Below are 57,671 nucleotides of genomic sequence, written 5' to 3'. Positions count from 1 at the left end.
CTTTTGTAGTTTCATTTTTATAATGCTTTAAATTTGTAAATAGTTTTATGATAGTACAGTTCGCCCTTATCTAACTCACAAGAAGGAAAATGCGAGTGATTGGGCGCATCTGGAAAATTTTGAGTTTCAAAACAAACACCACTCAAAGCTGTATATTCAGCACCTTCTTTTCCTTTTAATTGCGAGAAACAATTTCCACCCACGTACACATGAATAGCTGGTTGATTGGTGAAAACCGACATCTTTAAGGTTTTGGAGCTGTTGTACAAGCTAGCCGCATATTCTTTAACTTTATTTAAGATGAAAGTATTGTCTATTTTGCCTGGGCAAAGTCTACCCTCTGAAAAATCAAAAGGGCAATTGGCAACATTTAAGAATTTACCTGTTGGAATTCCGGACGAAATCGTGTCTAAAATGCGTTGCGACTTAATTTTTAGTTCATGATTCACAACTGTTGCTGCTTGCCCATCTAAATTAAAATAACTGTGATGCGTCAAGTTTATAATTGTTTTGGTAGTTGTATGCGCAATATACTCTAATGCCAATTCATTCGTTTCAGTTAAAGTATAAGTTAAATCAATTTGCAGCTCTCCCGGAAAACCGTTATCGCCATCAGGATTTGTGTGACTTAAAGTAACCGAAGGATTTTTACCTTCTGTACGGTTTTTGATCACCCAATTTTTTTGACTGAAACTATTTGGTCCGCCATGCAATGTATTTCCGTTCGAATTGGTATCCAAATTAATTGTTGTTCCGTCAAGCGGAAAGGCACCCTCGTTGATACGACCTGCAAACCGACCTACAGTAGCCCCGAAATAAGGTGCACTTGGCAAATCAAACGATTGCAGGTATTGTTCTAAAGTTTCAAAACCCAAAACCACATCTACACTACTCTCATCCTTTAATGGCACTTTTAAACTAGTTAGCGTAGCACCGTAGGTGATAATTTTGGCTACAAGACCATTTCCATTTTTTAGTTCACATTCAAAAACAGCCGACCCATCGGCGAGAACACCAAACGATTTGACAGCAGAATTAGAATTAAAATGTGATTTATGTTTTATTTTCATGCTAAAATTATGAAATATGAAAAACCAAAAATAAAGGAATTGTCAAATCATACATACCAGTACCTACCAGTTTTTGTATCTTGCACCCAAATTAGCATCCAAATGAAATTAATTTCGATTCAAAACAACATTGGAATTCCAAAATACAAGCAAATTATCTCTTCAATTGAACAAGTAATTGCCGACAAAAAAATTAAAAAAGGAGATGCACTTCCATCTGTAAACAAGGTCTGTATGGAGTTTTCATTGTCTCGAGATACCGTTCTACAAGCTTACGAAGAATTAAAAAAAAGAGGAATAATTTATGCCATTCCTGGAAAAGGATACTACATCAAAAGCATTGAAACTACTATCAAACAAAGGATTTTTTTATTATTTGATGAGTTAAACATCTTTAAAGAAGACTTATACAATTCGTTTTTAGAAAGTATTGGAGCTGATGTACAAGTAGATATTTTTTTCCATCATTTTAACCCAACTGTTTTTCAGAAACTAATTAATGATAGCAACGGAAATTACACTAAGTACATCATTATGCCAACCAATTTAGCAGATGCAGCGGCTAGTATAAAAACCCTACCAGTTAATGATGTGTATATCCTGGATCAAACCAATACCGAATTATCAGACTATCCGGCGGTGTACCAAAATTTTGTAAAAGATATTTACAATGGATTACTCAAAGGCCAAAACCAATTGAGTTCTTACCAAAAATTAATTATGATTTTTCCCGGATTTCGAGAGCCATTGGGTATGAAAATAGGTTTTGAAAAATTTTGTTCAGACTTTGGTTTAGCCCACGAAATTATTACCAAAATGCAAAACCGCACCATTCAAAAAGGCGAAGTATACGTTATTCCGAGTGATCGTGATTTAGTTGAAGTTATCGAACAAGCCAAAACACAACAATTACAACTAGGAATTGATTATGGCATTATTTCCTATAACGAAACTCCTTTAAAAAAAGTAGTTGAAAACGGCATCACCACAATTTCTACTGACTTTAAACTAATGGGACGCTTACTTGCCGATATGATTTTGAAAGGGAAAAAAGGACAAATTGAAAATAAAAGCGCATTGCTACTTCGGAACTCTTTGTAACAAAAAAATCCGCTTCTTTCGAAGCGGATTTTGTACCCGGAGCCGGAGTCGAACCGGCACGGTTTCCCACAGGTGTTTGAGACCAGCGCGTCTACCAATTCCGCCATCCGGGCTTAGCAGACCGAAACGACAACAGTCGTTTCACGCAATAAAGAGACAAGTGGTGGTAGCCAAGTGCCTTTATCTTTAACACGGTGCAAATGTAAAAAATATATTTAATAGTCCAACAAAAAATACTTAATTTTTTCCTTTCAGAGTTGAATAAATTTCATAAATTTGCACCTCGGTAAAAACACAACACACAACTAACTACAACCGAGGTAAATACATAAAAAGAAGCCAAAATACAGTTTGGATTTTTTGAAACAATTTTAACTTCGGGATAAAACAACAAACTAAATGTCACACCTAGAACCAGAAGCTAAAATATTTGCTTGTTCGCAAAGTGTTTATCTTGCTGAGAAAATAGCAAAAGAATACGGAATTCCTTTAGGAAAAATCACCATGTCAAAATACAGCGACGGTGAATTTCAACCTTCGTACGAAGAGTCAATTAGAGGTTTGCGCGTATTCATTGTTTGCTCGACTTTTCCAACAGCAGATAATTTAATGGAATTGTTACTAATGATTGATGCTGCAAAAAGAGCTTCAGCCAGACACATAACTGCTGTAATTCCTTATTTTGGATGGGCAAGACAAGATAGAAAAGACAAGCCTAGAGTTCCGATTGGAGCTAAGTTAGTAGCTAATTTATTAGATGCTGCAGGCGCAACAAGAGTAATGACCATGGATTTGCACGCTGATCAAATTCAAGGATTTTTTGAAAAACCAGTAGATCACCTTTTTGCATCTACTATCTTTTTACCATACGTAAAAAGCTTAGGACTTGACAATTTAACAATTGCTTCGCCTGATATGGGTGGTTCAAAAAGAGCTTATGCCTATTCTAAATTTTTAGAATCGGATGTAGTAATTTGCTACAAACAGCGAAAAGCAGCCAACGTGATTGACACGATGGAACTAATCGGAGAGGTTAAAGGTCGCAACGTCATTCTGGTTGATGATATGATTGATACCGGAGGCACTTTGGCGAAAGCCGCCGATTTAATGATTGAAAAAGGTGCTTTGAGCGTACGTGCTATTTGTACACACGCCATTTTATCTGGTGATGCTTATGAGAAAATTGAAAACTCTAAGTTGAGCGAATTAATAGTTACCGATTCTATTCCGTTAAAGAAAGAATCAAACAAAATAAGAGTGTTGAGCTGTGCTCCACTTTTTGCCGAAGTAATGCACATGGTACACCATAACAATTCGATTAGCGGAAAGTTTATCATGTAATTTTTAGTCCCTAGTGATTAGTACTTAGTAGAGTGGCTATGATCTAGAGTCAAAAACTAAGGACTTAGAAATAACAGCTAAGGACTTAAAAAAAAGAGTTTAATTAATAACTATATAAATATTTAAAATGAAATCGATTACAATTAAAGGATCAGAAAGAGAAAGCGTGGGCAAAGTAGCTACTAAAGCCTTACGTAATGCTGGATTGGTTCCTTGCGTATTATACGGAGGAAGTCAAGCAGTTCATTTCTCAGCAGAAGTAATGGCATTCAAAAACTTGGTTTACACTCCAAACGCGCACACAGTTGTGATCGATCTTGGAAACGGAAAATCATTCAATGCTGTTTTACAAGACATTCAAGTACACCCAGTATCTGACAAAATTTTACACATTGACTTCTTTCAAATCTTTGATGACAAAGAAATCACTATGGAAGTTCCTGTGAAAATCGTAGGGAAATCTAAAGGTGTAATGGCAGGTGGTGATTTACGTATGAACAACCGTAAATTAAAAGTAAGAGCGCTTCCTAAAGATCTTCCTGATTTTGTTGAGGCTGACATTACTCCGCTTGACATGGGTAACAAATTGTACGTTACTAAAGTACCTACACCAAACTTCAAAATCATGCACCCAGACAACACAGTAATTTGTCAAGTGAAGATTTCTCGTGCGGCTATGAAAGCAGCTCAAGAAGCAGCAAAAGCAGCAAAAGCTCCTGCAAAAGGAAAGAAAAAATAATTTTTTTCAATCATACATCAAAGCGTCAGTTACCCAACTGGCGCTTTTTTTTGCTTTTTAGTTTTTGAAATCCATTTTTAGGAGCAGCTAAACTATTTTGTTACACCTATTTATTCCCGCTTTCCGCTACAATCTTTTTGTACGCAAAAAAATGCGCACAAAAAGGATTTTCACTCCAATCGGGGCTACTACACACTACTTTTGCATCTAAGTATTCTGCTTTACCAAAGTTTTAAATATCAGCAACAGCATAGCCATTTTATTGAATTAAGCTTACTTTTGCAACATGATACAATGGATTTTAAATCTTTTCGCAACCTCAAAACAAGAGACCAATAGCAATAGCATGAAGAAATTTTTAATAGTAGGACTTGGCAACATCGGTGCCGAATATGTAAACACCAGACACAACATCGGTTTTAAAGTACTTGACTTTTTAGCCAAAAAAGAAGGCCTTCAATTCGAAACCGTAAAACTTGGTGCCCTGGCCAAATACAGTTTTAAAGGCAGAGCCTTTTTCTTGCTCAAACCTAACACCTACATGAATTTGAGTGGCAAAGCCATCAAATATTGGATGGATCAAGAAAATATTCCGCTAGAAAATATCTTAGTCATTACAGACGATTTGAACCTTTCCTTCGGTACCATTCGTATTCGTCAAAAAGGAAGCGATGGCGGACACAACGGTTTAAAAAACACCAATCTCGTACTCAACACACAACAATACGCTCGTTTTAGATTTGGAATTAGCGACGAATTTAAAAAAGGAAAACAAGTAGATTATGTACTTGGAGACTGGAATGATGCCGAACAAGCTGCCTTACCTGAACGTTTAGAAGTAGCTAGTGAAATCATAAAATCATTTGGGACAGCTGGCATAGAGATCACGATGACAACCTTTAACGGAAAATAAAAGACCAACAAGTCCCTTTGGGATAAAAAAAATTAGTAATTTTATTTTATACTAAGACAACAATGGCAATAATATCATGATCAGCAAGCCAAAATCATGTTAATTTCGTAAATAAGTACAACCTTCGTCCCAAAAACACCACATATGAAAAAAATTACTTTCCTTTTGTTACTTATTATAGTTGCACATCACTCCAGTTATGCACAATCAAATGTAGAAGTAACTCTTTTTGGTAAAAAAAAGTCCGTACAAGCAGGAAAAGTAATTCGTTGTGCGTCGACAGAATATGAGGAATATTTAAAAGCATCAAACCCACAGCGACTTTCAACACAAGAATTCGAAAACTGGTTAGCGCCCCAAGTACAACTTGAACAAGCCAGAAAGAGAAAATCAAGTAAAACAGCACAAACTAACGCAGTTATTACAATTCCTGTTGTAGTGCACGTAATTCATAATGGTGACGCTGTAGGCACCAATGAAAATTTGTTTGCAGAACAAATCAACTCCCAAATTCGCGTACTAAATGAAGATTTTAGAAGAAAAATAAACACCCCAGGATTCAACACCAATCCAGTTGGAGCTGATATTGAAATTGAATTCGCTTTAGCCAAAAGAGATCCAGCAGGAGTGCTATCAAACGGTATTCATAGAGTAAATTTAGGGCAAAGTAGTTGGTCACTTGATGAAATAGAAAACACTGTAAAACCACAAACCCAATGGAATCCGGATAAATACTTAAATATTTGGGTTTTAAATTTCGACCGAACTGATTTGTTGGGTTATGCTCAATTCCCAAGTTCTGCGGGATTACCTGGGTTAAACAGCAGTGGTGGCGCTGCAGCTACCGATGGCGTTGTTATACAATATCAGTTTTTCGGGTCAAAATCGTATTTCCCTACGGGAACATATGGACCCACATACGACCAAGGCAGAACAGCAACTCATGAAGTAGGACATTTTTTAGGACTTCGTCATATTTGGGGCGATGCTAATGAAGATGAGGACGGATGTAGTGTAGATGATTTTTGTCAGGATACACCAAATACTGCTATAGACAATTCTGGCTGTCCAACAAACGTAGATTCTTGTATCAACTCTCCAGGATTAGATATGGTAGAAAATTATATGGATTACACTAATGATAGCTGCATGAATATATTTACTGGAGATCAAAAAACAAGAATGATAACCGTCATTAATAACTCTGTTCGTAGGGCGAGCCTAAAAACTTCTGATGCACTAACCCCTGGGGTGACACTAAATAATGATGGCGCAATTGCTATTTCTAACTTAAATATTCAAAAGTGCAGCAACAGCTTTACTCCCGTTATTATTTTAGAAAACAAAGGAAATGCAGCACTGACTGCTGCAACAATTCGTTACAGCATTGACAATACCAATTTACAAACCTTAAATTGGACTGGTAATTTAGACACAAATGTATCTACAACTTTAACATTAAACACACTAACAACAAGTGGTGGAACACATAATTTTAACGCAACAATTATAAATGTTAATAACACAACAGATCAAAATAGTGCCAATAATAGCGCTGACCAAACTTTCAAAGTAGACAAAAACGTTGCAAGCACTATAATCAATTTCACTCTTCAAAATGACCGATTTGGATCTGAAACTACTTGGCAACTTACTAATTCAGCAGGTACCATTTTATACAGTGGTGGGCCCTATACTGATGTGGCAAGCGCACAACCTTTACCCGCTCCAGTTAAAGTAACTTTTGTATTAGCAAATAATGATTGCTATACTTTTACCATAAATGATGATGCCGCTGATGGAGTTTGTTGCGATTGGGGCGAAGGATTTTACACCTTAGCCACTCCAACTAATGAAACAATAGTGACTGGCGGAGCCTTTACAGATACAGAATCAACGAATTTTAGAATAGGAACACTTGGAACAAATACTATCGGTACACTACAAAATATTGTGCTATACCCCAATCCAACTGCAGATATCCTAAACGTTAGCCTTGATGCTAATAGTATTAATTATCCAACTTCATACAGCATAATCAATCTTTTAGGTCAAACAATCCGTACAAAAACAATAGAATCTAAACAAGAATTACAAATTAATGTTGCTAACTTAGCACAAGGCATGTACTTTTTACAACTTGTCACAGACGGATCAAGTAGACAAACTATTCCTTTCATCAAAAAATAACAACTTGTCTACTATTTTGCATCAAAGGGCCGAAGTTTTCGGTCCTTTTTTAATTATATCAATTGTATAGCGTAAATTTGCAGCATTATAAAACCCTTGCTTTGAAGATTTTTCATTCTATAAACGACTTTTCGACTACCAAAAAAACGATTTTGACCCTTGGAACTTTTGACGGAGTACACTTAGGTCATAAAAAAATCCTTCAAAAACTCACTCAAAATACCGCCAACAGAGAATTTGAAAGCTTGGTACTTACTTTTTTTCCGCACCCACGAATGGTTTTACAAGGAGGATCAACGCTAAAACTTTTAAATACCATTACCGAAAAAGTCGCATTGATTGAAGAACTAGGAATAGAAAACATTGTCATTCATCCGTTTGATGAAGCCTTTTCAAGACTTACGGCCGAAGAATTCGTTCGAGATGTCTTGGTTGAAAAATTCAAAATCCATAAAATAATAATCGGCTACGACCATCGATTTGGACGAAATAGAACTGCTGACATCAATGATTTAATTGGTTTTGGAGATGAATATGGGTTTGAAGTGGAACAAATTTCTGTTCAAGAAATTAATGACATCTCTGTTAGCTCAACAAAAATAAGAACAGCTCTACTCGATGGAAACATGAGTCTAGCCAACAGTTATTTAGGTTATGATTACTTTTTAACAGGCACCGTTGTAAAAGGCAAACAATTAGGGCGCACTATTGGTTATCCTACAGCTAACTTGCAAATAGCTGAAAACTTTAAACTCGTTCCGCAAAACGGGGTTTATATTGTACAAAGCCAAATACAAAACAAACTCGTGTATGGTATGATGAATATAGGTACCAATCCTACTGTTGGAGGGCAGCAGCAATCTATTGAAGTTAACTTTATAGACTTTGAAGGCGATTTGTACCAACAAGAGATTCAAGTAGCAATAGTACAACGAATTCGCTCAGAGAAAAAATTCGACTCAATCGAAGATTTGAAAAATCAGTTGCACAAAGACGAACAAACTGTATTAGAGTACATTAATAAAATCTAATATTTAATAGCGCCATTCGGCTTTTTTTATTTAAATTTGGTATTAACCTCTCTTTATCAAAGAGATACTATTGTCAAACTAAAAAATTTAGCGGTATGAAACTTCCAAAAGAATTAACAAATGGAGTACTGATCATTGTAGGTATTGGACTTTATTTCTTAGCGATGGAACTATTGGGCTTAGCCGATAGTCACATTTTACGTGTATTTAATGTGCTGTTTATCTTTTATGGCACTAATCGAACCCTTCTATCTAACTATGCCGAAGGCAAAACTACCTTAGCTGCTAATGCTGTTTCCGCATTACTAACAGCCTTAATAGGCGTTCTATTAAGTATTGTAGCGCTTATTGGCTACAGCTATGCTAAAGGAGGAGAAGAGTATATTGGTTCATTATCTAAAACATTTTTATTTGGTGGTGAGCCATCGGTAATGACCTATTCTATTTCCCTTTTATTCGAAGGAGTTAGTTCTGCTGTTATAGTAACTTTTATGCTGTTATTGTATTGGGATGCCCGCTTTAGTTCGAATAAAAAAATAGCAAAGACGTAAATCACATCAAAAAACTTAATTACCTCGCTACAGCGCAAGCCATAACGAGGTTTTTTTATGTCTATTTCGAAGCAAAATATTTCTTGGCCACAAAATTAAAAATAGTCTTTCGAGCGGTGGGATGAATTAAAAAAAGCCTATACAGCACTAATTTCATTTCAGCTGTTTAAGATTGGTACTTTAGAACAATTTAACTACTTTTGAGGCATAAAAATTCGTATCAATGAGCATTACAAAACACAATTGGACTAAAGACGAAATAATCGCCATATATAACAAGCCTTTAATGGATTTGCTTTACGAAGCAGCATCTATACATAGAGAACACCACGACCCTAATGTAGTTCAAGTTTCTACTTTACTATCAATAAAAACAGGTGGTTGCCCTGAAGATTGTGGCTATTGCCCACAAGCAGCTCGCTATCATACCGATATTGAGGGCAACGATTTAATGTCAGTTTCACAAGTAAAAGCACAAGCTTTGCGCGCGAAATCTGGTGGTTCATCACGTGTATGTATGGGAGCGGCATGGCGTAACGTAAAAGACGGACCAGAATTTGACCAAGTACTTGAAATGGTACGTACAATCAATAAACTGGACATGGAAGTTTGTTGCACACTTGGTATGATTACCGAAAACCAAGCACAGCGACTTGCAGAAGCTGGTTTGTATGCGTACAACCACAATCTTGATACAAGTGAAGAATATTATAAAGAAGTAATTTCTACCCGTGGTTTTGAAGACCGAATTCAAACTATCGAAAACGTTCGTAAAACCAATGTAACTGTTTGTAGCGGAGGAATTATTGGAATGGGTGAAAGCATCGAAGATAGAGCAGGAATGTTAGTTGCTTTATCTACATTGAATCCACAACCAGAATCAGTGCCAATTAACGCCTTAGTTGCTGTAGAAGGAACTCCGATGGAAGAAGAAAAACCAGTTGAAATTTGGGAAATGATCCGAATGGTAGCTACTACCAGAATTATTATGCCTGAAACTCAAGTTCGTTTATCTGCAGGAAGAATGAATATGAGTCGCGAAGGACAAGCCATGTGCTTTTTTGCTGGAGCTAATTCTATATTTGCAGGTGACAAATTGTTAACCACGCCAAATCCAGATGTAAACGAAGACATGAAAATGTTTGAAATGCTTGGATTAAATCCCCAAAAACCTTTTACAAAAGTATCGCAACCGCAAACTGTTGAAGCAGAAGATTCACAATTTGCACCACTTGGCGAAAAACCAAAATGGTCAAGACCAGGTCACACTATTGAACGTAATCTAGAAGCATCTGCTAAAGAAAAATAATAGTTAAATACCAAAACAATTAGCCATCTTGTAATGCACAAGGTGGCTAATCGTTTTTAATGAAGTATCACTTTTTTAGAAAACACTTCCCCATCCAAACCTTTTACCTTTAAAATAGCAACTTGCTGCGAAATTGGCAATGGCTGAATGCTGTATTGCGCTGTTTGAATGTCTTTTTTATGATATATTTCTTTGCCATCAATACCATACAACCATAGCTCATCTAGAATTTGATTCCGTAAACCAACAGTAATTACTTGGCTGTTTTCGATAACAGTTAGCTCCTCTTTTTCCTTCTCAAACTCTGAATTGCTTAAGTTTTTATCTGTAAATCGTATCAGAAAACGATCCTTAAACAAGCCTTTTTCTGAAGTGAATTTATAACCCTCGGTTGCGAGTGGAATAATAGTTTGACTTACTTTATCTTCAACAAAAATAATTTTATCCTGCAAAAAGCCGTCTGAATGATCTACTTGAAGCACAAATTTACCTGCCGCAGCAGTGCTAAAACCTAGTTTAAAAACATCATTATCATTAAATGGCATCCCATTAGCCTGAATAGTTAAGTTTTTATCTTCATTGATACTGTAAAAATCTAAAGCAGTGTTCCCGTTAAAGGAAATTCCATCATAAGCCAAATCAAATTCATTTGTAGCCGCCTCGGTATACCCCAACAAAATCTGTTTGAATGCACCTTGTTCATTGGTCAAGTTTAACCAAAGCCGATGTTTATCTGTACCATCCACTTTCTTGTCTTTTCCATTCTGGATTTTAAAAAAATCTTCGTTACCCGAACTTTCGCGCATTGAATTATCAAAAACAGCATTTCCTCCACTGTTAATTCCTAGTACAAAGAAGGATTGTCCAGATGCTATTTTACCTTTTGGCACTAATGTATTAACTCCTAAATTTAACGCGGCTGTACCCACACCACCAAACAAGTTGTAGGCAGCATAATCGCCTGAATTATAGTTGTAATTTGTAATGGCTGTGTTATGTGTCCAAAAATACATTGTGCCTCCAATGATAGTTTTGTTTCGATCTAAAAATAAGTCGGCATTTAAAGTTGATGGATACGGATTACCAATTAAGTTGAAGGTACTTGCGCCAACAATTGGAACATTATATTGCCCATTATTGGGAATACCCGTAAATACTGCTTCGAAAACTGCTGGAACAGTTTCTGAAAAATTTAACGGACTCCGAATGATATACCCTTTTCCTACCGTCATGACTGCAGTAGGTAGTTCGCCAACCCATTTATTTAGCACCGCATTGTATGAAAAAAGTCGGTCTTGCGGAGCATTTGGCGATACATCAGCCAATACATGACTGGCAACGGGCGACGACCAATATGTGTAATCTGATTTTATAATCGGAGTTGTTTTTCTGTGCATTTTCATTTGCCCAGAATTTACCACATGATTTTCTTCTTGAAAAAGCACACCAGTATTTTCTAAAATTAAAGTACCTGCACCAGAATAGTCAAACATCAAATTTAGGGCTGCTGATGAAGCTACTGTCACCGTTGAAATCGAATTAATGCTACAAGAGCAAGCATTAAGTGTATTCGCAATTGTATAATTAGCATTAATTAACAACGTTTTTTCTGAAGATGGCAAGCCGTTTGACCATGATACACCATCCCATATTGAGCTATTAGTACATAACTTTAATCGCGCAACTCGATGCTTAGTAATTCCCGAAATTGAATTAAAATTACCTCCAATTATCAATTTATTATTGATGGTAATTGCCATTGCGAACAATGTGTTATTAAGTACAGCCGAAAAAGTAGGATCAATTTGACCACTTCTCAAGGTTCTAATGAGACGCTTAACGCCTAAACCATAATAAGTACCAGCAAAAGTACCTCCGAGGAGCAATCTGTCGTCTGACTGAACTACAATTGCCCTCACATCGCCTGTACTAAAACCAGACCCCATATTAAAACCAGCATCAAAAGTACCATTAGACTCTAGTCGGACTATCCTTTTTGCAGCATTCCCATTGTAATTAGAAAAGCTACCTCCTAAGACTATTTTTCCATCAGATTGAAAAGCGATAGCATAAACGGTTTTATCCAGTCCCAAACCAGATATAAAACTTGGATCTAGGCTGCCATCAGGCAAAAGACGTGTAACACGTGCTTGTGGAGTACCATTAAAATTAGAAAACTGACCACCCAATAATAGCTTGCCATCTGACTGAAGTACGACAGTTTCTACGATGGCATCAGCTCCAATACCAACATTGAAGGTAAGATCTAAAGAGCCATCATTCAATAACCGAACTACCCTATTTATGGGTACGCCATTGTATGAAGTAAAATTCCCAACTACGATAATCTTACCATCAGCTTGCAAGGCTACGTCATACACTTGATTGTTAAATCCAGACCCCGTAGCAAAACTTACATCGACAGCTCCGTCAGCAAGTATTCGAACAATTCTACCACAAGCTGCTCCATTGTAACTGGTAAAAGCACCCGCAAACACTATTTTTTCATCAGTTTGTACAACGGCTGTTTTAATGGTATTATTCGCACCAGACCCCAAAACATTAAACAAAGGATCTACGGCGCCTGAAGGCAATAAACGAGTGATTTTCGAACATAGAAAACCATTGAATTTTGAAAAACTTCCAAAAACTATAGTAGTATCATCTGCCAACGGTATAAGCCCTAAAACCGAATTATCAAATCCTACACCTGCCGTTAGGTAAGCAATATCTAATACGCCATTAGTATCAAATCGAGCCAATCGTCCTTGATTTTGCGAATCGAAAACTGAAAAAGAACCAGCAGCATAAAAATTCCCAAAACTATCCTCAGCAAAGCTGTAAATAGATCCTGAAGCGGGACCTGCACCGATATCAAAACTGCTTACTACAGCCCCATTTGCCATCAACAATACAATCCGATTGACATCAACAGCGTTGTATGTGGTAGAAAAGGATCCGCCGACAAAAATGGAGCCTGAAGTATTTACTCGAACCGATTCAACTACCCCATTGGCAAAACCTGTACCCGATAGAAAACTTGAATCAATAGAGCCATCTGCATTAAGTCGGATAATTTTTTGTGCCGCACCAGCATTGTAGGTTAAAAAACTGCCGCCAACAATAATTTTACCATCAGCTTGAAGCGCTAAGGCAGAAACGGAATTATCAAAACCGGAACCTTGAACGAACGAAGGGTCTACAATTCCTGTAGAATTTAGGCGAATAATTCTACCACAAGGAGTTCCATTATAAGAGATAAAAGAGCCTCCAAGTATTATTTTTCCATCCGTTTGTAATTGCACCTCTTCCACCAAAGAGCTAGCTCCAACTGCAGTAACAAAAGTAAGATCTAATCCACCAGTGGGTAAAATTCTTGCTACTCTATTGGCTGTAACACCATCGTATTTAGTAAAACTCCCTACAATTATAATTCGGCCATCCGCTTGCTCTACCATATTGTAGATAATACCACTACTAGCTGCTACAGTGGTATTAAAAGTTACATCTAAACTTCCATCGCTATTGAGGCGAATTAATCTATTAGCTGGCAAACCGTTGAATGAAGTAAATGATCCACCTAATATAATTTTTCCACTAGCTAGTAGCAAAATGCTGTAGACTTTTCCATTTAAACCCAAACCCGTATTGAATGTTGGGTCCTTAGAGCCATCGGGTAATAAGCGACAAATTTGCGGTGTAGATGTACCGTTGAAATTTAAAAAATCGCCGCCAACCAACATCATACCATCCGGCTGCAAAACGGTTGTTCTAACTGTACCATCGAACGCATCACCTAGCAAACCATCATCATACGTATTAAATGTGGGGTCAGAAATTCCTTGCTGTGCAAAACTCACATTAAAAAATAGTGAAGCAATTAAAATAAAACAGAAGAGTAGAATTTTTTTCAAAGGATTAACATTTTAATTTTACAAAAAACATGTATTAATCTGCCATACAAATCAATACAATATAAAATTAATCACATTCGAACTTTTACACAATACCCACATTTAGTGATATTTACAAAAAATTCATTTCTTTTTTAACCTAAAAAAGCCCATTCAAAATAGAATGGGCTTTTATAAAAATCAAAATGTACTTTATTTACTTAAAAATTGTTTTTGTAGTATGCAATGTGCCGTCTTCAAGGACAGTTTTTACAATTAAAACTTGATCGCTCGAAGGAAGGGTATGTATAACCAACTCCTTACTAGTTATATCTTTTTTGAAGTAAATTTGCTTCCCTAAAATAGAATAAATAACAACCGACTTTATGTCTTCTTTGCCAGCAGTTACTTTTAATTGCTTATTTTTTACTGTAACTAGTACCTTATTACCATCAGCAACTACATCTTCTACACCAAGAGTTTTATCTGTGTAACGCAATACAAAACGATCATTAAAAGTTCCTTTTATAGTTTGAAAACTATAAGGAGACGTTTTTAGATTATGTATTGTATTTGTGTTTTTATCTTCTAAAAATACATTTTGAGTGGTAAATAATCCATCCAAATTATCAATACTGATTGCAAACTCCCCTTCAACGGTAGAGCTATAGCCCAATGGCACGAGATCACTTTGTTCAAACGGAAGTGCACGACCTTGAATAACGTAGTTTGCAGCATTATTTACACTATAAAAATTAATTATTGCATTAGCATTAAAACTAAGTCCATCAAATGCTGTATCAAAATCATTGGTAGCGCCATCTATGTACCCTACTAAAGTTTGTTTAAAGGCATTTTGTTTGTTGGTTAAGTTCAACCAAATTCTACTTCTGTCAACTACAGCACTAAGTTTTTCAGTTTCTTTAGTTCTAAAAAACTGAGTGTTATTCAAGTAACCAGTGCCAATACGCATATCATTATTAAAAGTAACAAGAGTTCCGGCAGCGGCGATACTTGTAGTGAAAAACGATTGTCCCGCAGCAATGAACCCATTTGGAATTCTTTTAGGTGCCGGTTCAGAAATTGCAGGAGCAGTACCCACTCCTCCAGTACGATTAAAACTGGCGTAATCATCTTGAATAAACACTAAATCACCGGAGCCTTCATTTCCAGCTCCAACTTTATTACGAATGGCAGTATTATGTGTCCAAAAATAAATAGTACCGCCCAATACGCTTGAATTTATATTTAAAAATTTTACAGCATCAATTGCAGATGGATAAGGATTTCCGATCAAATTAAAGGTTCCTGGTCCTCCAACTGCTATCGTTTTTTCTCCATTATTGGGTGCCCCTGTAAATGTAGCTTCGAAAACTGAAGAAAGAGCTGGATAAGCAGGGTAATTTGTTTCTGGAGCTCTAATGATATACCCTTTACCTATTTCCATTATTTTTGTTGATGGCGATGGTTCTACAAACCATGTAGCTCCAGGTGTAAAGGACCAAAACCTAGCAGGATTTGTATTTGGTGACAAAGCCAATAAATTTTGTGCCGCCACTGGACTTGACCAGTAGGTATAATCAGATGCTCTACGAACAACCGTAGTTTGTCTTTTATAGTTGATAACACCACTATTTACAGCAGCAGCATTAACTTGAACCAAACTTGATCCATTTTCGAAGGTAATAGATCCTGAAGCATTAACTATTAGCTGATTTTCTAGTTTTAAGGTAAACCCCGGTTTTACTTCCAAATTAGTATTAGCACTTATGGTACATGAACAAAGTTCTGTATCTGTAGTTAGTGAGATAGGTGATGCACTACCTGCAGTAACTGTACCTATTTTATCAATACCTGTTCCTGAAGACCACAATGTGCCATCAAAAGTTGTAGCTATCAAACTTGTTATAGGCACATTTGCACTTACCACAGGAGAGCAAGGACCACCAGAAACAGTGAAGGAATAATTAGTTCCCTGCGCTAATCCAGAAATAGTTGCTGTAGTACCTGATCCAGTTAAGCCTATAATACCAGAAGTTACGGGATTTGGAGTTATTGTCCATGATCCAGTTGATGGCAACCCAGTTAAAACAACACTTCCTGTTGGGACCGCACAAGTAGGTGGAGTAATAGCCCCTAAAGTTAGTGTTATAGGAGGAAGTATATTTATAAGATTTGAGATATTACCACTCGATAAATTTGTACTACAAGAACCGGAAGCTAAACTATCTATCCTTATGGTTGTAGCAGTATTGTCTAACATTATCCCAAGATCGGCCGTAAATTGTCCCGTTCCTGCCGTGATTACGGTCATTGGAGCAGTGTAGCTGATAGCGTTTGAATTAATACTTAAACTATAAGTAACCGTATAAGAACCAATAGGTAAACTTGCTGCTGTGCCACTCAGTGTAACCAACGAAGTTTTATTTGTAGTACATGCTGTGGAAACAGCTGAAACGCTTGTTGGGGCGTAAACAGGACAAGGCGCAATTATTGTTAGGTTATAATCTTCAGCCTGACCATAGAAAAGACCTGAGAAACAAGGATCACTGGCAGTGTTATTGAAAATTTTTATGACCCTCATCCTTGTAGTGCCGATAACAGCTGTTGTAGGAACAGTTATATTTCCTGTTAGTGTTATAGCATCTACTCCTGTAGAATTTGTGATGGTACCTAAGTTTGTTATTTCATTGGTGTTGTTGCCAAAAACACCATTTTGATCCCAGTCGATATAAACTTTATAAAAATCTGTATAATTTCCAGCTGTATTTCCTTTCACAGAAATAGCATTGATTGCTGAGCCCTGAACAACAGAACCTGTATTACAAAATACTTCTAGACTAGGACCTCCTAATGCGTTTGAAGTAGTGTTATTAATCCCTGCAAAAGTAACATTAGTAATAGGATCAACACGTGTATCAAAACTCGGAGTGCAATAAGCTGAACTCTCGCTTGTGTAAATGATTACTACTCTACCATTACCTCCTGCTCCACTACTAAACCCAGAAACGCCTCGTTCTCCCCCTCCTCCTCCGGGAGCTGCTCCTGTTCCTCCGTTGCCGCCTGTACCGCCACCATTACCGCCACTACCTCCTCCATTTATTCCACCACCGCCGACGACGCCTGTACCAGTACTATTATTATTTCCATTAGCCCCATCATTCGTCCTTCCTGCTGAAGCGCCTCCACCAGCGCCTCCATTATTAGAACTCGAGCCTCCATTACCTCCATTGAATCTTATATCTCCGACACTTAAAGATCCTTGTCCACCTCTACCAGCATCAACTCCTCCATTACCCCCATTGCCCCCTCGGGCAATAACTAAAGTACCAAAAGTTGAGTCACCACCGTTAGCACCTGTCCCTGCTGCACCGCCTTGACCAATTGTAACAGCAAACGAATTTCCCTCACTAACATTCAGAGTACTCTGCGCAAAAGCCCCTCCCCCTCCTGCTCGACGAAAATTTCTATCTCCTCCACCGCCAGCTCCCCATACTTGTACCGTAATAGAAGTTACACCACAAGGAACTGTAAAAGTTCCTGAATTGGTATATGTTTGCGTAGTTTGTCCAAAAGAAAATAAAGAGACAAAGAAAAATAATGCTATTAGATAGGTATTGGCTATAGAAGGGTATTTTTTGATCATATCATTACTTTTTTTAACATTTTCTTAATACTTATTGATTTTCAACACTATAAGTCCTAAATTTTGTTACACAAGATAAGTCCAGCCTTTAAATAACTCCTAAAATAATCGACCAATAGCGCAATAAACCGATAAAATACATGTTACAAGAAATTTAAGACAAAATAAGTATGCTAAAAAGATAACAGTTGTGAAATCCGTCAGAAATATTATTTATTAAAAGCGAATCTTACAAAATAGCAAGAAAAAATAAACCTGCGGTTTTTTTGTACTACCAAAATCTCCTAATTTAAATTGTATTATTTTTGTTTTTCATTTGTTTAATCTACACACCAATTGAAAGAAATCTACTCGATAAAAGAAGCTATCAAAAAAGCAGAGCACTACTGCGCTTACCAAGACCGTTGCCATGACGAAATGATGAGCAAACTGCGCAGTATGAAAATGTCAAATGATGAGATAGACGAAATTATCGCCCACTTAATTCAAGAAAATTTTTTAAACGAAGAGCGTTTCGCTTGTAGTTTTGCACGTGGCAAACACCGTATGAAATCGTGGGGGAAAATCAGAATTACAAATGAACTCAAGTTCCGAAATATCAATCAGCGACTGATTACAAGAGCACTACAAGAAATTACAAACGAAGAATATTTGGAGACTTTTCATAAAACTGCCGACCGAGTTTGGGAACACAGTACCGAAAGAAACACGCTCAAAAAAAGAAAAAAGTTTTGCGATTATTTACTCCGTAAAGGATTTGAGAGCCAATTGGTTTACGAAAAAGTGAAAGATTTAGAGGCTCAATAACACACTCACCGCGTTGCCACCAAAACCAACCGCATTGACCAACACTTTTCGAATTGGTTTTTTGGACTGCTGCGCTTCCGCAAAAGGTACGCCGATAAAAGTATTGTGCTGCATCATCATGATAGCCAATTCCATACTCAAAATTCCAGAAGCTCCGAAAGTGTGACCTATTTTCCATTTGTTGGTAGTCAACAGCGGTAAATCGGTACCAAAAAGTTTCTGAATCGCTTTATATTCTGTCAAATCGCCTTTTATGGTTCCAGGAGCGTGCATTACAATTACATCTACATCAGTCAAAGCCGTATTTTGCAAAGCCATTTGCATTGATTTTTGAAAACAAATCGCCTCTGCTGATATTGAAATATTATGTTCTAGTAACTCGGTAGCGTAACCAATTCCTTCAATGTAGGCCAAAGCATTGGGCGCCCTTCCTGCTTCAAGACAACAAACTGCGGCTCCTTCGCCAAGAACCATCGTGTTTTTTTTCTTCTCGAAATCTAAAGCTCGATTGGGCCATAATTGGACTTCAGCTTCTGTTTGAGAATAGATTTTTAAAGCGCGCATTTGAGCAATTGTAAAATCAGTCAACGGCGCCTCGCTCCCACCCACCAAAAACTTATCAATCATTCCAGATTGCAACCAAACATAGCCATTTAAAACTGCATGAAGCGCTGTAGAACAAGTAATAGAATGCGAAATTTCAGGACCCGAAGTTTGTAAATCATGCGCCACCCATGAGGCAATATTTCCTAAAGTAGTAGTCGGCGAAGCCAAAGTTTGCGCTTTACCAGATTGAATATAATCCAGATGATGTTTTTCGAATAATTCTGTCGCTCCACGCGAAGAACCTAAGTTGATCCCGAAAACGTCCGACTTATCCCAACCCGCTTTTGCAACAGCATTACGAGCAGCAATCATCGCATACAGAACCGATTTGTCTAGGAATTTATATTTTGAATCTTCCTTACGCAATGCTTCAACCAAAGCTACTTCTTCGTCATTTAAAGAGGCTACAAATGTTGGTGCCTGATCATACGATTGCTTTGTGAAACAATGTTTGTCTTGCAAATACATTTCCCACACCGCCTCAGCGTTGCTGCCTAAAGGCGAAATTGAAGCTATTGAAGTAATGGAGATGATTTTCGACAAGACTATTTTTGATTTAAGGAATGCTAAAAAATTAAAAATGCTCTAGTAATTTGCTTTTAAAACTACTTCAGAGCACCTTCAAGTACTTTGCAAATTTTCTGCAAATTTAAACTATTTCTAAAGCATTTTCGATCACTTGATATACTTTTTGCAACTGCTCATCGCTAATTACGTAGGGCGGCAATACATAAACAATGTTTCCTACAGGTCGCAAAACAACACCATTGGCAATAAAAAAATCGTACAACTTGTTGCGCAAACTTCCATAATAACTTGCCGCGCCATCGGTTACAACTTCAAGTGCAATGATAGTTCCCAAAATTCTTGTGGCAACTACTTTTGGGTGGATTTTTATTCGCTCCTCAAAAGCCTTATGATTGGCATGAATCCTATCAATATTACTTTGCATTTCATCCGTTTGCAACAAAGTCAAACTCGCCAAGGCTGCTGCACAGCCAGTTGGGTTTGCTGTAAAAGTATGTCCGTGAAACAAGGCTTTATTGATATCATCATCATAAAAGGCGTCGTACAACTCTTGCGTAAAAGTAGTAATCGCCATCGGAATCGTGCCGCCTGTTAACGCTTTCGACAAACACATCATGTCAGGTTTAGTATCAACATAATCAGTAGCAAAGTTGCGTCCCGTTTTACCGAAACCCGTCATTACTTCATCAGCAATATTAAACACTTGATTTTCTTTGCAAATTTGCATCAGTACTTCAAGCGATTTAGGCTCATACATCACCATACCTGCCGCTCCTAAAACCAAAGGTTCAAATATAAAAGCCGCACAATTTTTAGAGTTAATTACATTTTGCAAAGCAGCATAACTCTCTTGCTCGTGCCCCTTTACAGGAACAGGGATTCGCACCACATCAATAAACATTCCTTCAAAGGCTTCGACAAAAAACGAAATTCCGCTCGCTGCCATGGCGCCAAAAGTATCGCCGTGAAAAGCATTTTCAAAAGCAATAATGGTCGTTCGTTTTTCGCCTTTGTTGAAAAAATACTGCAACGCCACCTTGATCGCTACTTCAACAGCTGTTGAACCGTTATCTGAAAAGAAAATCTTTTGTTGATTTTTTGGTAAAATCTCCATCACCTTTTCGGCAACAAGAACCGCGGGCTCGTGTGTAAAGCCACCAAAAAGCACATGTTCTAATGTGGTTAATTGTTTGTAAATCGCATCCGCTATAAACTTATTGGAGTGCCCGTATGGATTAACCCACCAAGAGGCAATGGCATCAATATACTCTTTACCATTCTCATCCCAAAGTAAAGCGCCTTCACCTTTTGCAATAGCTATTGGCAAAGCAGCTGTTTTATGTTGCGTGTACGGATGCCACAAATACTTTTGATCTCTTTCTACAAGAGTGGCCGTTTCCAAAGCAACAATTTTTATAGTACTCATAAATTATAAACTCAAAAGGTTGTCACGAAATAAATCAGCATATTCTTTTATAGCATTAGCATCAAAATAAGGTTCTTGATCAATGCGACCAATACATTTAATTCCTGTTTTATTTAAAATTATCGATTCCGTAGCTTTGTTTTCGTTGCCACTAAAAACGATACCAGAAACCGATAGATTTCTGTTTTTCAAACATTCGATAGTCATCAAAGTGTGATTGATACTGCCCAAATAATGGCGTGAAACTACTACTACTTTATAATCGGGTTGAATCAAATCAACCACACAATCCGTATCATTTAATGGAACCAAAACCCCTCCAGCGCCTTCAATTACCAAATGATTTTTGGTTTCAGGTACAGTTATTTTATTTAAGTCAATTGTAATTTTATCTAACTCGGCAGAATAATGCGGACTTGCTGGCGTATGCAGTGCGTAGGCATTAGGATGAATCACCGTTTTATTGTTTGATAAAAGCAATTTGATTTTGTGACTGTCTGAGTGATCTAAATCTCCCGCCTGTATCGGTTTCCAATAATCAGCTTCGAGAGCCTCTGTAATAATTGCCGATGCAACAGTTTTACCTACATCGGTTCCAATTCCTGTTATAAATAGTTTCATACTTTTTAAAAAATTAGCCAACAAGCAAATGCTAGCAGTATTTAATATTATATCTTTTTTTGTTCAAAAACGTACGCACTTAGTAAAGTAAGTACTTTTTCAATTTGTTCCTTTGTGTTATAACTGTGTAAACAAAAACGGAGGCGTTCTTGCCCTTCTGGTACCGTAGGCGAAAGGATGGCTTTTACATCAAAACCTTCATTTTGCAATTGGTTAGCAATCATTTTTACCTTATCGTTACCCGGTATAATTGCCGATTGAATGGCTGATTTACTGTAAACAAACAAGGATTTTACGCCCAGCATATTTTTTATTTGATTGAAATGAGCAATATTTTTCCTGAGTTTAAAAAGCACTGCATCATCATAGGCCAATTGCTTGTATCCCATGAAAATTGTGGCAACTGAATGGGGCGACAGACCAGTAGTATAAATAAAACTTCGAGCAAAATTTACCAAATAATTCTTCAAATCTTGACTACCTAAAATGGCTGCTCCATGACAGCCCAACCCCTTACCAAAAGTCATGATACGGGCAAAAACTTGGTCTTGTAAACCTAACATTTGCACCAAACCTTCTCCTTTTTCGCCAACAACTCCCAATGCATGCGCTTCATCAACCACCAAATAGCAATCATTGGCAGTAGCAATTTGCACTAATTCAGCTAAATTAGGGCAATCGCCATCCATTGAAAATACAGATTCCGTGACAATATAAATACTGGAGGAAGATAGTTGAGTAGCTTTTGCTTTAGCGATGAGCTCTTCTAAATTTTCGAAATTATTGTGTTCAAATTTATACGATTTTGCAACACTCATTTGAATTCCGTCACGAATGGAGGCATGACATAATGAATCAAAAAAGATTATATCATTGCGTTGCGGTACAGCACCAAAAAAACCAACGTTAGCATCGTAACCAGAATTGAACAACAAAGCGGTTTCTGATTGATGAAATTGCGCAATATAATTTTCAGTCGTAGCATATACCGCATGATTACCTGATAACAAGCGGGAACCTGTGGCTCCATTTTGAACTAAATCCTGGGAAACTAAATAATCATGAGTTTGATGAAAAAGAGTTTCAGAAGCTGCAAAACCTAAGTAATCATTAGATGAAAAATCGACAGCCATTGAAGTAGAAGGTAGTATTCGCAAAGCATTCTGCTCCATTCTGGTTTGCAGTTTATCCGAAAGATTTTTAGGGAATTTTTTCATGGTGATACAAAAATAAGCAAGTTTTATATGAATTGAATTTTGAAGCGTCAATTCATCCAAAAGGGTTCTCTATCACTTTAATTCTAGCTGAGAAAACGCTGAGAGAGTTTTGAACTATATGAAACAAAATTCATTACAATTTAACACATAAAAAAGAAGAGTCGTAATGTAAGGACTAAATTTTTACGAAAACGGTTTCGATTGATTAAAATCATAAATTTATGTTAATTTTATCTTAAAAACAATCTTAAAAAAAACAGTCTGAACAATTGTTTGCTACTTTCGAAGCTTATGAAACGGATTGCTACTCTTTTTCTGATAGTTACGTTATTCTATAATGTACTGGGCTATTATCTGATGTTCGCCTATCAGGAAGAACAAGCATGGGTTGCAGCGATTGAAAAAAAAGACAATATCAATTACCAAGTTATTCAATTAAATGCTTCTTTATATTCGTTTGTCGAGGACACTGAATTTGAATATGTAAATGAAAATGTAATAATCGACCACAAAACGTATCACATATTCAAGAAAAGAATTCAAAACAATATTCTGAGCCTGTATTACCTCCCAAATTCACATCAAGAAGCAATAAATCCTGACCTTCAAAATATTGTTGACCAACAATTGTTTAATGGCGGTGCCACAAAAGAATCGCCTTTAAAAAAACTGATGAAATCCTTCTTAAAGGATTATATTCCTCAAGCAACAGATGGCATAGTATTCTCATCAGAAAATAAGGCAACTGCTACCGAAATTGCAGTAGCACCTGCTCCGCTTTTAATTGCAGGTTACCTGTCTGCGCCCTTTTCCCCACCTGATTTGGTTTAAAACCTTTGTTAAAACCGATTTTACCTTAACTTTTTGTAAAAGAAAACTTTGGCTGTTTGCCAATATGCTAAACGTGAAAGCTTGCGCAATCAACAACATAAGCTTTTAGCTTGTTAGTGATCTAAAGCATAGCGACTAGTTCCATCTTGCCTTTTTTCGAAAAAATCATTTTACAAAAAGCAATCTTATCTTTAGCTATACTGCACAGCCAACACACAAAATTTGGTTGAGCAGTTAACAAACCTACTATTTTGTGTTTACCAAAAGAGCTATTTAAGTAAATCAGGCTTCTAACAACCACACAACTAATGGAGTACTATTTTATTAAAAACCAACTCCTTGGTAACTTGAATCAAACACAAAAGACTTCTTTTTGACAGAAGTGATGTTTATTGTTTGCTTGTTATTTTGATCACTATAAAAATCAAAATCAAGTCCTGCATACAAAGGAAAATCAAGCATGAAAATACATCACACCATTCAAAAGGTCAAAAAATTAACTACACTAGCAATTAAAAATGAATAATAAATATTTACTTGGACTACTACTCGCTCCACTTTTTTTGTTTTCTCAAACAGAAACCGATGGATTATTTATGAGTAAAAATTATTTCTGTTTTGGAATAGTATATCAGCACAACAGCTGGAATGAGTATTGGGAAGGTGACTTTAAACGTGAAAATCTTAATTTAGGAACCGTTTCTAGTTCATCTTTGGCAGTAATGGGCAATTACGGATTAACAAAAAAATTAAATGTATTAGTAAGCCTACCTTATGTGAAAACTAAAGCTAGTGCAGGTACTTTAGCCGGCCAAGAGGGCGTTCAAGATATCACGCTATCACTCAAACACCTTACATTTAAAAGAAAAATAAACAGAACAGCCTACACAGTCTACACAGTTTTAGGATTATCTACACCCTTATCAGATTATGCAGCAGACTTTTTACCATTAAGCATTGGTGCAAAGAGTAACACCGCCACCTTACGCTTGATCGCTGATTATCAAAACAAACGCTTTTTTACCACTTTTTCAGCCGCATACGTAAAAAGAGCTTCTATTGAGATTGATCGCAATTCCTACTATACTACAAAACCGTATTACACCAATAGAGTAGATATGCCAGATGTAATAAATGTAAACTACAAAATAGGATATCGAACCAATACCCTTATTGCCGAAGCTTCTTTGGAAAATATGGTAACTCAAAGTGGAGGTTTTGACATTACCAGCAATAATATGCCATTCCCTAGCAATACCATGAATGCACTACGAACAGGTGTTTTTACAAAATACAGCCCAAAACAAAACCCTAGACTATCCTTCTTAGCAGGTTGTAATTACACTTTAAATGGCCGAAATGTTGGGCAAACAACCTCTATTTATGGCGGCCTATTTTACATCTTGAATTTTAACAAAAAACAATCATGAAAAGTACATTCAAAAAAACCTCAATATACCTTTTAGTAGCAATTTCATCGATAATTTTCACTTCATGCAATGAGGATTTAGAAGAGAGAAATAATGAATTTCAAGCTTTAAATCCGATATCTCAAGATGAAGAAGCTGGTGCTTGGAAAACATTTTTACTAACTAGCCCTAATGAATATTCACTAGATGCTCCAATAGCCAGTAACAGTCCTGCATTTACAAGAGAAATAAATGAAATAAAAAGTTTCCAAGCTAATATTACTGCCGAGCAACAAAGAATCATTCGTTATTGGAGCGTAGGTGGCGTATTACGCTGGAATGAAATTATGCGCGCACTTGTGGCCAAGCACAACCGACCGCCATACCAAAATCCTGACGGGACTTACCCAACTCCATCAGCAGCAAATCCTTTTGCTAATCCTGAGTTTCCTTTTTCGAGCCCACCTTATGCAGCAAGGGCCTATGCCTATGTAAGCGCAGCACAACATGATGCTTTGGTTGCCACATGGTTTTATAAAAAGCAGTTTAACAGAATTGCTCCCTTTACACAAGATAACTCTTTGCAAGTTTTAGTTCCTAAAAGCACATTACCCTCCTATCCTTCTGAAGACGGTGCAATCTGTGGTGTAACAGTAGAACTACTCAAATTACTATTCCCAACAGAAATTGCATTTATTCAAGAAAAAGCAGCTGAACACCAACTATATCGCATTATTGCAGGCGCAAACGTACGAAGTGATGTTGATGCAGGAATAACTTTAGGGAAAAAAATAGCAGCAAAATTTATTGCAAGAGCCAGTTCTGATGGCGCAGGAGCCGCAATAGGAACTCCAGCGCAATGGACACAACTAGAAAATGAAATAATTGCGAAGGGCGAAATACCTTGGAAATCTCTAGAATTGCCAGCACGACCACCAATGCTACCCTTTTTTGGAAAAGTTAAATCGTTTATAATGACACCCGAAGTGATACTTGCAAATAGACCAGTACCACCACCCTCAACTAAATCAGATCTTTTCAAGAAGGAATTAGCCGAAATCAAATCAATAAGTAAAAATCAAACCAGAAGAAATATGGAAATTGTTACATTTTGGGCAGATGGAATTGGCACTTATACTCCGCCAGGACATTGGAACGCAATTGCAGCCGAATCTTTTGTTAAATTGAATTATAGCGAAGTTCGTTGGGCTAGAAACATGGCCTTACTAAATATCGCCATGATGGACGCAGCAATAAGCTGTTGGGATGCCAAGTATGCCTATTATAACCCGAGGCCAACACAAATGGATCCTTCTATTAAAACAAATACTGGAGTTCCCAATTTTCCAGCTTACGTTTCTGGCCATTCCACATTTAGCGCAGCGGCAAGCACCGTATTATCTCATTTAATCCCGAATAAGAAAACCAGTTTTGAAGCTATGGCAAAAGAAGCATCTGAATCAAGGATGTTAGGTTGTATACATTACCGCAGCGATTGCGAAAAAGGAATGGAGTTAGGACAAAAAGTTGGAAATCTAGCCGTGCAACGCGCCAAAACTGATGGAGCAGAATAATTAAAACTCCTCTAGCATAAAACCATCATTATCGAATACACCATGAACACGATACTTTATTGCAGGGCCAATTTACTCGAGGAACTTGAACAAATAAGGGAATTACAATTGCAAAATAGTTGCTTCCAAATCTCCACTGAAGAAAAAACTAAGGAAGGTTTTGTGACTATACAACATACTGTATCTCTACTTGAAAAAATGAATAATGCTTGCAAGCACATTATTGCCAAGGATCATACAAAAGTAATTGGATTTGCATTAGTCATGCTACCTAGTTTTAAAGCCGAAATACCTGCTTTACAGCCACTATTTACCAGAATAGAACAACTTGTGGCTCGCGAAGCGAAATACGTTGTAATGGGGCAAATTTGCATTTCAAAAGATTATCGGAAGCAAGGTGTTTTTAGAGCATTGTACCACTTTTATAGGGAACAACTTCAAGGTGAATTTGATGTGTTGATTACCGAGGTTGCAACACTAAACCAACGTTCACTGCAAGCACATCAAGCAATAGGTTTCAAAATTATTGCTACTTACCTTGAACACGACCTCGAATGGAACATCATACAATGGAACTGGAAATAAAAAAAGCCTAACGATGAGTTAGGCTTTTTTTGATATTTATAACGGGAACTTAATCAACTAAAACAATCACTTTGTTGTCTTTCATTTCAACAGTCCCAGAATGAATCTCTAAAGTATAGTTTTGAGCATCCAATTTTGTAAACTTATTAGCAACATCCTTTGTTAAAGTAAGGTTTGCCGCTGCAATTTTAATCACACCTTTCTCAAGAATTGATACGATAGGAGCGTGATTGTTTAAGATTTGAAAACTTCCATCTACTCCTGGCAAAGTAACCGAGGTTACTTCTCCTGAAAACAATTTAGCCTCTGGTGATACTATTTCTAAAATCATATTTTTAAGTTTTCAGTTTCAGTTAGCAGCCTCGGTAAAAAACACCAAGGCTATAACTGTATACTAATTTACGCTTCGGCTAACATTTTTTCTCCAGCTTCGATAGCTTCTTCGATAGTACCTTTAAGGTTAAAAGCTGATTCTGGCAAGTGATCTAACTCACCATCAATAATCATATTAAATCCTTTGATAGTATCTTTAATATCTACTAAAACACCTTTTAAACCTGTAAACTGCTCTGCTACGTGGAAAGGCTGAGACAAGAAACGTTGTACACGTCGCGCTCTTGATACTGCCAATTTATCATCCTCTGATAACTCTTCCATACCAAGGATTGCGATAATATCCTGCAATTGCTTGTATTTCTGAAGAATTTCTTTTACTCTTTGTGCACAGTCGTAGTGCTCATTTCCTAAGATATGTGGAGTCAAGATACGAGAAGTAGAATCTAACGGGTCAACCGCAGGATAAATACCTAACTCAGCAATTTTACGAGACAATACTGTAGTTGCATCTAAGTGAGCAAATGTTGTTGCTGGCGCCGGGTCAGTTAAATCATCCGCAGGTACGTAAACCGCTTGTACAGATGTAATAGAACCTTTGTTTGTAGAAGTAATACGCTCTTGCATAGCTCCCATCTCAGTTGCCAATGTTGGTTGGTAACCTACTGCGGATGGCATACGACCTAAAAGTGCCGATACCTCAGATCCAGCTTGTGTAAAACGGAAGATGTTATCAACGAAGAACAATACATCTTTACCTTGATCTGATCCAGCTCCATCACGGAAATACTCAGCAATAGATAGTCCAGAAAGTGCTACACGTGCACGAGCTCCTGGTGGCTCATTCATTTGACCGAAAACAAAAGTAGCTTTAGACTCTCTCATTCCTGGTAAATCAACTTTTGATAAGTCCCATCCTCCATTTTCCATAGAGTGCATGAATTCCTCACCATATTTAATAATACCTGACTCTAACATCTCACGAAGCAAGTCATTTCCTTCACGTGTTCTTTCTCCTACTCCTGCGAATACTGAAAGTCCACCGTGACCTTTTGCAATATTGTTAATCAACTCCTGAATCAATACTGTTTTACCAACTCCAGCACCACCAAACAATCCAATTTTACCACCTTTCGCATAAGGCTCGATCAAATCGATAACTTTGATACCTGTAAATAAAACTTCAGAAGATGTAGATAAATCTTCGAATTTTGGAGCTTGACGGTGAATAGACATTCCGTTCTCACCTGTTTTAGGCAATTCTGGCAAACCATCAATAGCGTCTCCAACAACGTTAAATAAACGACCGTAAACATCTGCACCAATTGGCATCTGAATAGGATTTCCTGTACCCACAACTTCGTAACCTCTAGACAAACCGTCTGTTGAGTCCATCGAAATGGTACGAACTGTGTTTTCACCAATGTGAGATTGTACTTCTAGCACTAATAAAGTACCATCTTTTTTTGTGATTTCTAACGAATCATAAATTTTTGGAAGTTCAACATCCTTACCGTTGAAAACTACATCAACTACTGGTCCAATGATCTGGGCAACTTTTCCTATTACTTTCGACATTACTTATGTATTTATTAAATAGCTATTTAGGTTTGTGAAAGGAGTCTAACCAATACATATTGATTAAATACTTTTTTCAGTGTGCAAAGATAATTTTTTAAAATATAAAATCAATTATTTTTTATAAAAATTGGAGTATTTTAATAGATATGCTAGAAATGAGTCAAAAACCATCAAAGCATCGCATTATCCTCAAAAAAAAACCACCTGCAAAACTGCAGATGGCCTTCCTAATTAACTAAATTTTATTTTTAAACTATAACGAAGCCGGGTACAAAATACGGTACGTACCTACGTTTTTGTTTTTAAAGTTAGCTCCAAATTTTACATTTATAGCATCTGTAAATAAATTAGCAATAATTGCATATCCTCTTGGACTTGGATGCACTCCATCTAATGAAAACATTCCTCCAAAAATAAAAGCAGAAGTTGTATTAAAACCATTGTACACAATACCACCACTAGCTAATTTATCGGTAACACCTTTCAATTCAACAAAAGCTAAACCTTTTGCAGTTGCAACTGATTCAATTGTTGCATTGTAAGCATCAGTGGCTACTTTTACTTCAGCAATTTCTTCTTTTGACAAAACCCAGTTATCAGCAAGAGGTACAGAAACTCCGTTAACAGCAGCAGCATTCCCTCCTACTAATGTACCAATAAAACTACTTGCTGGCAAAACAATCAAATCATCAGCTGTTGCATGTCTGAAAGATGGAATACTGAAAGAAGTTCTGTCAGTTAAATAACTATCTACAATTACTACTGCATTGGCACCAGCTTTAAAATTGATTGTTCTTCTTGTAGCTTCAGCAGCAGTCAATAAATTAGCATTTACCATTGATTGTAAACCTGCATTGTAAGCTGCGTAACCAGTATTTAACTGTGCAGCTGCAGTTGCTGTTAAATTTACTGGATTAAAAGGTACTGTTGTAAAATATGGCAAAGCCGTCACATAAGGCAAATTAGCCACAACACCTTTTGCACCATTAGCAGTCATAGCATTTACAATTCCATTAAACGCACTAGCAAAAACATTTGGATCTGTAATATCATTACTAGCATAGGTAGCAGGATTTAAATTACCTGTTTGGTTTCTTCCTGAACCTCCAGAAGTTGCATAACCCAAAACATCATTACCACCAATCCAAAGAGAAAAGAAGGTTGGCGCTTGAGCAACAGCATCAGCAACAACAGTTGTTGCAGCTGTTGAAGCAAATCGTGCAAAATATGGATTAGCAGCTCCAGTAGCTACACCCGCAACATTACCATAGTTTGGAGCTACCAAATGATAACTCTTTGCACCTGGAACACCCATATTATTGAAAGGCCCAGTCAATTTAGTTGTTACTTCTGTTGTAGGTCTTCCAGGAACTGCAACTGGTGCCGCACCATTAAAAAACAATCTAGTTCCAAGAATCACATTACCACCTAACAATAAACCACCCACATTATCAGCCATAAAAGGCGTTTTAAATTCACCACCCCCTGCTAAAGCAAACTGTTGTGCAATAATGTTTGCATAAGAACCTTCTTGCGCTGTTTTAAAAAGGGCATTATCACTAAAACCAGCCGCGTAAGAATCTCCCAATGCCACATATTTAGTCACCACCGCAGAACCTGCTGTTAATGGTTTTCCATCAGATGAGTTAGCATCTACCAATACTTCCTCTTCGTTATTACACGCTACAAATGCTAACGAAGCAAATAATAGCCATTTGAAATTTTTTATCATTGTAATTTTATTTTATTATTAATGATTGCTTATGGGTTGATTGTCCAAGATGCAAAATACTGCTGACCAATTAAACCAGCTCCTAAAACCTGACCATATTCTTTACCACCAATATTGGAAGCTCCAAGTTTAAATGTTGATTTTAAAGATGGGAAATTGTAATTCAATTGCGCATCGATAACTGTTGCAGAAGCGATAACTCCATCAGCAAAAGAAGATTGCCATAAGTACTCACTATTCCATCTTCCGCTTACATTAAATCCGAAATTTTTAAATAATTTCTCATTACCAATAGATGCCTTAACTCTGTGCTTTGGAGTGTTGAAACCAGCTTCAAAACTTGGATCTTTTGATTGATCAAAACTAAATTCGGCATAGTTATAATTGGCTCCAATCTCAAATTCTTTATATACTTTTCTAGACAATCCAATTCCGAAACCAATTGACTCGATTTCTATTGGAGTATTAGTGTATAACTGAAAAGTTCTTGTGTTACCACTTTGCAAAGCTTGTATTGCTTTTCGACCTTCATCATTAGTTAGTCCCCCACCATCAAGTGCTAAACCATATAATGGAGTAATCACATTTAAGTTTCCAATGAAGTTGTTGTATATATTATAATACCCATTAATATCAATAGAAGTTTTGTTGATAAAAGAACGATATCCTAATTCAAAAGCTTTCACTTCTTCTGGTTTAACAAGACCAGCATTTGTTTTTTTAAGTAAAGCTGGGTTTCCAGCAGCAGAAAATGCTAATACAGATGAAGCAAGATATGAATTCTCATAAGCTCTTCTTCCATCAATAGTAACTGTAGCGTTTCCATTATTGTTAGCCTGACCAACAGTACCATTAACTGGTAAAGTCTCTGTAAAACGAGTCAAGTTATCTGGAGCAGACCCAAGCAAGATAGCACTACCTACATTGAAACCAATGTATTGATCTTGTGTAGATGGATTTCTAAAACCTGTTTGGAATGAACCTCTGAAATTATGATTTTTGTTTTCCCCAGCAGAGTAAACCAAAGATACTCTTGGAGAATAATTCCCATCAAAGTTTTGTGCTTTGTCATAACGAAGAGACCCAGTAAATTTCAATCGATCGTCAATGAATTTTTTCATCACTTGAGTATACATTCCGTACTCGTCATAACGAATTGGTCCATTAGCATCTGTGTAAATACGACCAAAAGAATTCAATTCATATTGTCTAAAAGAACCTCCAACTTGAACCTCAGCTACTTTAATAATGTCCTTGAAATTGTAATTTACATCTGAGTGATAAATTTTAGAATTATCAACCAATTTAGAACCAGATAAAACACTTGCTTCGTTGGTAACTTGATTAAAAGCATTTTTAAACTCTGGAGTTCCTGGTAAAAATCTTCCTGTATCAGCAGAAGCTCTTGCTCTTGCATGCGCTTGCTCTGGAGTAAAACCTCCTAAAGTTGACTGAACATAAGCACCGGCATATTGACCAAACCATGTTGCATCACTTTTCCACTTTCTGTTTACGTTGATACCTGTAAACAACATATCGTATGAATTACCACCATCCTCAGTAGTAGTATAACCTCTTAAGAAAAAGTTTTTACCCTTGAATTCAATTTTATGCTGTTGCATAAAAAAGTTATTCAAGTAATATCTGTTAGCACCTTGGTAAACCGTGTTACCAAAACCAAATTTACTTTGAACAATAACCTCTAGTCTTTCGTCACCAAAAGGACGTACATGTAAAGATAAATCAATTTTTGTATTAGACACTTTATTGTCTGTCAAATCAACTTCATTATAACCAGTTCTACTTACATTTCTGTTTGGTAATAAATTTACTGCAGATGCTGGAATTATGTTTTGAGCCGCAAGAGCTTGTCCAACATTTTTAATATTTGTAGCAACCTCGTCACCATAAACATTAATACCATCATAGTCAATTGAATTTCTATCAACGCCCATTCTGGTTTTATCATCATAATTTACTGCATGCCATTCCGTACCTTTCATGTATGCAAAGTTTGCTTTACCCGCTACATATTTATTGAAAGCTTTTGCCATACGCACTCCGTAATCTACGTAGTCATTTGTACCGGCTGCTTTTTGAGTAGTTTGACCAAATTTAGCATATGCTCTAATACCTTCGCTTGTAAATGGACTTTTACTAGTCATGAACAAAATTCCGTTAAATGCATTCGCACCATATAAAGCCGAAGAAGCTCCAGGCAATAATTCAACTGATTGCACATCAATTTCTGAAACACCTATTAAGTTTCCTAAAACGAAGTTCAATAACGGAGAAGAGTTATCCATACCGTCAACTAATTGCATAAAACGAGTATTGGCAACAGAAGCAAATCCACGAGTATTGATCGACTTGAAGGACATACTAGAAGTATTCATTTGAACTTCTTTCATGTTTTCTAATCCGTCATAAAAAGATGGCGAAGCTGTTTTTTTAATTTCAGCAGTACCCATTCTTTCGATGGTTACAGGCGACTCAAGCACACGCTCTGGAGTTCTTGACGCAGATACCACGATTTCATCTAGTTTATTCTCTTCATCTAATAGTTTAACTACAATTTTTTGAGTTGATGAAGCAACAGAAACCTTTTGAGATGCAAAACCGATACTTGTAATTTCAATTACAAAAGGCGGCTTTTTATTTGATTTTAAAGTAAAAGCACCGTCAACATCTGTTGTTGTGCTGGCAGCATCTCCTAGAAGTTTGATATTGGCTCCAGGAATAGGCTGGTTGTTACTGTCTGTAACAACACCTGAAATTGAATTTTGAGCAAATGTTAGGCTACAAAAAAACAATGTCAAAAAAAGTAAATACACTCTCATTGGGCTATAATTTGTTGGTTTATGAGACCAAAGTACAAATATTTTTGATATTAATAAAAAAGTAGTAGAAAAAATTCGGAATCAGCATTTATAATACACCACTTAAGCTTAATTGCTATTTGTTAAAGATTATTTAATGTTAATTTTTAAGACAAATAAATATAATTTCATTATGCACGCATAATAAAAATACATTAATCTCAAAATTTTTATTAAATTTTAGATATTTGACAAAAGTGCAAAAAACGCAAAAATTTATACTATTTTTCACATTTCTAAAGCAAAAAAAAGCCCCGAAAGTCAAACTTTCAGGGCTAATATAAAAACTATTTTAACTTATTCTACTGTAACTGATTTTGCTAGGTTACGAGGTTGATCAACATTACAACCACGCATTACCGCTATATGGTAAGACAATAACTGTAAGGGAATTGTAGTAATTAATGGCGAAAGCGCATCTGAGGTTTCTGGAATCTCAATTACGTAATCAGCCAACTCGCGTACTTGCGTATCTCCTTTAGTTACTACAGCAATAATTTTTCCGCTACGAGACTTGATTTCTTGAATATTACTTACAATTTTGTCGTAATGTCCTTGCTTAGGAGCAATTACAACAACAGGCATGTGCTCATCAATTAATGCAATTGGACCATGCTTCATTTCGGCAGCAGGATAACCTTCAGCGTGAATGTATGATATCTCTTTTAACTTTAGCGCACCTTCTAAGGCAACTGGGAAATTATATCCACGACCTAAGTACAAGCAATTTGAAGCATCTTTAAATACAGCTGCGATTTCTTGTGCTACTTCATTAGTTTCTAGAGCTTCTTTAACTTTCTCTGGAATAATTTCTAATTCTTCAAGGTAAGCATGAAATACAGAATTAGACAAAGTTCCTTTTGCTTTGGCCAAACGCAAGGCAATCATTGTTAAAACTGTAATTTGAGTTGTAAATGCCTTTGTAGATGCCACTCCAATTTCTGGACCAGCATGCGTGTATGCACCTGCATGACTTTCTCTAGAAATAGAAGAACCTACCACATTACAAACTCCAAAAACAAACGCACCATGTTCTTTAGCTAACTTAATAGCAGCCATAGTATCTGCAGTTTCCCCAGATTGTGAAATTGCTATTACAATATCTTTACTACTTATAATTGGATTTCTATATCTGAACTCAGAAGCATACTCTACCTCTACTGGAATTCTGGCAAATTCTTCAAAAATATATTCGGCCACCAAACCAGCATGCCAAGAAGTTCCACACGCAACTATAAGAATGCGATCAGCGTTTAAAAATTTCTCTAAATTATCTTCAATTCCAGCCATTTGAATCAAACCTTCATGTGCATGAAGTCTACCACGATAAGTATCCTTAATTACACTAGGTTGTTCATAAATTTCTTTCATCATGAAGTGATCGTAACCTCCTTTTTCAATTTGCTCCAAATTCATTTGTAGCTCTTGAATAGTTGGATTTACCAAAGAATCATCTTTAATTTTACGAACCTTCATTGCCTTGTGTAACCTAATGTTAGCCATTTCTCCGTCTTCTAAGTAAATAGCATTAGACGTATATTCAATGAATGGCGATGCATCAGATGCAATAAAAAACTCACCTTCACCTACACCAATAGCTAAAGGACTACCTAAACGTGCCGCAACTATTTCATTAGGATTTTTTTTATCAAATACAGCTATAGCATAAGCACCAACAACCTGATTTAATGCTACTTGAACCGCTTTTCCTAGTTTTAATTTATCTTTTTTCTGTACTTCTTCAATTAAATTTACTAACACTTCAGTATCAGTATCTGAATGAAATACATAACCCCTTTTTATAAGCTCTTCTTTTAGAGGCGCATAATTCTCAATGATACCATTGTGAACAATAGCTAAATCTCCAGAATTTGATAAATGAGGATGTGAATTGACATCATTAGGAACACCGTGAGTAGCCCAACGGGTGTGACCAACTCCAATAGATCCTGACATTGCCATGTCAGAAGATGCCTTAGCCTCAAGATCTACAACCTTACCTTTGGTTTTAATTACTTGAATACTAGATCCGTCGTACAGCATTACACCTGCACTATCATAACCTCTATATTCAAGTCTTTTTAGTCCTTTAATTACAATAGGATACGCTTGTCTGTATCCAATATATCCAACGATTCCACACATAATCTACTTAATTAGGTTTTGTAAAATAAATTTCAAGTTTTAGCCTTTTATCAGCTGGCACGGTCGATTTTCCACCAAAAATAATGGTTCCAAGCGGATTCATAACTGATGCCTTAGGCACTTGTTTTATAAAACTGTTTGCATTTCTTACGGAATAAGAATTTGAAACAGCAATTGATTCGGTCACAACAACACCTAATTTTACATTAGTGGAGTCTTTATTATTAATCAAGTTACGAATTTGATTTGTAATTCGCACTTTGTATGTTGTTCCTCTTTTTGAAGTAGCATCTTTGCGAATTAAACCATCAAGAATAGATTTCGATTTTTTAGGATCAGCAGCATTGGTTGAAGGATCTAAAGTAAAATCAACTATTGGGCGATTGTTGGTGTAATCATAAACATAAATACGCTGTGGCTCTTTACTTGAAGCCATACTTGCAGCATCTATATGAAATACCAAGTTTGCCTCATTAACCAACAACTTTTTACCGTCTGCAGGATTTCTTAAATCATCCAATTCATCTGATATTCCGTTTGGCCCACCCAAAACACCATTTGCATCGTATCCTTTCAAGTCTGTTTTATTGAACAATTCTAAGATTGAAACAGCACCTTCTCCACCTCTTAAAAATAATTTATCGTCACCTTCTGTTGTATTTCCCGTGTTAGGAAGCGCATTGTAGGCTGCACCTGAAGCTGAAAAATCATTTGCTAACAAACTTACGGAATTGCCTTTAAGATTCAATTCGATTGTTTTCTTAACCCTTGGAATTTTTGTAGTTCCTGCAGCTGGAGTACCATCTTCATTGTATTTAATGGTAATTTTTCCTTTTGAAAAATCCAACATAGCCATGTTTCCAGCGCTACCAGGTATTTTTTCAATTTTAAAATACAAGCCTCTAAAATAGTTTTTGAACACTTCATTTGAAGCCAATTTACCAGAGTTTATGGCATCAATAATTTTGGTTTTAAAGTAACTTTTATTAAGCGTTAACTGCATAGCAGGTGGCGAATAAGTAGTAGTTTTTGCACTAGTAACCGTATCCGTAGTAACCACAGAAAGCTCTTTTGGATCAAAGAAAAACTCTTCGTTTTGCGATTTATCAGCACTATCGTTAAGCAGTGTAGGTAATTTTAGTCCATCAAAATCGGAATTTTGATTGCTATAATATTTTTGTGGTTCCTTGAATGCTGTAGCGGGATCTAAATCTCTCATAAAGAAACCCGACTCATAAACACTTAACTTCATCTTGGCTTTTTCAGGACCATAAATAGAATCTAAAACATAGGTTCTTGTTCCACCTGTATTTAATTTGGTCTGTGTATTATCTACAAAGTACGGGATTGTTAAAACAACACTTTCTACAAATGGATTCGCACCTACAGAAGTAACCACAGACTCTAATGTGAGTTGCGTATTAAAGTTTGCACTAGTTTGACCAAAATTGGAGTCATTATAAATACCTAAAGGGTTTACCTCCAGATTATTTGATTGCACAGCATTTGTTTTTTGGGTATATCCCAAAACACTGTAAGACTGCTTACTAAGGTCAAAGTTATTTTCACCTATCAAGTCACCACCAATTTCATTAAATTCTTTATCACAAGAAGTTAAAAAAATAACACTAAACAAGAGGAAAATGTTCTTAAAAAAAGAATTGTTAATCATAGGATCAAAAAAGTTTAATTTTATAGCACTTCATTTTTATAGAAGTTTGTATACGCTTCTGCAAAAGCACCTTTCGCGGTGAAAGGTAAAAAAGGTTTTCCTGAAGACTCTATAAATTTTGTTAAACTTGATGAGAGGTTATCGGCCGCAATAATCACCGCGTCCGAATGCAGTACGGTTGCCTTCATAATATTTTCGAAATTGGGCACTTCTAAGTCTGCAATAGCTTCATCTGGAACGCCGTCGAATTTTACTTTGTTAATCATTTCTGCATCTAGAGTACCATCAAAAGATTGACTATAAACAGATGTAACGATTTTTGTATCGGAAAATAAAGCTTCGTTTTTATAGAAATGTTTCATATACACTGGTAGCATAGCAGCCATCCAACCGTGTACGTGAATAATATCTGGAACCCAATTTAGTTTTTTTACTGTCTCTACAACACCTTTTGCAAAAAAGATAGCGCGTTCGTCATTATCAGGATACATAACACCTTCTTCATCAGCAAATGTGGCTTTCCTTTTAAAATATTCATCGTTATCAATAAAATAAACTTGAATACGCTCTTTTGGTATCGAAGCTACCTTAATAATCAAAGGCATATCGAGATCATTCACTACCAAATTCATCCCCGAAAGTCTAATTACTTCGTGTAATTGATGTCTTCTCTCGTTAATATTTCCATACCTTGGCATAAAAATTCTTATCTGTCCACCTTGATCATTGATCATTTTAGGCACGTCATAAGACATTAAAGAGACCTCGTTTTCAGCGAGATACGGCACCACTTCAGATGATACATATAATATCCTCTTATCTTTCATATTGTAATTTACTTTGTTTATTGGCAATAAAAACCACGCAAAATTACAAAATTTTATGCAGTTATTAACTAAAATAGTAAGTTTGCATTTAATTTTAATAATACAGCCATGCCTATTTTCTACGGAAAAGCATCTTTGATGGACTATTTGAAATCGATACAAACACTCCATTCAACGATTGGGTTTGTCCCAACAATGGGCGCTTTACACGAAGGTCACCTGGCTTTAATGCAAAGATCACTAGAAGAAAATACTACAACTGTGGTAAGTATTTTTGTGAATCCTACACAGTTTAATAACCCTGAAGATTTAGCAAAATACCCACGTACACTTGATCAAGATGTAGCTAAACTAAATGCGCTAAATCCTAATATTGTGTTGTATGCGCCTGCTGTTGAAGATTTATACGAGGGCACTCCTTCATCAGAACATTTTGATTTTGACGGATTGGAAAATCAGATGGAAGGACGTTTTAGACCCGGACATTTTAACGGAGTAGGTACTATCGTAAAACGCTTATTTGAAATTGTTACCCCACAAAATGCTTATTTTGGCGAAAAAGATTTTCAGCAACTTCAAATTGTCAAAAAAATGGTAGCCAAAAATAACTTACCAGTTAATGTTATTGGTTGCCCCATTTATAGAGAATCGAATGAATTGGCCATGAGTTCAAGAAACGAGCGCTTATCTGTTGAAGAACGTGCTGAAGCCGCCTTGATTTACCAAGCTTTACTTGGTGCTCGGTCTCAATTTGCGACAAAAAGCACTGCAGATATTGGCAAATGGGTTACCAAATATTTTGATAAAAACCCTCGATTTACACTCGAATATTTTACAATTGCTGACGAAGCTACTTTAGTTTCTTGCGTTAGAAAAAATAAAAACAAAAAATACCGCGCGTTCATAGCTGTTTTAGTTAACAATATTCGCTTAATTGACACCATTTCATTAAATTAAATTACTTTTGTAGCATGCAAATTCAAGTTTTAAAATCGAAAATCCACCGTGTAAAAGTTACAGGTGCTGATTTAAATTATATCGGGTCCATCACGATTGATGAAGCTCTTTTAGAGGCTTCTAATATAATTGAAGGCGAAAAGGTTTCTATTGTTAACATCAATAATGGAGAACGCTTTGAAACTTATGCCATCAAAGGCGAGAAAAATTCTGGTACTATTACTTTAAACGGACCAGCTGCCAGAAAAGTTCAAAAAGATGACATTATCATTATCATTTCTTACGCAGGAATGGATTTTGAAGAAGCAAAAACTTTTAAACCATGGGTTATTTTCCCGAATGAGAATGACAATTCATTGACTTAATAAATCAGGCACAAAATTCAATCACAAGTTAGGATTGCACTTTCTACTATAACCATTAAAACGTATTCCAAAATTGTTTAGGAATTCGTTTTAATGGTTTTTTTAATCCATTATATTTCGAAAACATAAAAATTGAATACGTTTTAACCAATCACTTTTTGCAACTCGTAAACCAATATTTGTGCTATCTTAGTACCTTTCATTTGCTACAGCGTAACAAAAAAAGAACTCCTTATGAAACAAACCCTACTTTTATTCCTTTTTTCATTGAGTGTAATGGCACAAAAAACAAGCTTTGAGTTGGAGTCCATGCAATTAGGTAATACCAGAACACTTACTATTGGAATTCCGGCATCACTAGAAAAAAACCCAAACAAAAAATATCCTTTACTCATACTTTTAGACGGAGATTATTTGTTTGATCCTTTTTACGGATCACTTAGCTATGGTGCGTATTGGGACGATATACCGGAATGCATCGTTGTTGGAATCAACCAAAATACTGATGAGGAGCGCTACAACGACTGCGAATTTGACTCTGAAACGGGACTTCCGAGTAATCAAAGTGCCAAATTTTATAATTTTATTGCAACTGAATTAGTTCCATTTCTAGAAAAAAAATATCCTGTTGCGCCCTTTCGAATCCTAGCAGGACATGATCTTACGGCAGGTTTTATCAATTATTATTTGTACCAAGAGCAATCTATGTTTGATGGATATGTAGCACTAGGAACCGAATTTGCACCAGAGATGGAAACCAAAATAGCAACCGCCTTGAGCAAGGTTAAAAAACCTTTGTTCTATTACCATTCGAATGGTGAAGGCGATACTAAAAAAATTCAAACACCAATAAAAGAACTCGACTCACAACTCAAACAAATCACTAATCCAAACCTACATTACAAGTTTGATAATTTTAGTGGCGCCTCTCATTACTCGTTAGTGCTTTACTCCATTCCAAGCGCATTGTATCATTTTTTTGACACCTACAAACCGATCTCATCAACTGAATACAGCGAAAAAATTGCTGTACTTTCATCAGGTTACGCGGACTATCTCCAAAACAAATACGATGTGCTACAAAAAACACTCGGTATAAAAACTCCTGTCCGATTAAATGACTTTAAGGCAATAGAAGCCGCAATTTTAAAAAACAAAGCGTATCCTGAACTTGAACAATTGGCTCAAATGTCAAATAGAGATTACCCTAAATCAATGCTCGCAGAGTATCAATTGGGTTTGATGTATGAAAAAACAGGAGACACAAAAAGAGCGGCCAAAAAATATCAAAACGCTTCCCAATTAGATGAAATTGGAGATCTCACCAAAGACATGATGATCGAAAAATATGAAGATATGGTTAGCCAAACACCAAAAAAATAATGTCAAAAGTTAAAACTACCTTTTTTTGCCAGAACTGTGGCGCACAATATGCCAAATGGCAAGGGCAATGCAACTCCTGCAAAGAATGGAACACGATTGCTGAGGAAATTATCCAAAAGCAAGAAAAAGTAGCTTGGAAAAGCGAACCCACTCCTACTAGCAAAGCACCAAGACCGCTACGAATTGACCAAATTGATTCGGCGCAAGAGATTCGTATGGATACTACTGATGGCGAATTGAATCGGGTTTTAGGTGGAGGAATTGTACCTGGTTCCTTGATTCTTTTAGGAGGTGAACCCGGTATTGGTAAGAGTACACTTTTGCTACAAATTTCCCTAAAACTGCCCTACAAAACGCTGTACGTTTCAGGCGAAGAAAGTCAGAAACAAATAAAAATGCGTGCCGAAAGGATTACTCCAAGCGGCGACAACTGCTACATTCTTACTGAAACCAAAACACAAAACATCTTCAAACAAATTGAAGCCATAGAGCCAGAAATTGTAATCATCGATTCGATTCAAACTTTGCATACAGATTATATTGAATCAACTCCCGGGAGTATTTCTCAAATTCGAGAAACTACCGCCGAATTGATCAAATTTGCCAAAGAAACCAACATTCCAGTAATTCTAATTGGACATATTACCAAAGACGGAAACATTGCTGGTCCTAAAATTCTGGAACACATGGTTGATACGGTTTTACAATTTGAAGGCGACCGAAACCACGTTTATCGAATTTTACGCTCTCTAAAAAACCGTTTTGGTTCTACGGCCGAAATAGGGATTTATGAAATGCTAGGTAGCGGATTACGGGAAGTAGCCAACCCATCAGAAATATTAATTTCACATAAAAACGAAGAATTATCAGGAACCGCAATTGCATCCACTCTAGAAGGCATGCGCCCTTTGATGATCGAAATTCAAGCACTTGTGAGCACCGCTGTGTATGGAACGCCACAACGCAGCACCACAGGATACAATGCTAAACGACTCAACATGATTTTGGCAGTACTCGAAAAAAGAGCTGGTTTTAGGCTTGGTGCCAAAGATGTTTTCTTGAACATTACAGGAGGAATTTCGGTAGACGATCCCGCTATTGACTTGGCTGTAGTTGCTGCGATTCTATCTTCTAATGAAGATATTGCCGTCAATAAAGATTTTTGTTTTGCTGGCGAAGTTGGACTTTCAGGCGAAATACGTCCGGTAAACCGAGTAGATCAGCGCATTCAAGAAGCTGAAAAACTAGGATTTTCGACCATTTTTGTATCCAAATACAACAAAATCACTTTGAAAAACACAGGGATACAAATTAGGATGGTCGCCAAAATAGAAGATGTAGCAAGTGAGCTCTTTGGATAACTATATTTATTGTAGAAAAATTTTAAATCATAAGATGGAAATTCAATATTTACCTGAGCAGATAGAAACCAACAGCGATAGTGAACTACAACTGTATGAGTATTTTATTTCGAAAAGTATCAACAAAAACAAGGTTCAACTATCTAAAAATGTTTTTAGTTTTCTGCTCAATGGTACCAAAGAACTCATCACTCAAAACCACACAACGCGGATCGAAAACGATAAATTTGTCATTATCAAAGCGGGCAATTGCTTGATGAGCGAAAGCATTTCTTTGAGTCAAAATTACCGAAGTATGTTGCTTTTTTTTTCGGACAAAGCCGTTGAAGACTTTCTAAAAAAATACGATTACAAGAACAATCATAAGCAAAATAACGATCCTTTTATTATCACAGAATATGATCGGGTAATTCAAAATATTGTTAAAAGTTTGGTCCACCTTCAAACGCAACCTGTTGATTTTATTAACAAAATGCTACCGTTAAAATTTGAGGAAATCCTCCTGTATCTTGTGCAAATGAAGGGAATCGACTTTTTATATAATTTTGTTCATCATCAAAACCCATCGGCAAAATCATTTGTAGATACGATGCACAAGAATGCTTTGAACAATTTAAGCATACAAGAACTTTCGTTTTTGTGTAACATGAGCGTTTCTACTTTTAAACGCAACTTTGATAAAGAATTTCAAACAAGTCCAATTCGATGGTTTCAAGAAAAAAGACTTGAACATGCGGCTTACTTGTTGCAAACCAAAAAAATGCGCGCCTCTGATGTGTACGAAGAAATAGGGTTTGAAAATTTATCGAGTTTTGTTCAAGCGTACAAAAATAAATTTGGAACCACTCCAAAACAATCACAAATCAATATTTGAACTTTTAGCAACATTTTTTGAACTTTTTAGTTTTAGAGTTTCCTGCCATATTACTGACTTTTGTAATGAAATTTTTAAAACATTCATCATGCAGAAATCAATTTTATTTTTATCAGCTGTATTACTTTTTACAGGTACTCTTTTTGCTCAAAAAACGTTTACTCTAAGCAGTAAAGATATGGGCGGATCCTTTACCATTCAAAATGAGTTCAATGGATTTGGCTGTAACGGAAACAATGCTTCACCTCAATTAAGCTGGGCAAATGCTCCAGAAGGAACCAAAAGTTTTGCCATTACATGCTACGATCCAGATGCGCCTACAGGAGCCGGTTGGTGGCATTGGGTAGCTTTTAATATTCCGTCAAATAGTAATGAAATTGTTTCAAAAGCAGGAAACCCAGCTTTAAATTTAATGCCCGCAGGAACAATTCAAAGTACTACAAGCTTTGGTGCAACTGGTTTTGGAGGTCCATGTCCGCCCGTAGGCCACGGTATTCACACATACATTTTTACAGTTTACGCATTAAAAACAGATAATTTAGGACTAGATGGAACTGCTAATCCAGAATTAGTTGGTTACAATTTATGGGCCAACACCATTGCAAAAGCAACTATTGTAGCACACTATAAAAGATAAAAATATGGGAACATTACGTAAAGCGACCGCCACTTGGAACGGTACCGGATTAGAGGGTAAAGGAACTCTAAACTCTAAAAATCAATTTTTTAACAACACTCCTTACAGCTTTAATTCTCGTTTTGAAAACGTAGATGGGACTCAAGGCACCAATCCGGAGGAGCTATTAGCAGCAGCTCACGCAGGATGTTTTGCAATGGCTTTGAGTTTTGCTGTCGTTCAAGCTGGTTTTACTCCAGAAGTTTTGCACGTTGAGGCCAAAGTAGCACTCGACGCTGTTGGTGATGGATTTGAAATCTCCACAATCAAACTTCATTTAACTGGTGAAATTAGCGGAATGACCGAAGCACAATTTAACGAATTAGCCGAAGCAGTAAAACTTGGATGCCCAATCAGCAAAGCCTTAAGTGCAACTCCGATTGAATTAATTACCCAATTTATAACGAAATAAGTATAAAAGATGAATATTACATTACAACAAGCAGAAGCAGTTATCGCTGCAGCAAAAATCAAATCAGAAGAAATTGGAACTAAAATGGACATTTGCGTAGTAGACGCAGGTGCAAATTTAGTAGCATTCGCAAGAATGGATGGCGCATGGATAGGCTCTATTGACATTTCATTCAAAAAAGCAAAAACATCTGCATGGTTCACCATGGACACTGCCACTTTAACTCCGTTGGTAAAACCTGATGCTCCGCTATACAACATAGAGCACAGTAATGGCGGATTGATTACTTTTCCGGGTGGTGTTGTTATCAAAAACAAGGCTGGTGAAGTGATTGGAGCTATTGGAGTAAGTGGAAGTACTGTAGAAGACGATCATACTGTAGCAGAATTTGCAGCCAAAGCGATCCTATAACTTACAAAACTTAATTTTGAAAAGCCTAACAAACATTTGTTTTGTTAGGCTTTTTTGTTTGAAGTCTGCAAGTAGGAAGAAATAATTCGATTATGAATAAAACCGAATAAAGTATATATTTATCATGATTTTGCTTATCAACAATCTCAAATAAACTACGCTAATTCTCCACAATGAAAACTTACCAAGACCAACTACAAATTGTACATTCCTTTCATGAAATGGGAGAAACGATTGCTGCAGCGCAGTTCTTGATTGAAGAATACGGATTGACACACCCTAATTTCAAGGGTTTTGAACTCAGAGAAAAAGCAAAACCCGACTTTATTTTAATGACTACCGAAGGACCACTTGCTGGACCTCAAATTATTCGGATTCCTGAAAATACTTTCGAATTTCATTTGCCCTTAATGCTCAACTTGTTGCTGCACGAGATGATTCATGTGAGTCAAAAAACACCTCAAAACTCTATTGCTGATAAAAACGAGAGAGAATGGCAAGCGTACTTTGAAATGATTTTTCACTATCAATTTCCACATGTTCCAATATTGGGCGATACGCACAAACGCTTTTTTGCCAACAAAGCATTAGAATATTACACTCGTATGGGCAAAGGTTCCTTACTTCAAGAAAAATATGCCATTCAAAAACGAGAAATAGACCAACTCTTACTTGATTTAAAATAAATTTTTTAGTTAGGTTGATTTTAATACCTAAACATAGTTCCTCACTAGATCTTAATTGCTAAGAATTTATTAAACTTTAAAACACCTGAGGACTAATAATCAAAAAACTAACTATTTTAGCGGTTCCCAGTCAAGAGATAATGAAAACCAAAAAACAAAAAGTATTTCTGGCGCTAAAAATAAGTGTCGCAACTGTAATTGTATTAATTGCAGCATTTTATATTTTTAGAGATGCCGTTATGCAACAAACCATTGCTAAGATTTCGCATGAAATGGAGGTAGATTACAATGCTAATTTTAGCGTCAAGTCGGCCTCATTCGACGGACTTTCGGGTTTACAATTTACCGATTTGGTTTTGGCTCCCAAAAATGCCGACACTTTATTTAAAATTCAAAAGCTAGAAACCAGTGTCAATTTATGGCAATTACTTGGTGGAAATGTCCAAGTAGGCACTTTACACATCGATAATGGCTACATTCAATTGGTTAAAAAAGGCAAAAAAAGCAATTTTGAAGCCTTCTTGAAAAAAGACAAACAAGCGAGCAGCGACAATGAAAAACGGGATTATGCCGAATTTGCGTACCGATTAATATCAAAAACTTTGAATTTGGTTCCAACCGATATGGAGCTGAACAATGTGGCTTTTAAATTCAATGACAACGGCAACCAAACCAATATTCAAATTCAAAAATTAGGTCTAGCCGATAAACAACTTGAAACCAACATACAAGTTCAAAACAAAACCTTCACCCAGCGCTGGCGCATCAAAGGTTTTGCCGACCCACGAAATAAAAAAGCCGACATTCAACTGGTTAATATAGATACTGGAGCCATCAGAATGCCGTATTTACAAGAACGTTTTAACCTAAAAACCAGCTTTAATTCGATACGCGTTGTTCTTGATAACATTGACAAAGACGGCGACGAAGTACGTATTAATGGCTCAATGTCAATAGCCAATTTAAAGCTCAATCATCCAAAAATAGCAAGTAAAGATGTGCTTTTTGAAAAGGCAAAATTCGACTATAGATTTGTTTTAGGATCTGATTTTATTGCGCTCGACAGCAGTTCAACGGTACAAATTAACAACATCAAAATGCATCCGTATTTGGCTTACGAAACCGAGGAAGACACCATTTATAAGATGAAAATTGATTTGCCAAAAATGAAAGCGCAAGATTTCATCACCTCATTACCTGCGGGATTGTTTACCCATTTTCAAGGTATGGAGGCCAGCGGAAACTTTAGCTACAAACTGGATTTTGCATTTAACCAAAACAAACCCAATCAGCTCGTTTTCGACAGTAAATTGCAAAAAGAAAATCTAAGAATCATCAAATACGGAGAGGCAAATTTAACAAAACTCAACGGCGAATTTGTGTACCGCGCTTTGATTAACAATGTTTTTCAGCGTGGTATTTTGGTAGGAACAGGCAACCCAAATTATACGCCTTTGGGTCAAATTTCACCTTACCTGCAAAAATGTGTCTTAACAACTGAGGACCCGTCGTTCTTTTCACACCGTGGATTTATCAACGAAGCTTTTAAACAATCGATCGTAAAAAACATCCGAACCAAAAAATTTGCTCGTGGCGCAAGTACCATCAGTATGCAATTGGTTAAAAATGCATTTTTGAGCCGAGAAAAAACGCTTTCGCGAAAGCTGGAAGAGATTTTACTCGTTTACATTCTAGAAAACAACCGCATTGTGAGCAAAGAGCGCATGCTTGAGGTGTATTTTAATATCATTGAATGGGGTCCAAATGTTTACGGAATTGGTGAAGCGAGTCAGTTTTATTTCCAGAAAACTCCTTCCGAGTTATCGCTAAATGAATGTTTGTACTTGGCTAGAATTATCCCTAGCCCGAAGAAATTCATGTACCAATTTAACGATCAAGGACAGTTGAAAGATTTTGCAGTGAAGCAAGAGGCTTTTTTAACCAAATTGATGTTCCGTCGCGGATTATTAATCCCCGAAGACACTATTTATAAAGCTTTACCGCTCTTTATTTCTGGTCCGGCACAATCATTTATCAAAATAAAAACAATCGATTCTACGCAAGTAAAAACCGATTCGATCGCGCTTGATAATGAGTTTGATTTATAATAATTAATGAAATTTAGGCTATAAACGTTGGATAGTTGAAAAAATGCCATTCAGACAATTTTTATTTAAAAAAATTCACCTTGGTCATGACTGAAATTATGATCTTCTAAATGTAAAAGCTTTTAATTTAACTTATTCATCCTTGTGAGTACCGTGATAAACAAACCTAGATAAATCTCACTAAAATAATTTTAAAACCTGAAAATTCTTTTTTATTCTACAAAAATAATTGCTTCTAAAGATTTGTTTCTTGTCTCAATAATCAAATTAGATATCGAACCTTCAAAATTAGGTGCACTAAAGTGATCAATAGTAATGTCAAAGATTTTGTTAGTTAGATCATCTATTAATGTATCTGAACTATTTTTTAATGTTTCATAAAGTTTTCTATCTATCGGCAAAATTAAATCATAAAACCTTAAACGGTATTTTGAAAGTTCGTCAATCATTAAAACACTTATTGTTGTACGATCACTATCACTAATTATCCGACCTTTAAAACTTTCGAGAAATGTTAGGATTTGATCATGAAATTGAAAAAAATAAATAAGATTATTGTCCAAAACAATACTTTTAAGAAAATCAACTTTTCGACTAGTATGTCCAATTTTTTTCTCTTTATGATTACTGATATGCCAAATATAAATTGAAAACATTAATGTAAAAGTTGCAATTATAATATTAGAAATTTTGTCTACTTTATCAAGTAAATCTGCTTCATTTTCGAAAAGGTATAATTTAAACATTTAATCAAGTGCTGTGTTTTCTCTCAAAATTCTTTTTATCGCTTCTTTCAAAGGTTTTTCATAAGGATATTCACCTTTATTTACAAAATTAAATATTTCATAAAACTTATCTTCTTTATATTTTTTAACAACATTTATGAATAGTTCTTCAAAAAATGAGGGATTTATTGAAAAAAGGTCTGCGGGAATAACAATATTTATCTTATCATTCTTTTCAGCTACCAAATCAATTTTACAAGCAATCCTAACCTCTCTACCCCGATCTCTTCCTGTAAATATCTTGGCGCCTTTTGTTCTATATAATTCTAAGTCTATAGTATAACTCATATCACATCATCTTTAGTAATTAATATTTTTGCACTTATAATTGTGCCAGGAAAACAATCTTTTATGTGTTTTACATATTTTCTATCTGGTTTGTCTTCAATGTTTCCACTATCATTAAAAGTCATGACTTTAAAGCTATCTTTACCGACAAACTTATCTCTTATTTCATATTTCCCATCAAAGATAATATTTGTATTACCGGATATCAAAGATAACCTTGATATATTATCTAAATCTGCTGAATTTGACTTTAAATTAAAGAAACTTTCTATAAACCTAATTGAGCCATTACCTCTTTTATAATCTTCAATTGGTATAGATGTAATCCCTTCTTGAAGGGCATACAGAGTCCAAAGTGTCTCCTCATCAAATGACTTAGAAAACCATTTATTAGCAGTATATCTTCTTGATAATTCAAACATTCTTTCTTTTATCTCATAATTAGTGCATTTTGGCGATTTAAATTTTTGGTAAATAGAATCTCCAAAATTTAAAATTACCAAGTGATATATACCGTACGCTGATTTTAATTTATCATTTGAAATTTGTTGAAAGTAACCAGTGGAATATCTATAATTTTGAGTAGAGTGTTCCTCAGCATTAATAAGGATTTCACCAAAAACAGTACTAAGATTTTCTATGGTATCTATTGATAATTTTTTTTGAATTGTAGCCAATGAACTTATTACATGTTGAACTAAATCAGTTGCATCAATTTCTTTTCTTTTATCATTATTTATACTTTTCTTTTCTTTATTATGGATACATAATTTATAAGGAACGATATCGTCAAATTTATGAGCCCTATTATTTATAACAGCGGGAGAACCAATTGAAAAAATAATTTTTTGGATATTCTCGTCCTCAATATTTCGTCCACCAATTGTTCGTAAAAAAGGTTTTGTTTTTTTGTATAAACTCCTTTTTTTCCTAAACTTAAATAAATCAATTAAGATAATATCTAAAAATATTTGCGCAGAAAGATCAATCTCTTTGCAATTGCTGTAATCAATAATGATATTTCTATAAGCATCAGAAAGAATAGTATTTACTAGGCTGTAAATAAAACGTAAAGATATATTCCTATGGGAATTCAAACAGAAGTTTTTTGGAATTTTTATTCGATATTCCGATGTTTCGAAATCTACATTAAAATCTGAATAGTAGTAATCAACTCCTTCAATTTTAGACAAGATAAATTTAATATTTTTTGGTAGCCACTTATTGATTTGCATTTCATAAGACAGATCTCCTTCTAGCTCTTTATTAAGAGCTAGATTATCACCTAGAGCCCGTATTTTTTTATGCTTTTGTTTACTCTTTGATGTAAGCCTTCTTCTAAAACGTTTATGAATTATATACTTAGATGGTTTTTTCATTTTTTCTAATTTAATAATTATTTGTGCTCCTCATTTATTTCAAACAATCTAAACATAATATTTTTAGAAGTTACGGAGCCGGATTTGGAATACTAGCTTGTACAGCATCGATAGCCTGCAGCATTTCATCAGAAAGTGACACTTGAATTGTATTGATATTTTGTTGGAGTTGCTCTATTGAAGTAGCTCCAATTATGGTACTGCTCACAAATGCTTGCTGCTCGATAAAGGCCAATGCCAATTCGGTTAAGGTTAAACCATTACGTTGGGCAATATCTTGGTATATTTTTGTAGCCTCGGTAGATTGTGCGCTGCTGTATCTGGTGTATTGCGGAAACAACGAAATGCGTGCGTTGGGCTGTGCCTCACCAGATAAAAATTTACCTGATAAAACTCCAAAAGCCATTGGTGAATATGCCAGTAAACCAACATTTTCGCGCATACAAACTTCTGCCGAACCCACTTCGAATAAACGATTCAATAACGAATATGGGTTTTGAACTGTTTTTACTCGAGGCAAATTGTGGTGTTTGCTTTCTTCTAGAAAACGCATAATTCCCCACGGATTCTCGTTTGAGAGACCTATGTGTTTTATTTTACCTGCTTTGACAAAACCATCTAGAGTTTCCAATACTTCGTGAATGTTGTCTTGCCATTCATCCTCTTGTACTTTAAAACCGCGTTGCCCAAAATAATTCGTTTTTCTCTCTGGCCAATGCAGTTGGTATAGATCCACATAATCAGTTTGCAAACGTTCTAAACTAGCATTTAATGCGTGTGTGATGCTGGCTGGAGAAAAGTCTAACTCGGGTCTCATGTACCCAAAATTAGGATTAGGTCCTGCTATTTTGGTAGCTAAAACCACCTCATCTCTTTTGCCTGATTTTTTAAACCAAGTTCCAATAATGCGTTCGGTGCTGCCGTAAGTTTCTTTCTTGGCAGGAATGGAGTACATCTCGGCAGTATCAAAAAAGTTAACACCGTTTTCAAGCGCATAATCCATTTGAGCGTGACCCTCGGCCTCTGTGTTTTGTTGCCCAAAAGTCATGGTGCCAAGGCAGATTTTGCTAATTTTTATATCGGTATTGGGTAAAGTAGTGTATTTCATTTTTTTTAAGTAAGTGGTAAAAAGGGACAAAGGCACAAAGTTGCAAAGGTACTAAGGGGCAAAGCTGCAAGGGACAAAGGAAAAAAAGGCAAAAGTGTCGAGTAAAAACTCTGAACCTTTGCCTCTTTGAATCTTTGTTTCTTCTTTAATTTATTTCATTCAGCATTTCTGCAATAGCATCCAAACGAGGAGTTAAGATGATCTCAATGCGACGGTTTTTTGCTTTACCATCGGCAGTAGCGTTACTAGCTAAAGGCGAGAATTCACCACGACCCGCAGCAGTTAAATTTTGTTTGTTGATTTTTTTGTTTTCGCTCAAAATAGCTACGATTGCAGTAGCTCTTTTGGTTGATAAATCCCAATTATCCGCTATGGGTCCTGATGCGCTAAAAGCATCATCATCTGTATGCCCTTCGATAAGTACGGCAATATCAGGGTTGTCACCCAACACTTTTCCTAGCTCCACAACCGCTTTTTTACCTTCGGAGCCTACCGCCCAACTTCCAGAATTAAAAAGCAGCTTGTTCTCCATAGACACGTATACTTTTCCGTTTTTTTGCTCTACAGTTAAGCCTTTGCCTTCAAAACTATTCAATGCTTTAGACAAGGTTTCTTTTAATTTTTTCATACTAGCCTCTTTGGCGGCAATCAAATCTTCTAGCTCTTGCAAACGTTGCGCGCTCTTGCTCAAACGCTCTTGCTCCAGTGCTAAAGCTTTTCCTTTTTCGTCAAGTTGACCTAACAAATCACGATTTTTTTTGAGGTTGCTTTGCAAGGCATCGCTGCTGTTTTTTTCAAGAGCTGCATACGAATCTTGCAAGGCTTTAAATTGCTCTTGTGCGGCAGCATATTCGGCTTTGAGTTTGGCTAAGTCGGCTTTATTTTTATCTAAATCCGATTTCAGACCGTCACGCTCTAGCTCGGCTTTGTTTTTACCTTGTTGCAAATTAGAATTTTCATCAGCTAAGCTTCTGTTTTCTTTTTTTAAGTCGGCAAATTTATTCTCTAGATCGTTGTATATTTTTTTTGAAACACAGGATGTTGACAAAGCTAAAACTAGCAATCCCATGGAAACTTTTTTTATCATAACGTTAATTTTTGATGTTGATTCATTTTGTTTTAAAACTCGAAAATGTGATGAAAACCGTACTCTTTTAGCCCTGATAGCAGCGGAAATCCTTGTTGTTTTTTCTTTAAAAACAACAAGATTAAGCGAATAGCAGGATAAAGCTCCTAATACTACTACTCGAGTTCGACTAGAATTGGGCAGTGATCGGAGTGCACGGCATCAGAAAGGATAACGGCTCTTTTTAATTTATGTTTTAAAGAATCGCTCACTAAATTGTAATCAATACGCCAGCCTTTATTGTTTTTTCGGGCTCCCGCGCGGTAACTCCACCACGAATATTGATGCGGCTCGCTGTTGAAATGACGAAAACTATCTACAAAACCCGATTTGATAAATCCATCTAACCAAGCGCGCTCTTCGGGCAAAAATCCAGAAACATTTTTGTTGCGCACCGGATCATGAATATCAATAGGTTGGTGACAAATGTTGTAGTCTCCGCAAATTACTAGATTAGGGATTTCAGTTTTGAGTGCGTTAATGTAGTTTTGAAAATCGTCCATGAACATGAACTTGTGATCCAATCGATCCATGTTGGTGCCTGATGGCAAGTACAAACTCATCACTGAAAAATCATCAAAATCAGCACGAATGTTACGCCCTTCAAAATCCATGTGGTCAATTCCGGTTCCGTGAACTACTGCATTGGGTTTTATTTTGGATAAAATGGCTACTCCGCTGTATCCCTTTTTAGTAGCAGAGTGGTAATATTGGTACGGATAACCGGCTTGAGTAATGGCTTCGACCGGAATTTGATCCTCGGTAGCCTTAATTTCCTGAAGGCAAATAACATCCGGTTGAGCGGCTTGCAACCAGTCTAAAAATCCTTTTGTAATAGCGGCTCGTATCCCGTTGACATTGTATGAAATAATTCTCATGAAGTAGATTTTTGAAACCCAAATGTAACAAAAAAGAAGAAGTTTGGCCCAGAAAAATAGAGAAAATGGAGTTTTTTGCTATCTTTGTTTCTTGCCTTAAAAACAATAATAAATGGGTTTAGTAACCGCCAAAGAAGTTGCAAAAGCAATAAATGTAGACAAATACGGATTTCTTGGAACTTTTTCAGGATGGATGTTAATGAAGGTGCTAAAAATATCTACCTTAAACACAGTATATAACAGAAACAAGCATCTGCAAGATGTTGCGTTTTTGAATGGAGTATTGGATGACTTAAAAATTAAATTTGAAATTCCAGAGGAAGATTTAAAACGACTACCGAAAGAAGGCGCTTACATCACCATATCGAACCACCCACTAGGCGGAATTGACGGGGTTTTACTTTTAAAATTAATGCTTGAAAGAGAGCCCAATTTTAAAATTATTGCCAACTTTTTACTGCACCGAATTGAACCGCTCAAAAAGTATATCATGCCGGTAAATCCTTTTGAAAACCATAAGGATGTGAAGTCGAGCGTGGTAGGTATTAAAGAAACTCTACGCCATTTAAGCGATGGAAAGCCTTTGGGAATGTTTCCTGCAGGTGAAGTTTCGACCTACAAAGATGGTAAATTGATGGTAGATAAACCTTGGGAAGAAGGCGCTATCAAAGTGATTCGAAAAGCACAAGTACCTGTTGTACCAATTTATTTTCATGCTAAAAACAGTAAATTGTTTTATTTTTTATCGAAAATAAGTGGCACGTTGCGCACTGCCAAACTGCCTTCGGAAGTGTTTAGTCAAAAACGTCGCGTGATTAAAGTGCGAATTGGTAAACCGATTTCGGTAAGCGAACAAAACGAACATACTACGCTAGAGGAATACTCTGAATTTTTGAGAAAGAAAACGTACATGTTGGCGAATCCTTTCGAGAAAGAAAGTCCGTTTTTGCCAACGCCTACGCTTAAAATTCCGAAAAGCCCAAAAACAATTGTTACCGCTGCCAGTCCAGAAACGATGGTGCAAGAAGTTGAAGCTTTACGCAGTACCGATTGTCGTTTGCTGCAAAGTAAAAACTACGAGGTGTTTTTTGCGGGAGCGACTAAAATTCCGAGTATTTTACATGAAATAGGCCGCTTGCGCGAAATTACGTTTCGAGAAGTAGGCGAAGGCACCAATGAATCCATCGACTTAGATAAGCACGATCAATACTACCACCATTTGTTTTTGTGGGATAACGAAGCAAATAAAATAGCAGGTGCTTACCGTATGGGATTAGGGTCAGAGATTTACCCGAAATACGGAATTAATGGTTTTTATTTGAACGATTTGTTTCGATTTGAGCCGGAGTTGCACGACATGATGCACAAATCTATCGAAATGGGCCGTGCCTTTATCATCAAAGAATACCAGCAAAAACCAATGCCTTTATTTTTGTTGTGGAAAGGAATTATGCATACCACTTTGCGTTATCCGGAACATAAATTTTTATTGGGCGGAGTGAGTATTAGCAATCAATTTTCAGATTTTTCGAAATCGTTGATGATTGAGTTCATGAAATCAAACTATTACGATCCGTACATTGCGCAGTACATTCATCCGAAAAAGGCTTACAAAGTTAAATTGAAAGATGCCGATAAAGACTTTATTTTTGACGAAGCCGAGTCGGATTTAAATAAATTCGATAAGATTATTGACGAATTAGAACCTGGCAGTTTACGCTTACCAGTTTTAATTAAAAAATACATCAAACAAAACGCAAAAGTAGTAGCGTTTAACGTTGATCCTTTGTTTAATAATGCTGTTGATGGTTTGATGTACATAAGGATTGCAGATATTCCAGAAAGCACGATGAAACCTGTTATGGAAGAATTTCAGGCTGAACTGGAGCGCAAGCTAGTTGAAAAAGAAGAGTAAAATCTAGTGTTTATAAAAACAAAATCCCGATTGAATCGGGATTTTGTTTTTTATATCACTTCCAAATGGACTCTTTTAAAATACTATCTAATGAATTATTTTGAACAAAATAAATTAACCTCAACACATGGTAAATTGCCAAAAAAACTCCTAATCCGTAAGCCAGCTTTTTATTGTAAAAATATTTGTTTAGATATTCTTTTCTAGTAGCTATTTCACAAGTCAACAAAACGATTGAAAAAAGACTAAATAGCACTACAAACGGACCCAAAATATGATAATTTAAACTCTTAAGTAAATCACCTTGAAAAAAGTAAACTAATGATTTAGTGATTCCACAGCCTGGACACGGAAAACCAAAGATCATTTTAAACGGGCACAAAGATTGATCTGTTTGAAGATGATTATCTTCATTTGAGAGCATTAATAAAAACGGAATTATCAGCGTTAAAATCGCACCAATAATTCCGTAAATCTTTCTTTTTACTCTGGTACTAGCTATATAATTTATTGATGTCATTTTGAACTTTCATTGCAGCAATCATTGGAAAAAAGAATCCTAGAACAAGTAAAAGTACAGTATCATCCTTTTGTGGAACACCTGCATGGGTATACACATCTGGCAAAGCATCTCTTCCTGCCAAATAAAAGAAATATATATTCACTGGGTAGCAACAGCCTGCAAAAATTGCCACTGGCTGTGAAATAACCTGTCTTTCAGAAACAGCATTAAAAACTTCTGCTACTTTTATATTCCAATAAATTAAATACAATCCGCATGTTAAAAAACCCAATATTAAAACCAATAAAGGGTCTACTTTAAATACAGGAATTGATTTTCTTGGCGTGTTCCAAGCTTCGTGTTTTTGATTTTCCATTGTTTATAGTTTTTTGGTTAGATTAGTTTTTTGGTTCAAAAGCAGCATCAATCGGTTCCCAGAGTTCAATTTTATTCCCTTCGGGATCCATGATCCAGCCAAATTTTCCGTACTCATAAGTCTGCATCTCCCCTACAATTGTTACACCTTCAGTTGTTAATTTTTTCAAAAGCGATTCTAAATCTGCTACTCTAAAGTTTTGCATGAAGTCTTTTTGACTTGGTTCGAAGTAGTTCGTGCCTGCTTCAAAAGGCGACCATTGCGTGCTACAATCATTACCTTGTTGGTCTTTCCACCAAAAAGTAGCACCATAATCATCAGTTGGCAGTCCTAAATGTTTGTGGTACCATTGTTTTAATTCAATTGGGTTTTGCGCTTTAAAAAAGAAACCTCCCACACCGGTTACTCGTGGTTCAAGTTTAGCAATTTCTGGTTGAGGAGCGTACTTCGTTTTTATTTTATCAACAATAACTTGCGCCAATCGCTCGTGACTTTCAAATGTCCAACCCGCTACATGGGGTGTTAAAATTACATTTGACGCTTGCAATAAATATTGGAAAGCAGCCGGCGGATTGGCATCCGTAAAAAGTGTTTCAAAAGACAACTTTTCATATTCTAAAACATCCAAACCAGCGCCCAAGATTTTTCCTGATTGCAGTGCAGCAACTAGATCATCGGTTACAATATTCTTGCCTCGTGAGGTATTCATAATCCAAAACGGATTTTTAAAACCATTAATAAAAGCTTCGTTTACCATTTTATCGGTATCAGGCGTCCAAGGCAAGTGCAAACTCAATACGGTGACTTTTTCTTGAAATTCTGCCCAACTTACTTGCTTGGCATTGGCATCGCCAACCCCATCTACAATATCGTAACACAAAACGGCAACATCAAAACCGCGTAGTTTTTTGGCGAATGATTTTCCCATATTACCATAACCGATAATCCCCACGGTTTGCCCGTCCAACTCATGCCCACGGTTCGATTCGCGGTTCCATTGACCCGCACGAATTTCACGATCGGCCTGGTTCAATTTATTAAAAAGCGACAAAATCATACCCAACGTATGTTCAGCTACCGCATTACGGTTTCCTTCTGGCGCAGCAATTAGCGAGATATTTTTTGATTCGGCATACTCGCAATCAATACTTTCTAATCCAGCGCCCACGCGAGCAATGAACTGCAGTTGCGTTGCTTTATCTAAAAAAGTTTGATCGATTTTAAAACGACTACGAATTACGATTCCGTGATATTGATCAATTAGTGCTTCTATTTCTTGTTTAGAAGATTTGTAATCGCTGTGATTGATGAAACCAGCATTTTCTAATTGGTCCCACAAAATGGGATGATTGCTATCGAGATGAAGGACTTTTATAGCCATAATGATGATGGAATTTTAACCATTCAAATTAACAAAAAAAATACGGTTTATTGGCTCCCGAATGCAATTTCACTTTTAAAATCGTAAATTTGCAAACTACAAATTCGTAGCAATCCGACTGCTGCTACACAATGCAATACCCA

Annotated in this window: 49 protein-coding genes and 1 tRNA gene (2 of these 50 running past the window's edge); 25 read left to right on the top strand and 25 right to left on the bottom strand. The window is 36.3% G+C overall.

What is annotated here, in order from left to right:
• On the bottom strand, positions 1 to 15 hold the 5' portion of the coding sequence (locus ACXX8U_RS13910) for a glycoside hydrolase family 53 protein (protein WP_458566360.1). 1,080 nt of this gene lie to the left of the window's left edge; the window shows 15 of its 1,095 coding nt (coding positions 1-15); its start codon is at positions 13 to 15; the stop codon falls past the left edge of the window.
• 2 nt (positions 16 to 17) lie between these two features.
• Entirely contained in the window at positions 18 to 1,070 is a 1,053-nt protein-coding gene (locus ACXX8U_RS13905; protein WP_458566359.1) for an aldose epimerase family protein, read from the bottom strand.
• A 102-nt stretch (positions 1,071 to 1,172) separates the two neighbouring features.
• Between ACXX8U_RS13905 and ACXX8U_RS13900 the strand changes: the two genes are divergently transcribed.
• Entirely contained in the window at positions 1,173 to 2,171 is a 999-nt protein-coding gene (locus ACXX8U_RS13900) for a GntR family transcriptional regulator (protein WP_458566358.1), read from the top strand.
• Between the two features lie 33 nt (positions 2,172 to 2,204).
• Here the strand turns inward: ACXX8U_RS13900 and ACXX8U_RS13895 are convergent.
• Positions 2,205 to 2,284: transfer RNA gene (locus ACXX8U_RS13895), tRNA-Leu, on the bottom strand.
• A 286-nt stretch (positions 2,285 to 2,570) separates the two neighbouring features.
• Between ACXX8U_RS13895 and ACXX8U_RS13890 the strand changes: the two genes are divergently transcribed.
• From ACXX8U_RS13890 to bioB, 7 genes are all read left to right on the top strand, one after another.
• The gene (locus ACXX8U_RS13890) at positions 2,571 to 3,512 is read left to right on the top strand and encodes a ribose-phosphate pyrophosphokinase (protein WP_086453166.1); all 942 of its coding nucleotides are present in this window, start codon (positions 2,571 to 2,573) and stop codon (positions 3,510 to 3,512) included.
• Positions 3,513 to 3,639: 127 nt separating this feature from the next.
• Positions 3,640 to 4,251 carry a 50S ribosomal protein L25/general stress protein Ctc gene (locus ACXX8U_RS13885; RefSeq protein ID WP_166132472.1) on the top strand — a complete coding sequence of 204 codons (612 nt, stop codon included), beginning with the start codon at positions 3,640 to 3,642 and terminating at the stop codon, positions 4,249 to 4,251.
• A gap of 286 nt (positions 4,252 to 4,537) precedes the next feature.
• Entirely contained in the window at positions 4,538 to 5,164 is a 627-nt protein-coding gene (gene pth, locus ACXX8U_RS13880; RefSeq protein WP_458566357.1) for an aminoacyl-tRNA hydrolase, read from the top strand.
• Positions 5,165 to 5,308: 144 nt separating this feature from the next.
• A complete protein-coding gene (locus ACXX8U_RS13875) occupies positions 5,309 to 7,354 on the top strand; it encodes a T9SS type A sorting domain-containing protein (protein ID WP_458566356.1) in 2,046 nt (681 codons plus the stop codon).
• A gap of 101 nt (positions 7,355 to 7,455) precedes the next feature.
• Entirely contained in the window at positions 7,456 to 8,385 is a 930-nt protein-coding gene (locus ACXX8U_RS13870; RefSeq protein WP_458566355.1) for a bifunctional riboflavin kinase/FAD synthetase, read from the top strand.
• A 95-nt stretch (positions 8,386 to 8,480) separates the two neighbouring features.
• The gene (locus ACXX8U_RS13865) at positions 8,481 to 8,936 is read left to right on the top strand and encodes a hypothetical protein (protein ID WP_458566354.1); all 456 of its coding nucleotides are present in this window, start codon (positions 8,481 to 8,483) and stop codon (positions 8,934 to 8,936) included.
• Between the two features lie 223 nt (positions 8,937 to 9,159).
• A complete protein-coding gene (bioB, locus tag ACXX8U_RS13860; RefSeq protein ID WP_210790695.1) occupies positions 9,160 to 10,245 on the top strand; it encodes a biotin synthase BioB in 1,086 nt (361 codons plus the stop codon).
• 56 nt (positions 10,246 to 10,301) lie between these two features.
• Here the strand turns inward: bioB and ACXX8U_RS13855 are convergent, their stop codons facing one another.
• On the bottom strand, positions 10,302 to 14,159 hold the full coding sequence (locus ACXX8U_RS13855) for a RemA C-terminal-like gliding motility protein (RefSeq protein ID WP_458566353.1): 3,858 nt from the start codon (positions 14,157 to 14,159) through the stop codon (positions 10,302 to 10,304).
• A gap of 196 nt (positions 14,160 to 14,355) precedes the next feature.
• Positions 14,356 to 17,784: a RemA C-terminal-like gliding motility protein gene (locus ACXX8U_RS13850; protein ID WP_458566352.1), complete on the bottom strand. Its 3,429-nt coding sequence runs from the start codon at positions 17,782 to 17,784 to the stop codon at positions 14,356 to 14,358.
• 336 nt (positions 17,785 to 18,120) lie between these two features.
• Between ACXX8U_RS13850 and ACXX8U_RS13845 the strand changes: the two genes are divergently transcribed.
• The gene (locus ACXX8U_RS13845; protein WP_458566351.1) at positions 18,121 to 18,591 is read left to right on the top strand and encodes a regulatory protein RecX; all 471 of its coding nucleotides are present in this window, start codon (positions 18,121 to 18,123) and stop codon (positions 18,589 to 18,591) included.
• Here the strand turns inward: ACXX8U_RS13845 and ACXX8U_RS13840 are convergent.
• From ACXX8U_RS13840 to ACXX8U_RS13825, 4 genes are all read right to left on the bottom strand, one after another.
• A complete protein-coding gene (locus tag ACXX8U_RS13840; protein WP_458566350.1) occupies positions 18,577 to 19,740 on the bottom strand; it encodes a beta-ketoacyl synthase N-terminal-like domain-containing protein in 1,164 nt (387 codons plus the stop codon). The two genes, ACXX8U_RS13845 and ACXX8U_RS13840, sit on opposite strands and share 15 nt — an antisense overlap.
• A gap of 106 nt (positions 19,741 to 19,846) precedes the next feature.
• Positions 19,847 to 21,151 carry an adenosylmethionine--8-amino-7-oxononanoate transaminase gene (gene bioA / locus ACXX8U_RS13835; RefSeq protein WP_458566349.1) on the bottom strand — a complete coding sequence of 435 codons (1,305 nt, stop codon included), beginning with the start codon at positions 21,149 to 21,151 and terminating at the stop codon, positions 19,847 to 19,849.
• A gap of 3 nt (positions 21,152 to 21,154) precedes the next feature.
• On the bottom strand, positions 21,155 to 21,772 hold the full coding sequence (gene bioD, locus ACXX8U_RS13830) for a dethiobiotin synthase (RefSeq protein WP_458566348.1): 618 nt from the start codon (positions 21,770 to 21,772) through the stop codon (positions 21,155 to 21,157).
• Between the two features lie 47 nt (positions 21,773 to 21,819).
• Positions 21,820 to 22,989: an aminotransferase class I/II-fold pyridoxal phosphate-dependent enzyme gene (locus ACXX8U_RS13825; RefSeq protein WP_458566347.1), complete on the bottom strand. Its 1,170-nt coding sequence runs from the start codon at positions 22,987 to 22,989 to the stop codon at positions 21,820 to 21,822.
• A 291-nt stretch (positions 22,990 to 23,280) separates the two neighbouring features.
• Between ACXX8U_RS13825 and ACXX8U_RS13820 the strand changes: the two genes are divergently transcribed.
• The 4 genes from ACXX8U_RS13820 (at position 23,281) to ACXX8U_RS13805 (ending at position 27,388) form a co-directional block, all read left to right on the top strand.
• A complete protein-coding gene (locus tag ACXX8U_RS13820) occupies positions 23,281 to 23,820 on the top strand; it encodes a hypothetical protein (RefSeq protein ID WP_458566346.1) in 540 nt (179 codons plus the stop codon).
• Between the two features lie 518 nt (positions 23,821 to 24,338).
• A complete protein-coding gene (locus tag ACXX8U_RS13815; RefSeq protein ID WP_458566345.1) occupies positions 24,339 to 25,250 on the top strand; it encodes a hypothetical protein in 912 nt (303 codons plus the stop codon).
• Positions 25,247 to 26,803 carry a vanadium-dependent haloperoxidase gene (locus ACXX8U_RS13810; protein ID WP_458566344.1) on the top strand — a complete coding sequence of 519 codons (1,557 nt, stop codon included), beginning with the start codon at positions 25,247 to 25,249 and terminating at the stop codon, positions 26,801 to 26,803. The genes ACXX8U_RS13815 and ACXX8U_RS13810 overlap by 4 nt, the downstream gene beginning before the upstream one ends.
• A gap of 42 nt (positions 26,804 to 26,845) precedes the next feature.
• Positions 26,846 to 27,388 (top strand): GNAT family N-acetyltransferase, encoded by a 543-nt coding sequence (locus ACXX8U_RS13805; protein WP_458566343.1) that lies wholly within the window; start codon positions 26,846 to 26,848, stop codon positions 27,386 to 27,388.
• A 49-nt stretch (positions 27,389 to 27,437) separates the two neighbouring features.
• On the opposite strand, the gene ACXX8U_RS13800 is transcribed toward ACXX8U_RS13805, so the two are convergent.
• From ACXX8U_RS13800 to ACXX8U_RS13770, 7 genes are all read right to left on the bottom strand, one after another.
• Positions 27,438 to 27,719, bottom strand: coding sequence for a FoF1 ATP synthase subunit delta/epsilon (locus ACXX8U_RS13800; protein WP_166132489.1), 282 nt, complete (start codon positions 27,717 to 27,719; stop codon positions 27,438 to 27,440).
• A gap of 68 nt (positions 27,720 to 27,787) precedes the next feature.
• Entirely contained in the window at positions 27,788 to 29,299 is a 1,512-nt protein-coding gene (atpD, locus tag ACXX8U_RS13795) for a F0F1 ATP synthase subunit beta (RefSeq protein WP_166132490.1), read from the bottom strand.
• A 256-nt stretch (positions 29,300 to 29,555) separates the two neighbouring features.
• Positions 29,556 to 31,034: an SGNH/GDSL hydrolase family protein gene (locus tag ACXX8U_RS13790; protein WP_458566342.1), complete on the bottom strand. Its 1,479-nt coding sequence runs from the start codon at positions 31,032 to 31,034 to the stop codon at positions 29,556 to 29,558.
• Positions 31,035 to 31,063: 29 nt separating this feature from the next.
• Positions 31,064 to 33,874, bottom strand: coding sequence for a TonB-dependent receptor domain-containing protein (locus ACXX8U_RS13785; protein WP_458566341.1), 2,811 nt, complete (start codon positions 33,872 to 33,874; stop codon positions 31,064 to 31,066).
• Positions 33,875 to 34,210: 336 nt separating this feature from the next.
• Positions 34,211 to 36,058, bottom strand: coding sequence for a glutamine--fructose-6-phosphate transaminase (isomerizing) (gene glmS / locus ACXX8U_RS13780; protein WP_458566340.1), 1,848 nt, complete (start codon positions 36,056 to 36,058; stop codon positions 34,211 to 34,213).
• A gap of 7 nt (positions 36,059 to 36,065) precedes the next feature.
• Complete coding sequence (bamH, locus tag ACXX8U_RS13775; protein ID WP_458566339.1) at positions 36,066 to 37,730, bottom strand: BamH family beta-barrel-assembly machinery protein; 1,665 nt, start codon at positions 37,728 to 37,730, stop codon at positions 36,066 to 36,068.
• Between the two features lie 20 nt (positions 37,731 to 37,750).
• Positions 37,751 to 38,557: a glycogen/starch synthase gene (locus tag ACXX8U_RS13770; protein WP_166132495.1), complete on the bottom strand. Its 807-nt coding sequence runs from the start codon at positions 38,555 to 38,557 to the stop codon at positions 37,751 to 37,753.
• Between the two features lie 108 nt (positions 38,558 to 38,665).
• On the opposite strand from ACXX8U_RS13770, the gene panC reads away from it, so the two are divergent.
• The 10 genes from panC to ACXX8U_RS13720 all read left to right on the top strand — a co-directional run bounded on the left by panC (position 38,666) and on the right by ACXX8U_RS13720 (position 47,790).
• Positions 38,666 to 39,514: a pantoate--beta-alanine ligase gene (panC, locus tag ACXX8U_RS13765; protein ID WP_458566338.1), complete on the top strand. Its 849-nt coding sequence runs from the start codon at positions 38,666 to 38,668 to the stop codon at positions 39,512 to 39,514.
• 14 nt (positions 39,515 to 39,528) lie between these two features.
• Positions 39,529 to 39,879 carry an aspartate 1-decarboxylase gene (gene panD, locus ACXX8U_RS13760; RefSeq protein WP_166132497.1) on the top strand — a complete coding sequence of 117 codons (351 nt, stop codon included), beginning with the start codon at positions 39,529 to 39,531 and terminating at the stop codon, positions 39,877 to 39,879.
• Between the two features lie 234 nt (positions 39,880 to 40,113).
• Positions 40,114 to 41,262 carry an alpha/beta hydrolase gene (locus ACXX8U_RS13755; protein WP_458566337.1) on the top strand — a complete coding sequence of 383 codons (1,149 nt, stop codon included), beginning with the start codon at positions 40,114 to 40,116 and terminating at the stop codon, positions 41,260 to 41,262.
• Entirely contained in the window at positions 41,262 to 42,623 is a 1,362-nt protein-coding gene (gene radA / locus ACXX8U_RS13750; RefSeq protein ID WP_306259644.1) for a DNA repair protein RadA, read from the top strand. The genes ACXX8U_RS13755 and radA overlap by 1 nt, the downstream gene beginning before the upstream one ends.
• A gap of 34 nt (positions 42,624 to 42,657) precedes the next feature.
• Positions 42,658 to 43,497, top strand: coding sequence for a helix-turn-helix domain-containing protein (locus ACXX8U_RS13745; protein WP_458566336.1), 840 nt, complete (start codon positions 42,658 to 42,660; stop codon positions 43,495 to 43,497).
• A gap of 88 nt (positions 43,498 to 43,585) precedes the next feature.
• Positions 43,586 to 44,134 (top strand): YbhB/YbcL family Raf kinase inhibitor-like protein, encoded by a 549-nt coding sequence (locus tag ACXX8U_RS13740; protein ID WP_458566335.1) that lies wholly within the window; start codon positions 43,586 to 43,588, stop codon positions 44,132 to 44,134.
• A 4-nt stretch (positions 44,135 to 44,138) separates the two neighbouring features.
• Positions 44,139 to 44,585, top strand: coding sequence for an OsmC family protein (locus ACXX8U_RS13735; RefSeq protein ID WP_458566334.1), 447 nt, complete (start codon positions 44,139 to 44,141; stop codon positions 44,583 to 44,585).
• A 9-nt stretch (positions 44,586 to 44,594) separates the two neighbouring features.
• On the top strand, positions 44,595 to 44,996 hold the full coding sequence (locus ACXX8U_RS13730; protein WP_458566333.1) for a GlcG/HbpS family heme-binding protein: 402 nt from the start codon (positions 44,595 to 44,597) through the stop codon (positions 44,994 to 44,996).
• A gap of 173 nt (positions 44,997 to 45,169) precedes the next feature.
• The gene (locus ACXX8U_RS13725) at positions 45,170 to 45,682 is read left to right on the top strand and encodes a hypothetical protein (RefSeq protein ID WP_458566332.1); all 513 of its coding nucleotides are present in this window, start codon (positions 45,170 to 45,172) and stop codon (positions 45,680 to 45,682) included.
• A 140-nt stretch (positions 45,683 to 45,822) separates the two neighbouring features.
• A complete protein-coding gene (locus ACXX8U_RS13720; RefSeq protein WP_458566331.1) occupies positions 45,823 to 47,790 on the top strand; it encodes a transglycosylase domain-containing protein in 1,968 nt (655 codons plus the stop codon).
• A 212-nt stretch (positions 47,791 to 48,002) separates the two neighbouring features.
• Here ACXX8U_RS13720 and ACXX8U_RS13715 read toward each other — a convergent pair whose 3' ends face one another.
• The 6 genes from ACXX8U_RS13715 to ACXX8U_RS13690 form a co-directional block, all read right to left on the bottom strand.
• A complete protein-coding gene (locus ACXX8U_RS13715) occupies positions 48,003 to 48,536 on the bottom strand; it encodes a hypothetical protein (protein ID WP_458566330.1) in 534 nt (177 codons plus the stop codon).
• Positions 48,537 to 48,863, bottom strand: coding sequence for a DUF4325 domain-containing protein (locus ACXX8U_RS13710; RefSeq protein ID WP_458566329.1), 327 nt, complete (start codon positions 48,861 to 48,863; stop codon positions 48,537 to 48,539).
• On the bottom strand, positions 48,860 to 50,242 hold the full coding sequence (locus ACXX8U_RS13705) for a hypothetical protein (RefSeq protein WP_458566328.1): 1,383 nt from the start codon (positions 50,240 to 50,242) through the stop codon (positions 48,860 to 48,862). The genes ACXX8U_RS13710 and ACXX8U_RS13705 overlap by 4 nt, the downstream gene beginning before the upstream one ends.
• 70 nt (positions 50,243 to 50,312) lie before the next feature.
• Positions 50,313 to 51,350, bottom strand: coding sequence for an aldo/keto reductase (locus tag ACXX8U_RS13700; RefSeq protein WP_458566327.1), 1,038 nt, complete (start codon positions 51,348 to 51,350; stop codon positions 50,313 to 50,315).
• A 145-nt stretch (positions 51,351 to 51,495) separates the two neighbouring features.
• On the bottom strand, positions 51,496 to 52,437 hold the full coding sequence (locus tag ACXX8U_RS13695; protein ID WP_458566326.1) for an OmpA/MotB family protein: 942 nt from the start codon (positions 52,435 to 52,437) through the stop codon (positions 51,496 to 51,498).
• A gap of 155 nt (positions 52,438 to 52,592) precedes the next feature.
• The gene (locus ACXX8U_RS13690; RefSeq protein ID WP_458566325.1) at positions 52,593 to 53,354 is read right to left on the bottom strand and encodes an exodeoxyribonuclease III; all 762 of its coding nucleotides are present in this window, start codon (positions 53,352 to 53,354) and stop codon (positions 52,593 to 52,595) included.
• A gap of 112 nt (positions 53,355 to 53,466) precedes the next feature.
• Between ACXX8U_RS13690 and ACXX8U_RS13685 the strand changes: the two genes are divergently transcribed.
• The gene (locus tag ACXX8U_RS13685) at positions 53,467 to 55,269 is read left to right on the top strand and encodes a GNAT family N-acyltransferase (RefSeq protein ID WP_458566324.1); all 1,803 of its coding nucleotides are present in this window, start codon (positions 53,467 to 53,469) and stop codon (positions 55,267 to 55,269) included.
• Positions 55,270 to 55,324: 55 nt separating this feature from the next.
• Here ACXX8U_RS13685 and ACXX8U_RS13680 read toward each other — a convergent pair whose 3' ends face one another.
• Genes ACXX8U_RS13680 through ACXX8U_RS13670 form a run of 3 tightly spaced genes read right to left on the bottom strand, consistent with a single transcriptional unit; the run spans position 55,325 to position 57,528 of the window.
• The gene (locus ACXX8U_RS13680) at positions 55,325 to 55,789 is read right to left on the bottom strand and encodes a DUF2752 domain-containing protein (protein WP_458566323.1); all 465 of its coding nucleotides are present in this window, start codon (positions 55,787 to 55,789) and stop codon (positions 55,325 to 55,327) included.
• Positions 55,764 to 56,147: a DUF4234 domain-containing protein gene (locus ACXX8U_RS13675; RefSeq protein ID WP_458566322.1), complete on the bottom strand. Its 384-nt coding sequence runs from the start codon at positions 56,145 to 56,147 to the stop codon at positions 55,764 to 55,766. Before ACXX8U_RS13675 ends, ACXX8U_RS13680 begins: the two co-directional genes overlap by 26 nt.
• A 22-nt stretch (positions 56,148 to 56,169) precedes the next feature.
• Positions 56,170 to 57,528: an NAD(P)-dependent oxidoreductase gene (locus ACXX8U_RS13670; protein WP_458566321.1), complete on the bottom strand. Its 1,359-nt coding sequence runs from the start codon at positions 57,526 to 57,528 to the stop codon at positions 56,170 to 56,172.
• Positions 57,529 to 57,670: 142 nt separating this feature from the next.
• On the opposite strand from ACXX8U_RS13670, the gene nhaA reads away from it, so the two are divergent.
• A protein-coding gene (gene nhaA / locus ACXX8U_RS13665; RefSeq protein WP_458566320.1) for a Na+/H+ antiporter NhaA crosses the window boundary here: on the top strand, position 57,671 shows a 1-nt sliver of it. Its footprint extends 1,163 nt past the window's final position; only 1 of the gene's 1,164 nt is visible here; its start codon straddles the right edge of the window (only 1 of its three bases is visible, at position 57,671); the stop codon falls past the right edge of the window.

The sequence above is a fragment of the Flavobacterium sp. GNP001 genome, assembly GCF_054343775.1.
This window is presented reverse-complemented; position numbering and strand designations above follow the sequence as displayed.

Coding starts and splice junctions, on each gene's coding strand:
- ACXX8U_RS13905 (WP_458566359.1), bottom strand. CDS start 1,070: ATGAAAATAAAACATAAATCACATTTTAATTCTAATTCTGCTGTCAAA.
- ACXX8U_RS13900 (WP_458566358.1), top strand. CDS start 1,173: ATGAAATTAATTTCGATTCAAAACAACATTGGAATTCCAAAATACAAG.
- ACXX8U_RS13890 (WP_086453166.1), top strand. CDS start 2,571: ATGTCACACCTAGAACCAGAAGCTAAAATATTTGCTTGTTCGCAAAGT.
- ACXX8U_RS13885 (WP_166132472.1), top strand. CDS start 3,640: ATGAAATCGATTACAATTAAAGGATCAGAAAGAGAAAGCGTGGGCAAA.
- pth (WP_458566357.1), top strand. CDS start 4,538: ATGATACAATGGATTTTAAATCTTTTCGCAACCTCAAAACAAGAGACC.
- ACXX8U_RS13875 (WP_458566356.1), top strand. CDS start 5,309: ATGAAAAAAATTACTTTCCTTTTGTTACTTATTATAGTTGCACATCAC.
- ACXX8U_RS13865 (WP_458566354.1), top strand. CDS start 8,481: ATGAAACTTCCAAAAGAATTAACAAATGGAGTACTGATCATTGTAGGT.
- bioB (WP_210790695.1), top strand. CDS start 9,160: ATGAGCATTACAAAACACAATTGGACTAAAGACGAAATAATCGCCATA.
- ACXX8U_RS13850 (WP_458566352.1), bottom strand. CDS start 17,784: ATGATCAAAAAATACCCTTCTATAGCCAATACCTATCTAATAGCATTA.
- bioA (WP_458566349.1), bottom strand. CDS start 21,151: ATGAGTACTATAAAAATTGTTGCTTTGGAAACGGCCACTCTTGTAGAA.
- bioD (WP_458566348.1), bottom strand. CDS start 21,772: ATGAAACTATTTATAACAGGAATTGGAACCGATGTAGGTAAAACTGTT.
- ACXX8U_RS13825 (WP_458566347.1), bottom strand. CDS start 22,989: ATGAAAAAATTCCCTAAAAATCTTTCGGATAAACTGCAAACCAGAATG.
- ACXX8U_RS13820 (WP_458566346.1), top strand. CDS start 23,281: ATGAAACGGATTGCTACTCTTTTTCTGATAGTTACGTTATTCTATAAT.
- ACXX8U_RS13815 (WP_458566345.1), top strand. CDS start 24,339: ATGAATAATAAATATTTACTTGGACTACTACTCGCTCCACTTTTTTTG.
- ACXX8U_RS13810 (WP_458566344.1), top strand. CDS start 25,247: ATGAAAAGTACATTCAAAAAAACCTCAATATACCTTTTAGTAGCAATT.
- ACXX8U_RS13805 (WP_458566343.1), top strand. CDS start 26,846: ATGAACACGATACTTTATTGCAGGGCCAATTTACTCGAGGAACTTGAA.
- ACXX8U_RS13800 (WP_166132489.1), bottom strand. CDS start 27,719: ATGATTTTAGAAATAGTATCACCAGAGGCTAAATTGTTTTCAGGAGAA.
- atpD (WP_166132490.1), bottom strand. CDS start 29,299: ATGTCGAAAGTAATAGGAAAAGTTGCCCAGATCATTGGACCAGTAGTT.
- ACXX8U_RS13790 (WP_458566342.1), bottom strand. CDS start 31,034: ATGATAAAAAATTTCAAATGGCTATTATTTGCTTCGTTAGCATTTGTA.
- ACXX8U_RS13785 (WP_458566341.1), bottom strand. CDS start 33,874: ATGAGAGTGTATTTACTTTTTTTGACATTGTTTTTTTGTAGCCTAACA.
- glmS (WP_458566340.1), bottom strand. CDS start 36,058: ATGTGTGGAATCGTTGGATATATTGGATACAGACAAGCGTATCCTATT.
- bamH (WP_458566339.1), bottom strand. CDS start 37,730: ATGATTAACAATTCTTTTTTTAAGAACATTTTCCTCTTGTTTAGTGTT.
- ACXX8U_RS13770 (WP_166132495.1), bottom strand. CDS start 38,557: ATGAAAGATAAGAGGATATTATATGTATCATCTGAAGTGGTGCCGTAT.
- panC (WP_458566338.1), top strand. CDS start 38,666: ATGCCTATTTTCTACGGAAAAGCATCTTTGATGGACTATTTGAAATCG.
- panD (WP_166132497.1), top strand. CDS start 39,529: ATGCAAATTCAAGTTTTAAAATCGAAAATCCACCGTGTAAAAGTTACA.
- ACXX8U_RS13755 (WP_458566337.1), top strand. CDS start 40,114: ATGAAACAAACCCTACTTTTATTCCTTTTTTCATTGAGTGTAATGGCA.
- radA (WP_306259644.1), top strand. CDS start 41,262: ATGTCAAAAGTTAAAACTACCTTTTTTTGCCAGAACTGTGGCGCACAA.
- ACXX8U_RS13745 (WP_458566336.1), top strand. CDS start 42,658: ATGGAAATTCAATATTTACCTGAGCAGATAGAAACCAACAGCGATAGT.
- ACXX8U_RS13740 (WP_458566335.1), top strand. CDS start 43,586: ATGCAGAAATCAATTTTATTTTTATCAGCTGTATTACTTTTTACAGGT.
- ACXX8U_RS13735 (WP_458566334.1), top strand. CDS start 44,139: ATGGGAACATTACGTAAAGCGACCGCCACTTGGAACGGTACCGGATTA.
- ACXX8U_RS13730 (WP_458566333.1), top strand. CDS start 44,595: ATGAATATTACATTACAACAAGCAGAAGCAGTTATCGCTGCAGCAAAA.
- ACXX8U_RS13725 (WP_458566332.1), top strand. CDS start 45,170: ATGAAAACTTACCAAGACCAACTACAAATTGTACATTCCTTTCATGAA.
- ACXX8U_RS13720 (WP_458566331.1), top strand. CDS start 45,823: ATGAAAACCAAAAAACAAAAAGTATTTCTGGCGCTAAAAATAAGTGTC.
- ACXX8U_RS13715 (WP_458566330.1), bottom strand. CDS start 48,536: ATGTTTAAATTATACCTTTTCGAAAATGAAGCAGATTTACTTGATAAA.
- ACXX8U_RS13710 (WP_458566329.1), bottom strand. CDS start 48,863: ATGAGTTATACTATAGACTTAGAATTATATAGAACAAAAGGCGCCAAG.
- ACXX8U_RS13705 (WP_458566328.1), bottom strand. CDS start 50,242: ATGAAAAAACCATCTAAGTATATAATTCATAAACGTTTTAGAAGAAGG.
- ACXX8U_RS13700 (WP_458566327.1), bottom strand. CDS start 51,350: ATGAAATACACTACTTTACCCAATACCGATATAAAAATTAGCAAAATC.
- ACXX8U_RS13695 (WP_458566326.1), bottom strand. CDS start 52,437: ATGATAAAAAAAGTTTCCATGGGATTGCTAGTTTTAGCTTTGTCAACA.
- ACXX8U_RS13690 (WP_458566325.1), bottom strand. CDS start 53,354: ATGAGAATTATTTCATACAATGTCAACGGGATACGAGCCGCTATTACA.
- ACXX8U_RS13685 (WP_458566324.1), top strand. CDS start 53,467: ATGGGTTTAGTAACCGCCAAAGAAGTTGCAAAAGCAATAAATGTAGAC.
- ACXX8U_RS13680 (WP_458566323.1), bottom strand. CDS start 55,789: ATGACATCAATAAATTATATAGCTAGTACCAGAGTAAAAAGAAAGATT.
- ACXX8U_RS13675 (WP_458566322.1), bottom strand. CDS start 56,147: ATGGAAAATCAAAAACACGAAGCTTGGAACACGCCAAGAAAATCAATT.
- ACXX8U_RS13670 (WP_458566321.1), bottom strand. CDS start 57,528: ATGGCTATAAAAGTCCTTCATCTCGATAGCAATCATCCCATTTTGTGG.